The following is a 55,683-nucleotide window of genomic DNA, read 5'->3' as shown; positions in this document are numbered from 1 at the left end:
GCGCGCCTTCATGCACCACCGCTTTCCCGCGACCGACATCCCCAAGCAGGCCCGCGCCCTCTACCTGCGCAATCTCGTCCGCGTCATTCCCGACGTCGGCTACGCGCCTGCGCCGCTGCGCTTCGCCGACGGCCGCGCTCCGGAGGTCGACATTTCGGACGCGGCGCTGCGCAGCGTCTCGCCCATCCATGTGCAGTATCTGAAGAACATGGGCGTCGGCGCGTCCGCCTCGGTCTCGATCGTCAAGGACGGCGTGCTGTGGGGGCTCGCGGCCTGCCACAACTCGACGCCGAAGCCGATCGGCTTCGACCAGCGCGCGGCGGCCCGCGCCGTCGCCGGAGCGTTCGGCCGCCAGATCCGCGTCAAGGACGACACCGACGCCTTCCGCGAGCGCGTGAGGCTGCGCAGCTATCAGGACGACCTCGTCGCGCTGCTGTCGCGCGAGGGCACGCTCGAAGAGGCGATCTCGAACCATGTGGACGAGATCCGCCGGGCGCTCGGCGGCGACGGCGTCGCGATCTTGCGCGGGCGCGATCTGCTGACGAGCGGCCGCTGCCCGGCCGAACGCGAGATCCGGGCGCTCGCCCAATGGTCGCTCAGCCGCGGCGCCGAGCAGGTGTTCTCGACCGACCGACTGGTCGAGATCTATCCCACCGCCGCGACCTTCGAGGGCGTCGGCGCCGGGCTGCTCGCCGTGACGCTGTCGGTCAGCGACCCTTGGGTGGTGCTGTGGTTCCGCGCCGAGGAGATCGAAGTCGTCGAATGGGCGGGCAATCCGCACAAGGAGGACCCGTCCGATCCGCAGGCGATCCTCACCCCCCGCTCCTCCTTCGAGGTGTGGCGGGAGACCGTGCGCGGGCGGTCGCGGCGCTGGACGCCGGCCGAAGTCGAGGCCGCGGGCCGGCTTCGTTCGGCCGTCATCGAGGTCTGGCAGAGCCGCGGGCTGATGGAGATCAACCGCCGCCTCGCCGCCACCATCGAGGAGAAGGACCTTCTCATCCAGCAGAAGGAGTTCCTGATCGGCGAGGTGAACCACCGCGTCCAGAACAGCCTTCAGCTGGTCTCGAGCTTCCTCGCCTTGCAGGGGCGCTCGTCCAACCAGCCCGGGCTCGCGCCCGCGCTCGAGGAGGCCCGCCGCCGCCTGACCGCCGTCGCGCTGGTGCATCGCCGGCTCTACCGCTCCGACCAGGTCGAGACCGTCGACGTCTCGCGCTACGTCGACGAGCTCGTGGCCGACGTCGTGTCGTCGCTCGGCGAAAACTGGCGCGACAAGCTCACCCTCGATCTCGCGCCCATCCTGCTGGCGACCGACCGCGCCATCAGCCTCGGCCTCGTGCTCACCGAACTCATGATCAACGCCACCAAATACGCCTATGGCGGCGAAGCCGGTCCGCTTCTGGTGACGGTGATGGAGGATCGCGCCAGCTTCCGCCTCGTCGTCGCCGACAAGGGCGTCGGCGCGCCGGACCTCACCCGTCGCGGATTCGGCTCGCGGATGATGGACGCGCTCGTCAAGCAGATCGGCGGCGAGATGATCCGCGAGGACAACCGCCCCGGCCTCAAGGTCACGCTGACCGCCCCGCTCGTCGCGCCGAAGGGCGGCTGATCCGGCAGGCGAGCACGCCGGAGCCACACTACTACCTATGGCTAGGACATAGTGCTGCATTGCAGCTCCTCTTTCTGCCCCCTAGGCTCTCGTTCAATTGTTCTGAAGACCACCGCCGCCCTTCGCCGGGCCGAGACGGGGGCGACAGCGGGAGGACGTCATGGCGATCATGAAGAAGAACAAGGTGGTCACCGCCGAAGAGGCGCTGGCGCTCGTCAATGACGGCGACGTCGTCACCACCACTGGCTTCGTCCAGAGCTGCATCCCCGAGGCGCTGCACGCCGCGCTCGAGAAGCGCTACGTCGAGACCGGCTCCCCGAAGAACCTGACGCTCGTGATGACCGCCGGCGCCGGCGACTCCAAGGGCCTCGGCACGGGGCGGCTGCACCATGAGGGGCTGCTGAGCCGCGTCATCGCCGCCAATTTCGGGCGCATGCCGAAGGTCGCCGAGGCCGCCAAGCAGAACAGGATCCGCGGCTACAACCTGCCCCAGGGCGTCATCAGCCAGCTCTACCGCGCCTGCGCGGCCGGGCAGCCGGGCCTGTTCTCCAAGGTCGGCCTCCACACCTATGTGGATCCGCGCCACGGCGGCGGCCGCGTCAACCAGCTCACCTCCGAGGACATCGTGAAGGTGGTCGAAGTCGATGGCGAGGAGTGGCTGTTCTACAAGGCGACCAAGATCGACGTCGCGTTCATCCGCGGCACCTCGGCCGACCCCTCGGGCAACATCTCGATGGAGAACGAGGCGCTCACCCTCGACAGCCTCGCCCAGGCGATGGCCGCGCGAAACAATGGCGGCGTCGTGATCGCGCAGGTCGAGCGCATCGTCGACGACGGCTTCCTGCTGCCCAAGGACGTGCGCGTCCCCGGCATCCTGGTCGACTGCGTGGTGGTGGCCGACAGCGAGCACCACCGCATGAACTACGGCGTGCAGTATTCCGCCGCGCTCGCCGGCCAGATCCGCGTGCCGGTGACCGGCATCGCCCGCATGAAGCTCGACGCGCGGAAGATCATCGCGCGCCGCGCCGCCTTCGAGCTGCCGCCGAACGGCGTCGTGAACCTCGGCGTCGGCGCGCCGGAGGGCATTTCCTCGGTCGCCAACGAAGAGAAGGTCACGCCCTACATCACGCTGACCACCGAGGCCGGCGCAGTCGGCGGCGTGCTGGCGTCGGGCTCGAGCTTCGGCGCGGCCACTAACGCCGATTGCATCATCGACCAGAACCAGATGTTCGACTTCTACGACGGCGGCGGCCTCGACATGACCTGCCTCGGCATGGCCGAGTGCGACGAGGCCGGCAACGTCAACACCTCCGCGTTCGGCGGCAAGCTGAACGGCTGCGGCGGCTTCATCAACATCAGCCAGAACGCCCGCTCGGTCGTCTTCGCCGGCACCTTCACGGTCGGCGGCCTCGACGTGAAGGTCGAGAAGGGCGAGCTGAAGATCGTCCAGGAAGGCAGGTCGAAGAAGTTCATCCGGCAGGTCGAACAGAACACCTTCTCGGGGCCCTTCGCGCAGGAGCGCGCGCAGCCGGTGATCTACGTCACCGAGCGCTGCGTGTTCCAGCTCACCAAGGAAGGCCTCGAGCTCATCGAGGTCGCGCCGGGCGTCGACATCGAGCGGGACATCCTGCCCCACATGGAGTTCCGGCCGATCATCAAGCAGCCGGTCCTCATGGACACCCGCATCTTCCGCGACGAGCCGATGGAGCTGGTCAAGGACCTCCTGAACCTCAATCTCTGCGAGCGCGTGAGCTACGACGCGCCGCGCAACATCCTGTTCCTCAACCTCGAAGGCTTCGTGGTCCGCACGAAGGCTGACATCGACGACCTGCGCGAAGCGATCATCGAGGGCTGCAAGGAGGCGGGCAAGCGCGTGAACTCGGTGGTGAACCACGACGGGTTCAAGATCTCGGAAGCGCTCTATGACGACTACGCCGAGATGATCGAGTACTTGATGGAGCACTATTACGCGACAACCACGCGCTACGCGACCAACGGGTTCCTGCGCCTGAAGATGCAGGAGGCGCTGAAGAAGCGAGGCCTCGCGCCGCACGTGTTCGAGCGCCGAGAGGACGCGCACGCCTTCGCGACCAAGGCCGCGCAGATCAACGCCGCCTTCGGCGAGGACCCGGAGGATTCGGTCGCGAGCGCCGCCTGACGGCGCTCCGACCGGCGGCCGATCATTCGGCCGCCTGGATGGCCGGCGCGGCGCCCTCCAGCCGGGCCGCGATCGTCGAGACCACGTGCTCGGCGTCGTCGCCGACGGCGCCGAAGCGGCCAGAGCCCCAAGTGTTGAGCCAGGGCAGGCCGATGAAGGAGACGCCGCGGCACTCCGTGATCCCGCGCCGATGCGCCGGGCGGCCCGCGCCGTTGAACACCGGCGCGTCGAGCCAGCGGAAGTTCGGCGTGAAGCCGATGCACCAGACGATCGCCGAAATTCCGGAGCCGTCGAGCGGCAGCGCGGTCCGTTCGGCGTCCGGCCGCCAGACCGGCTCGTAGACGCTCGGCGGCGGCGCCTCGACGCCGGCCTGCGCGATGTGCTTATCGATCGCGGCGTTGATGCCGTTGTAGGTGCGGTCGGCGAAGTCGAGGCTCTCGGCGAGGTTGGGGCGGAAGCGCAGCTCGCCGTCGCGGAAGTCGTCGAGCACGCCGTAGAGCTCCATGCCCTCGCGCGCGAAGCGGCGGAGGTCGATGTCGCGCCCGCCGTCGCGGCCGGTGACGTAGTGGTTGGTGTTGTCGCGCACGCCCTCGCGAAGCGGGTGGCTGTCGACGGTCATCTCGTAATAGCCCATGTCGGCGAGCCAGGTGACGACGTCGCGGCCGCGATAGAACCTCGCGCAGCGCGGCGCGGGGCCGACGGCGAGATGCACCTTGCGTCCGGCGAGATGCAGGTCTTCGGCGATCTGCGCGCCCGACTGCCCGGAGCCGACGACCAGCACCGCCCCCTCGGGCAGCGCCTCGGGCCGCCGATACTGTTCGGAGTGCATCTGCACGATCATCTCCGGCAGGCGTTCGGCCATGCGCGGGATGATCGGGTCGCTGTAGCCGCCGGTCGCGACCACGATCTCGTCGCAGGTGACGTCGCCCTCGGAGGTCTTGACCTCGAAGACGCCGTCGCCGCGGCGGAACGCGCGCTCGACCGAGACGCCCTCGCGGATCGGCGGCGCGACCTTGGCGACGAAGCCCTTCACATAGGCGACGATCTCGTCCTTCTTCATGAAGCCGTCGGGATCGGGCCCGTCATAGGGGTGGCCGGGAAGCCGGCACTGCCAGTTGGGAGTGACGAGGCAGAACGTGTCCCAGCGGGTCGTCTCCCAGACATGGGCCGCGGTGCGCCGCTCGAACACCAGATGCTCGATCCCGCGGCTCTTCAGCCAGTAGCTGGTCGAAAGCCCGGCCTGCCCGCCGCCGACGACGACGACCGGGACATGCGGAACGCTCGTCATGGATCCGTTCATGGGCGCGCTCATGGGTCCGTCCTTTCGCGTCAATCTTCGAAGCCGAGCACGGCGACCCGCGCTCCGGCGTCGGCGTAGAACCGCTCGGCGGTCGTCTCGATGCGGTCGCGCTGGGCCAGCGCGAGGCCGCAGGGCCGCCCGTAGATCGCCCGCACCCGCTCGCTCGCGATGTTGAGCGCCGTGCGGCTCCGCGCGGCGAAGTCGGCGACCGGATAGCTTTCGCCGACCACGAGATGCTCCTTCACGACGAGCGAGGGCGAATAGCAGCGCTCCTCGGCCCCGTCCGGCCAGCGGATGTGGAAGCGCATCTCAGGCATAGGCGTGCTCCGCAAGACGCGCGTAGACCGGCAGATGAGCCTTGGCCACGCGCTCCCAGCCATGGCGGGCGGCGGCTTCCAGTCCCTTGCGGGACAGCTGTTCGGACAGGCCGCCAAGCGCGGCCATCAACGCGTTGGCGATCGACCCCTCGCTCAGCGGGTCGCACCAGGCGACGTCGCTCGCGCTCAGATATTCGGTGAAGGGTTCGATCGACGAAACGACCACGGGCGTCCCGCTCGCCATCGCCTCGAGCGCGACGAGGCCGAAGCCTTCGCTGACCGACGGGAAGGCGAGCACGTCGGCGAGACGATAGAGCGCCGGCATGTCGGCGTCCGGCAGCGGCCCGGCGACCACGACCGCGTCCGACGGCAGGCGGCTCTCGGCGAGGGTCTCGCGGAACCTCGCCCGATAGGCCCCGTGGTCGAGCAACGACGCGCCGCCCGCGACGACGAGCTGGGCGCCCGGGACCAGCCGGCGCAGCTGCACGAAGGCGGCGAGCAGCCGCACCGTGTTCTTGCGCTCCTCCACGCCGCCGACCGCAAGGATCACGGGCCCGCCGCCCAGACCGAGCCGGGTGGCGAGCGCCCGCTCGCCGCCGCTCGGCTCGGGCGAGTAGCGCGCGAGATCGACGCCGTTGCCCACCACAGTGGCCTCGACGCCCTCGCGCGCCAGCAGCTCGCGTCGCCACAGCCGGCTCACCGCGAAATGCGCGTCCGCCCGCATGATGGCGCGGCGCTGCCAGGCGATGAGGCGCGGATCGCGAAAGGCGTCGACGTGATGGACGGTGCGCGCGAAGCGGCGGATCGCGCCGGCTTCTTTGAGGCTCGCCAGCGCGTTGCCCGAAAGGCCGTCCTGCGCATGGAAGATGTCGAAGCGCGCGATGCGGGCGGCGTCGAAATGGGCCGCATAGTCGCCGATGCGCGCCTCGACCAACGCGCTCGTTCCGCCCTCCGGCGCGGGGACCGCGGCGAAGGCCTGCGTCTCGACGGAGGCGCTGCGGAAGAAGCCGATCGCGGCCGGGTCCGGCGCGTGGACCACGAGCTCATGCCCAAGGCCCGCCAGCGCCTCCGCGAGCGCGAGAGCATGCGCCACCCCGCCGCGCGGATTGACCGAGTGGCAGCAGATCGCGATGCGCAGGCTCCCCGTCCGCGTCATCGCGAGGGCCCCGACGCCCGGGACGTCATACCGCCACCCTCTCGCGGCAGCCGATCAGCGGGCGCGCCGCGAAATCCCAGATCGTCTCGCGCGAGGCTCCCGAGCGCACCGAGACGAGCGAGCCCGCCTCGATCGCGCCGATGTCGGCGGCCGCGATCCCGCGCCGCGCGAAGCGGGCCGTGACGGCGCCGACGTCCTGTGGCGCGACCGCGAGGAGATAGCCGAAGCTCGGAAAGCTCTGGAGCCAGCGGTCGAGCGCGACGCCGTCGGGCCGCGGGATCTCGTCGAGGTCGATCTCGATCGAAACGCCAGACGCCTCGGCCAGCATCGCGGCGGTGCCCACGACCCCGCCCTGGCTGATGTCCTTGGCGGCGCGCGAGAGCCCCGCCTCGGCGATCTGGGGCAGGATCTCGAGATCGCCGCGCAGCCTCTCCGCCGGCGCGTCGATCGCCGCCTCCCAGTTGAGGAAGGGCGCGCGGTAGCGGCCGCGCAGGTCGATCGCCGCGACGAGCCGATCGCCGGGCGCCGCGTCGAAGCTGGAGAGCAGGCGGTTGGCGCGGCCAAGGATCGCGACCGAGAGCTGGCCGCGGTCGCAGTCCAGATTGGTGTGGCCGCCGACCACCGGCACGCCGAAGCGGTCCGACGCCTCCCGCAGCCCGTCGAGCACGGGCGCGGCGCCCGCCTCCCCTTGCGCCCAGACCGCGTCCACGACCGCGATCGGCCGCCCGCCCATGGCGGCGACGTCGGAGCAGTTCACCATCACGCCGCACCAGCCGGCGAACCACGGGTCCTCGGCCACGAAGCGGTTCATGAAGCCCTCGACCGCAAACAGCAGCCAGCCGTCGCCGCTCGGGATCGCGGCGCAATCGTCGCCGACCTGAACGGCGTCGGCGCCCGAGACGCCGAGGCGGCGGGCCGCGAGCGCGATGTCGGCCTTGGACTTCAGCCCCTGCGAGGCCCGAAGCCCCTCGGCGATCCCGGCGAAGGCGGATGCGGAGAGCATCAGGCGGCCTCCGCCCGACGGAACGCCCGGAAGCCCGTCTCGGGCGTCGCGAAGGCGGGGTAATGCGCGAGATCGGCGCGCATCAGGAAGTGCGGGCGCCCGTGAAGGTCGATGGGTTCGACCACGTCCCAGTGCAGGCGCTGGAACAGCATGGCGTTCGCGGCCTGGACATGGGCCAGAAACGTCGTGCAGCCGCGCGCATGCGCCGACGACACCGCGAGCCGGATGAGGCCAGGCCCGAGCGCCCCGATGCGCCGGTAGGGTTTGGCCACCGCAAGCCGCGAGCCCCACCAGAGGCCCGGCGTCTCCTCGTGGATGCGCACCGTGCCGACCACAGCCTCGAAGGCGAGCGTGTGAGAGGACAGGCCGACGATCGTGGTGGCGGCCTCGTCGATCGCGTCGCGGTCGTCGGTCTCGAAGATCTTCTGCTCGCGGCAGAACACCTCCCGGCGCAGCGCCGCCGCCTCGCGCCGCTCCCAGGCTTCGGTCACGTATTTGAGCTGGAACTCGCTCGAGACGAACGGCGCGAAGGGCTCGAAGATCATGCGCAGGCCCTCCGCTCGAAGGCCGAAAGCGCCGAGCAGGCGCCGCATTTGGCGCAGCCGGCCTTCACGTCCGCCGACTTCAGTCCGGCCTCGACCAGCATCCGCGACAGCGGCGCGAGGATCGAGGCCATGAAGGCGGCCGGGGGCGTCGGGTGGCTCTCGAGCGGCGTGCCGGAGATCGGCGTGAAGGGCACGACGAAGGGGTAGACGCCGAGCCCCACGAGCCGTTCGCAGACGCCGAGCACGTCCTCGCGGCTGTCGCCGAGGCCGGCGAGAATATAGGTCGAGACCTGGCCCCGCCCGAACACCGGGACGGCGGCGGCGAAGGCCTGGAAATAGCGCTCGACCGAGACGCTCGCCTTGCCCGGCATCACGCGGTGGCGGACCTCCTCGGTCACCGCCTCGAGATGCATGCCGAGGGCGTCCGCGCCGGCCTCACGCATGCGGCCGTACCAGGCGTCGTCCTCCGGCGGCTCGCACTGGACCTGGATCGGCAGGTTCACGCGCGCCTTCACGCCTGCCGCGCTCTCCGTCAGCACCGCCGCGCCGCGGTCGAGGCCCTTCGGCGTGCCGGTCGTCATCACCATGTGGCGGACGCCGTCGAGCCGCACCGCGGCTTCCGCCACCTCGGCGAGTTGCGCCGGCGTCTTGTGCGCGATGGTGCGGCCGGCCGCGAGCGACTGGCCGATGGCGCAGAACTGGCAGGTCTTCGTGCGCGACTGGTAGCGGATGCAGGTCTGCAGCACCGTGGTCGCCAGCACGTCGCGGCCGTGAAGCGTGGCGATGTGGCTGTAGGGCACGCCGTCCGCGGTCGTGAGGTCGTAAAACTTCGGCCGCGCCGGGAACGAGACGTCGCCCACGAATTCGCCCTCGCGCGTCACCCGCGAGCGGCCGAAGGCGTCCGGACGCTCGATGACGTAAGGGCTGTCGAAGGCCGGCGCGGTGTGCACCGGCGCCATGAAGGTCACGCCGTCGACGGTCACGGCCTTGTGGTCGGAGGGGCCTGCGCCGCCGCGGCGGCTGTCGGCGCCCTCCCTAGGCGCCTCGAGCCTGACCCCGAAGGACTGCAACTCGGCGATCAGGCGCTCGGTCGGCATCGAGGCCGTTGGCTTCGCCATCGGTTTCATCGGGCGCGCTCCCGTAGCTCTCAGCGGGGGAAAAGGCCGAGCGCAGAACGGACTGCGGCCGGTCGTCATGAACGAGGTTGAGGAGCTCGGGCCGGGCGTAGTGGCCGATCGAGTCCATCATGCGCTTGCGCTTGAGGCAGAGCGCCATGTCGAGATCGGCGAGGAGGATCCCCTCGCCTTCGGTCAGCGGCTTTGCGAGATGCGCGCCCTCGGGCGACACGATCGCGGTCATGCAGCCGCCGGTGAGCGCCTTGCGCATCGCTTCGTTGGGCTCGATCGCGGCGCGCTGCTCGTCGGTGAGCCAGCCCGTGGCGTTGACCACGAAACAGGCGCTCTCGGCCGCGTGGTGGCGGATCGCCGCCTCGATCTGGTCGGAGAAGATCTGCCCCACCATCGATCCCGGGAACTGGGCCGCGTGGATCTCCTCGTGCTGCGCCATCAGGGCGAAGCGGGCGAGCGGGTTGTAGTGCTCCCAGCAGGCGAGCGCGCCGACGCGGCCGACCTTGGTGTCGACGACCTTGAGGCCGGCGCCGTCGCCCTGCCCCCAGATCATGCGCTCATGATAGGTCGGCGTGATCTTACGGCGCTTGAGCTTCAGCGAACCGTCGGCGTCGAAGATGAGCTGCGCGTTGTAGAGCGAGCCGTGGTCGCGCTCGTTGACGCCGAGCACCACCACGACGCCGCGTCGCCGCGCGGTCGCCGAGATCGCGTCGACCACCGGGCCCGGAACGGTCACAGCATGCTCGTAAAGCCGCAGATGCTCGCCGCCGATCGCGACCGGCGGGCGGGTGAACGAGAAGTACGGGTACCAGGGCAGAAACGTCTCGGGGAAGACGACGAACTCCGCGCCCTTGTCGGCCGCCTCGCCGAGCGCGTTGAGAGCGCGGGCGAGCGTCCCCTCGCCGCTGTCGAGATCCGGCGAGATCTGGACCGCGGCCGCCTTCACGATGCGCTTTTCGGCCATGCCGGCCTCCGTTCTCTCACGTCATCCCGGCCCCGTCGAAGCGGAGAGCCGAGATCGCTCTCCGCGTCTGGCGCCATCGCCTCTTTTTCGAGGACGATCCCGGATCGTCGGCCTGCGCCGCCGTCCGGGATGACGCGCGTCCTCCGCGCCCGCTCAGCTCACAGCGTCCAGGTGTTGAGGATGAAGGCGTTGTCCTTGCGGTGGAGCAGGATCAGGTCGAGCACGTCGAGCGGGCTGATCGGGATCACGCCCTCGATCAGCGACGGCTCGCCGTGGCCGTAAAGCGCCTGCAGCGCAAAGCGGCAGGCGTAGACCTTGCCGCCGTCGGCGATGATCTTCTTGATGCGGTTGTTGAAGTTGAGATGGCCCGGAAACGCCTCGGCGCCGAGCGTCGGAAAGCCGCGCTGAACCGCGAGCGTCACGCCCGGACCATAGAGCAGGACGGAGGTCTCGAAGCCCTTCGACATCAGCCGCGAGGCCTGGAGAAGGTTCACGAGGCCGATCGAGCCCTCGAACGCCACCGTGTGGAAGGTGACGAGCGCCTTTTCGCCGGGAGCGGCTTTGACGTCCTCGAACTTCTTGTCCTCGTAGTCGACGAGGAAGTCGCCGTCCTTGTGAAACGGCATCGTCACTTCGGGCATTGCGCGCTCCTTGGCTGGTCGGCGTGTCCACCGACGGTAGCGACCCTTACGCAACCCCCATGCCAGATTGACTGCCCTTCAAAATCCAACAATATGCATTCAATTATACATTCAATGTCATTGCGCACGTCGCCGGAAGCGATGACGTTTTAGGCTGAGCACGCCTGCATATTGAGCAGCGCCGGGCTTTCGGCCGCGCCGCTCCGGCGTGACGAAGCGCACAGTCCTCCATGCAAGAAGGGTGACAGGACCGCCGCGCAACATTATGCAGTCAATTCAGCCGGCGCAGGAGCGCGCCGCATCGGGGCGGACAACGCATGCGCGAATGGACGGCGGATCTCAGCGCAAGCGACAAGCCGCGCTATCTCGCGATCGCCGACCAGATCGAGGCCGACGTCGCGCTCGGCAAGCTCGCGGCCGGCGACCGGCTGCCGCCCCAGCGCGCGCTCGCCCGGCGCCTCGAGGTCGACTTCACGACGGTCGCGCGCGGCTATGTGGAGGCCCAGCGGCGCGGCCTCGTCGAGTCGCGGGTCGGCAGCGGCACCTTCGTCTGCGCGCGGGCCCAGACCCCGGCCTCGCCTGCGCGCCGCGGCCTCGTCGACCTCTCCATGAACCTGCCGCCCGAGCCCGAGGACGAGGCCCTTCTCGCCCTCATGCGGCAGGGCTTTTCGGAGATCGCCTCCGATCTCGTCACGCTGCTGCGCTATCAGGGCTTCGGCGGCGCGCAGCCGGACAAGGACGCGGCCTCCTCATGGCTCGGACGCCGCGCCCTCGTGCCGACGCAGGACCGGGTCTTCGTCACCCCCGGCGCGCATCCGGCTTTGCTCGCGATCCTCACCGTTCTCGCGCGGCCGGGCGACGTGGTGCTCTGCGAGGCGCTCACCTATCCGGGCGTGCGGGCGATCTCGGCGCAGCTCGGGCTGAAGCTTATCGGGCTCGAGATGGACGACGACGGCGTGACGCCGGAGGCGTTTTCGCAGGCTTGCGAGCGCCTGAAGCCTAGGGCGCTCTACCTCAATCCGACGCTCCAGAACCCCACCACCCTCACCATCTCGGAGGAGCGGCGCCGCGTGCTCGCCGAGATCGCGCGCGGCTACGAGGTGCCGATCGTCGAGGACGACGCCTACGGCTTCGTGCCGACCGCGCGCATCTCGCCCTTCGCGGCGATCGCGCCGGACATCACCTGGCATGTGGCGGGGCTGGCGAAATGCATCGGCGCGGGGTTGCGCACCGCCTATGTGGTGGCGCCCTCGGCGCGCGCCGCATGGCCGTTCGCGGCGGCGCTGAGAGCCTCGAGCGTCATGGCGTCGCCGCTCACGGTCGCGCTCGCGACGCGCTGGATCGAGGACGGCACGGCCGACACGCTGCTGCGCTTCATCCGCTCCGAGACAGCGGCGCGCCAGAAGCTCGCGGCCGAAATCCTCCCGAAAGACATGTTCCGCGCCGACCCGCTGAGCTTCAACCTCTGGCTCTCGCTTCCCGCGCCCTGGACCCGCTCGGCCTTCATGGCCCACATGCGGCAGAGCGGACTCGGGGTCGTTGCGAGCGACGCCTTCGTGGCCGCCGGCGCGCCGCCGGAGGCCGCGCGGGTGTGCCTCGGCGGGCCGATCTCCCGCAGCGAGCTCGCGCGCGCGCTCGAATTCATGGCGCATGCGCTCGAGGAAGCGCCCGAGGTGGCGCTCACAGCGCTCTGAAGGGCCGCCCGGCCGCGCCGGGCAGGTCGGACGGCCGGTTCTCAGGCCTTCGGCGTATAGAGGCTGCACCAGCCTTCGGGGCTGATCTTGCCCTCGACGCCCTGGCACCCTTCCGGCGGCTGGAACATCGCGCAGCCCGAGCATTTGTCGCCGGCCGGGGCCTTGGCGACATATTGCACGTCCGCCTGAGATTGCTTGGTCTGCGCCCGCGCCGGTCCCGTGGCGGCGCACGCCGCGCCCACCGCGATCGCGGCCGCGCCGCCGAGCGCCATGCGGCGCGAAATGACGACGCGACGCCCTTCATCGACGATTTTCGTCATGGTCTCCTCCCAGTCGGGCCGGTCTTTCGCCGGGCCCGAACAGGAAGCTGAAACTCACGGTCTCGTTTTCAATCTTTTATAATTCTAAAGAGCTAGAGCAACCCATGAGGGAGCTTTGAGCGACCTGCGCCTAAGCGCTTCGGTTGTCTCTTAAAAATCACTTAGAAAAAAGTTCGGCGATTACGCCGTTGTGGGTCCCCTCGCCCTTCGCCAAAGTTCGCCGACCGTCGCGCTCACGAACGACGGAATCGGGGGCGGCATGCGGGTGTGTTGGCGGTCAGCGGCGGGCGTCGCGGCGTTGTCGGTCGCGGTTGGGCTCGCATCGCCCGCGGCGGCCGGGGAGGACGAGGCGGAGCCCTCGATCCTCGACCATGTCCCGGCGCTATCCGTCCTGAAGAACGCGCGCGACGCGCTGGCCGACAAGGGCTTCCGGCTCTCGGGCTTCTACTTCGCCGACCCGCGCGCGATCCTCGACGGCGGCATGCGCGAGGACGCGACCTATAGCGGGCTGCTGAACCTCGCTCTCGAGCTCGACGGCGAGAAGGTCTTCGGCGTCGAGGGCGGCCGGCTCCACGCCAGCATGCTCCAGATCCACGGCAAGGATCTCTCCGACGAGTATGTCGGCAACCTCATGTCGGTGAACGACATCGGCGCGCGACCGACCACGCGGCTGTTCGAACTCTGGTGGGACCAGGAGATCGACGACCGGCTGTCGCTGCGGTTTGGCCAGATGGCGGCCGACGAGGAGTTCATCAAAAGCGAATACTCCGAGGACATGTTCATCGGCGCGACGCTCGGCTGGGCCGCGCCGCCGTCGGAGAACCTGCCGCAGGGCGGTCCGGCCTATCCGTTCGCCTCGCTCGGGGTCCAGGCGACCTGGAAGGCGAGCGAGAACCTGACCCTCGTCGGCGCGATCTACAACGGGACGCCCGCGCGCCCCGACGCCGCCGATCCGGAAAAAGCCAATCGCCACGGCCTCAATTTCCGGCTGAAGGATCCGCCGCTCGTCATCCTCGAGTCGCGCCTCGCCTTCGACGGGCTGAACGGCCTGCCGGGCGTGCTGAAGCTCGGCGGCTATGGCCATTTCGGCCGCTTCGACGACCTGAAATACGGAACCGACGGGCTGGTGCTCGGCTCGCCGGGCTCGAACGACGATCCGCGTCGCCACCGCGGGAACGTCAATTTCTACGCCATCGTCGACCAGCAGGTCTGGCGCGCGCCCGGAGACGATCCGCAGGCCGGGATCGGCGTCTTCGCCCGCGTCATCGCCGGACGCCCGGACCGCAACGCGATCAGCTTCTATGTCGACGGCGGGATCGTCGCGAGCGGGCTCGTGCCCGGCAGGCCCGACGACAAGTTCGGGATCGCGGCCGCCTACGCCGACTTCTCGCCGCGCCTCGCCGACGTCGACCGCGCGGAGAACGCCGCGAGCGGGCTCGCTGGCGCCGTCCGCCGCTTCGAGGGGATCATCGAGGCGACCTACAAGGCGCAGCTGCTGCCGGGCTTCACCGTTCAGCCGACGCTGCAATATGTGGTTCGCCCGGGCAGCGGCCCGCCCGAAGACGGCGGCAAGCGCATCCCCAATGCGACCGTGTTCGGCGTCACCACCGTCGTGACGTTCTGAAGCGACGAGCGCCTCGTCACATGAAGAGCTTTTGGCCCTCGAGTCCCCTGTAGAGGCCAGCGACCTGCTCGGCGTAGCCGTTGTAGAGCAGGGTCGGGCGCCGTTCCGAGGTGCCGAGCACGCGCTCCTGCGCCTGGCTCCATCGCGGATGCGAGACCTCCGGGTTCACATTTGCCCAGAACCCGTATTCGCGCGGGCCTGCGGCCTCCCACAGCGTCTTCGGGCGCTTGTCGGTGAACTCGAAGCTCACGATCGATTTCACCGACTTGAAGCCGTATTTCCACGGCACGGCGAGGCGGATCGGCGCGCCCATCTGCTTGGCGAGCGGCTTGCCGTAGGCGCCGGTGGCCAGGAACGCGAGCTCGTTGGTCGCCTCCTCGATGGTGAGGCCTTCGGTATAGGGCCAGTCGTAGAGCGGGCTCGCCTGATAGGGCGCGACGTCGCTGTCGAGGAAGGTCTTCATCGTCACGTATTTCGCCGAGCCGAGCGGCTTGGCCCAGGCGACGAAGTCCTTCATCGGGATCCCGGTCCAGGGCAGCGCCATCGACCAGGCCTCGACGCAGCGGTGGCGATAGAGCCGCTCCTCGAGCGGCAGCGCCTTCAGCAGGTCGTCGATCCCGACCTCGCGCGGGGTCTCGACCATGCCGGCGATCTTGACCGTCCAGGGCCGCGTCTTCAGCGCGCCGGCGTTCTGCGCGGGGTCGCCCTTGTCGGTCCCGAACTCGTAGAAATTGTTGTAGCCGAGATTGAAGCGCTCGGGCGTCACGTCGCGGTCGAGCTTGTAGAGCTCGTTGCGCTTGGCCGGATAGAGGCCGGCCGAGGGGTCGGGCGCGTCGGGCTTGGGAGGCTCCTTGGCCTTGAAGATGTCGAAGATGCCGGCCTTGGCGGCGTCGGGCGCGAGCGTCAGGCCCGCGGCGCCCGCGGCCGCGCCCGCCATGAACAGGCGCCGGTTCAGCGCGACGCGCTCGGGCGTCGCATGGCTTTCGGGAATGGCCCAGGACGGAACGCGCCGGATCAGCATGCCGATCTCCTCGTTAAGGTCGTCATGGGCGTTACGCAAAGCGGCGGCCGAAGGTTACGCCCCGGCCGCCGCAAAAGTCTCACGATCCTGCGAGGAGCGTCAGATCGGATTGAGCGTGAGCGACGAATAGCCCGCCGCGACCGACAACCCGGTCTGGCCCTCGACGCTGAGCGGCTGGAGCGAGACGGTGATGTCCGAGCCGCCGATCAGCACGTTGGCGCCGCCGCCGATGAGCGCCGAAACGCTCGCCGAGGCGCCGCGATACTTGCCCGCGAGGTCGCCCGGGCCGAGATCCTTGGAATGGGCCACCACCGCCCAGGCGAGCACGCTCAGGCCGGTCTTGCCGACGTCCACGCCGATCTTGTTCATGTGGCCCATGTAGAGATCGACGGCGTTGCGGCCGACATTCGGCCGGTACTCGCAGGAGACGTCGCGGCGCGAGCCCACGATGTAGCCGATCCCGCCCGGGATCTCGCAGCGCAGCGTGCCGACCTGATAGCCCGAGACCGGCTCGTAGCTGCGGCCGACCTTCTTGATCGTAACGAAGGGATGGGCGTCGTCGGCCGCGACCGCGGGCAGGACGAAGGCCGCGACGGAGAGCGCCGCCGCCGCGAGCGCCGAACGGATCAGGAGGGTCATCTCAGTCTCCAGACTGAAGGCTCTGAAAGCGCGCTTCCGGCGGAAGCGTCGGGGGAAAAGCCCCCGCCGGGCGCGCTTTGGTTCCACGCGGCGTCGGCGCCGGCCCTGCGGCGATGCGTCGACGCCACATGATGGCTGATCATTAACGGCGGCCGTCTGTCCGAGTTGCGGCGAAATTCGGCGAAAACGATTTCATCCCGTTTCAGCGCAGCGATCCGCAGAACCGCTGGATGCGGCGGCAGGCCTCCTCGAGCGTGGCGTCGGCGGTCGCGTAGGAGATGCGGAAGTTCGGGCCGAGGCCGAAGGCCGAGCCCTGCACCACCGCGACGCCCTCGGCCTCGAGCAACTCGGTCACGAAATCCTTGTCGGTCTCAATCTTGTTCCCCGACGGCGCGGTCTTGCCGATCGTCCCCTCGCAGGACGGATAGACGTAGAAAGCGCCTTCCGGCTTCGGGCATTTGAGGCCGCTCGCCTGGTTGAGCATCGACACGACGAGGTCGCGCCGCCGCTCGAACGCCTGGCGGAAGCCCGGCAGGAAGTCCTGCGGGCCGTTGAGCGCCTCGAGCGCGGCGAACTGCGCGATCGTGCAGGCTCCGGAGGTCTGCTGACCCTGAACCATGTCCATGGCCTTGATGAGCTGCTCCGGCCCCGCCGCGTAGCCGATGCGCCAGCCCGTCATGCAATAGGCCTTGGAGACGCCGTTCATGGTGAGCGTGCGCTCGTAGAGCGAGGGCTCGACCTGCGCGGGCGTGGTGAACTCGAAGCCGCCGAAGACGAGATGCTCGTACATGTCGTCGGTCAGCACCCAGACATGCGGATGGCGGACCAGCACGTCGGTCAGCGCCTTGAGCTCGTCGCGCGAATAGGCGGCGCCCGACGGGTTCGAGGGCGAGTTGAACAGGAACCACTTGGTCTTCGGCGTGATCGCGGCCTCGAGCGCCTCGGGGCGCACCTTGAAGCCGTCCTCGATCCTGGTGTCGACGAAGACCGGCGTTCCGCCGTTCAGCGCCACCATTTCGGGGTAGCTCACCCAGTAGGGAGCCGGGATCACGACCTCGTCTCCGGGGTTAAGCGTCGCCACGAAGGCGTTGTAGAGAATCTGCTTTCCGCCGGTGCCCACGATCGTCTGGCTCGCCTTGTAGTCGAGCCCGTTCTCGCGCTTGAACTTCTGGGCGATGGCTTCGCGCAGGGGGGCGATGCCGGAGACCGGCGGATACTTGGTCTCGCCGCGCCGGATGGCGTCGATCGCCGCGTCCTTGATGTTCTGCGGCGTGTCGAAGTCCGGCTCGCCGGCTCCGAGGCCGATCACGTCGCGGCCCGCGGCTTTCAGCTCGCGCGCCTTCTGGCTCACCGCGATGGTGGCGGACGGCTTTACGCGCGACAGCGCGTCGGCGAGGAAGGCCATGACAGGGCTCCAAAACTCGTGATGCTGCGACGGCGCGGTTTCTAGGCTCGGTCGCACGTACGCGCAAGGCGCGCCGGGGCTTCCACGCGCCGTTCGCCGACGGCGATAGGCGATGGATGTCGAAAGGCGGATCCGAAACACGATGGCGCTCGGATGAGCCGCCGCGTCATGCCCGCGCCTTCGCGCGGGTATCCACGACTTCGGCGTAGCGCTTCACGTTCCTAGAAAGTCGTGGATACCCGGCTCCGCCGGGCATGACGGCGAGAGCCGGGGCGTTCACGTCACGATTCAGCAGCGGTCGCGGGCGACCAAGCCCACTGCGACGATCGGCTGACGGCGCTTCGGACGCCGTCCGTAATGGTTCGGCCGCTCAGTCGGTCGACTTGCAGGCTCCCGAGCCCGGCGTCTTGCCGCCGCAGCGCTCGTAATAGAGCGCGTAGAGGATGTTCTCCGCGGTCCGCGTCGCGAAGGCCGAGCCGGCCTCCTCCAGCGAGGAGTGCGAGTTCACGAGGATCACCACGGCGAGCGAGCGCTTCGGCATCAGCGCGATCGTGCTCGAGAAGCCCGGCAGGCCGCCGACCTTCGACACCACGCTCGGAACCCGGTTGGCGTCGTCGCGCGGCGCGACCACCCATGCGAGCGCCGACCGCGGCACGCCGGCCGGGCATGTCGAGAGCGCGGGAGCGTAGATCGTTTCCCCGCAGGCCTGCGGGCGCTGGGCGATGCGGAAGCCTTCGAGCAGCGCCTCGGGCGCGGGGTCGCGTGGGCGCCCCATGGCGGCGGCGGCGAACTTCGCCATGTCCTTGATCGACGATTTCAGGCCGCCGGCCGGCGCCCAGGCGGTCACCACGTTCATGTAGGGCTCGCCCGGCGCGATCGTCACCGTCAGCGGATCTACATAGCCCGCGCCCGGCGCGTCGAGCGAGACGTAGACCACCTGTCCGTTGGCCACATAGGCGGTCGCCTGAGCGTCCGCGCCGCCGGCGCTGCGGCCGCCGGTGATGGTGACCGTCGGAGCCCGCTGATAGCCTGCTCCCGCCGCCTTCACCCGGACGCCGATCGCCTTGCCGTTCGCCACGACGAGCTCGGCGTCGGCCATGGTCGTCGAGCCGCCGTTCGAAAAGGTCACCAGCGCGGGCGCGACATAGCCCTGCCCGCCGCCGGTGATAGTGACCGACCGGACCTCGCCCTTGGGGTTGATCGCAGCGGTCGCGGTCGCGCCGGTCCCGCCGCCGCCCGAGACGACGACCTGCGGCGGCGCCGAATAGTTGGCCCCGGCCTCCGTCATCTGGAAGTCTGTCACGGCGCCGCCCGAGACGAGGGCCCGCGCCGTCGCCTGGGCGTAGCCGGAGACCCGCCTCGACTGCTCGGCCTCGGGCACGATGAGGAAGGTGTTGCGCATCGCGAGCGGCTGGAGGATCTCGGCGTTCACCGCGTCGTACCAGCCGAACACGTTGGCGTTGGAAATCGGCTGGCCGGCCGGGCCGCCCATCAGCAGGCCGAGCAGTCCCACGCTGATGTTGGAATAGAGATACGGCGCGGGAAGGCGCTTGGCCGCCTCGTAGGGCCACTTCGAGAAATCCATCGGGACGGCGGTCTGGAGATAACTGGCCAGTTCGGCCGCCGTGTAGGCCGAATAGCTCGGCCGGTCGGACGGCATGCAGCCCTGAGCGTCGCCGTTGATGCAGACCGGAGGCTGGTTGGAGAGCCCGGCGGTGAAGGCGCCGAGATCCTTGAGCCTGATCCGGCCCGCCTTCGGCTGGAGCGGCCCGGTCTGAGCCGAGAAGTCCGCAAGCTGCTGGTTGAGCTCGAGCGCGCCAGAGGCGACCCGCTGGCCGAGCAGATTGGTGGTGAAGACCTTGGTCATGGAGGCGAGGTCGAACAGCATGTTCGGCCCGAACGGGACCGCCGGAGCGTCCCCGACGGCGATCGTGGCCTCGCCGAATGTGAAGAACTTCGGAGCCTTGTCGCCCTCGATCACCGCGACCGCGACGCCGGGCGCCTGCCCCGACGTGACGAGCCGTTCGGCGTTCATCCGCACGATGTCGCGGACCGAGCCGGCCTGGGCCGCGCCGGCGCCGCCCAGGCCGAGCGCCGCCGCAAGGCAGAGCGCGCGCATTCCGACCGAAGACATGCCCGAAACCGCCATGACGACCGCCCCCCGCATCGGCGCCCAACGCCGGCGCCCGGTCATGAGGTACCCCGCAAGTCTTAACGGCCATTTTCGACCGTCGCGGAAAGCCGGGCCGAACTGGAACAACCTTCGGTCAGGAGGCCGCCCGCCGCGGAGTCTGTCATCCGGGCAGCTGATCCTTTCCTTCGCCGACCCTTGCGCCGTTGGCCGCCTCCTCGAGCTGGAGCAGCAGCGCGGTGTGGTCGTAGCCGCCGCCTCCCATGGCGTCGCGCACGAAGGCGAAGCGGTCGCGGGCGTTCTGGGTGAGCGGCAGGGTGACGCCGGAGTCGAGCGCCTCGGCGAGCGCGGTGTCGAGATCCTTGATGTGGGTTCGCACCTTGCCGCCGGGCAGAAAATTGCGCTCCAGCATGCGGCGTCCGTGCTCGTCGAGGATGCGGCTTTCGGCAAAGCCCCCGCGGATCGCGTCGCGCACCGCCGCGGGATCGGCCCCGCCGGCGGCCGCCAGCAGCAGCGCCTCCGCCACCGCGCCGATGGTGACGCCAACGATTACCTGATTGGCGAGCTTCGAAAGCTGCCCCGCGCCCGAGGGCCCGACCCGGGTCGCGCGTCCCATCGGCGCAAACGCCGGAAGGGCCTCGGCGAAGTCGGTCTCGTCGCAGCCCGCCATGATGGCGAGCGAGCCCGCCGCCGCGCCGCTGACGCCGCCCGACACCGGGGCGTCGATGTGGCGCCTGCCGTGGGCGGCGAGCCGCTGGGCGTGGTCGCGCGCGGTCGCAGGCGAGATCGAGCTCATGTCGATCACGAGCGCGCCGGGCGCGAGCGACTCGGCGACGCGGGCCGCGCCGAACAGCGTGTCGGTGACCGCCGGGCCGTCGGTCAGCATGGTGATGACGATGGCGGCGTCCGCCACCGCCTCCGCCGCGCCGTCCGCCACCACCGCGCCCTCCCCGCCAAGCGGCTCGGCCTTGGCGCGGCTGCGGTTCCAGACCGTGACCGGATAGCCTGCGCCGATGAGCCGCCGGGCCATCTGCGACCCCATCAGGCCGGTTCCGAGAAAGGCGACGCGCGGCAAGGAACTCATGGGACGGCTCCATGGCTGGAGATGCAAGGGCGTCGGTTTTGGCGCGCGCGATGTGATCGGGCAAGCAGGCGATTTCCGCGCCGTCCGTGCTAAGCGTCCCGGCGCCTTTCAGGAGACCCGCGCCCGATGACGTTCCGCCGCCTCATCCTCCTCGCCGCCGCCGCCTTCGCCGCCGCGCCAGCCATGGCCGAGCCGGCGCGCGATCCGGAGATTGAGGCGCTGATCGGAAAGATGACCCTGGAGGAGAAGGCTGGGCAGCTGAACATGGTCTCGTTCGTGCCCATGCACGAGACCAAGTTCGACCCGATCACCAAGGGATTGAAGGACGGGACGGTCGGTTCGCTGTTCAACGTCCACGGCTTCGAGACCGCCCGCGAGCTACAGAAGCGCGCTCTAGACAGCCGCCTCAAGATCCCGCTGATCCTCGCGCTCGACGTCGTCCACGGCTACCGCGTGATCTTTCCGACCCCGCTCGCCCAGGCCGCGAGCTTCGACATTGAGGCGATCCGCCGCTCCGAGGACATCGCCTCCCGCGAGGCCGCGGCCGACGGCGTGAATCTCTTGCTGACTCCGATGCTTGACGTCTCCCGCGACGCTCGCTGGGGCCGCGTGGTGGAGGGCCCCGGCGAGAGCTCCTACCTCGCCTCAAGGATCGCCGAGGCCCGCGTGAAGGGCGTCGACGGAGACGGCGGCCACAGCTTCGCCAAGTCCTGCGTCAAGCATTTCGGGGCCAACGGCGCCGTCGAGGGCGGACGCGACTACACCGCCCAGGACATCTCCGAGCGGGGCTTGCGCGAAACCTATCTGCCGCCGTTCCGCGCGGCGGCGGACGCCGGAACCCAGTGCATGATGTCGGCCTTCAACGCCCCCGACGGCGCGCCGACGGTGATCAACCGCCGCCTGCTCACCGACGTCCTCCGGGGCGAATGGGGCTTCAAAGGCGTCGTCACCAGCGACTTCAAGGCGATCCACGAAACCGTCACGCATGGCGTGGCGGAGGACGATCGGTCGGCGGCGAAACTCGCCTTCACGGCGGGCGCCGATCTCGACATGGAGTCGCGGGCCTTCGTCGAGCATCTCCCGCTGCTCGTGCGGGAAAGCGAGATCGAGCCGGCGGCGCTCGACGAGGCGGTCCGACGCGTGCTGACGCTCAAGAAGTCGCTCGGACTGTTCAAGGATCCGATGCGTGGGCTCACCGCCGCGCCCCAGGCTGCGCTGAAGCCCGAGCACCTGGCGGCCTCGCAGGATCTCGCCGAAAAATCCTTCGTTCTGCTGAAGAACAAGGACCGCGCCTTGCCCTTCGCGCCGGACGTCAACGACGTCGCGCTGATCGGACCGCTTGGCGACGCCCCCGCCGACACGCTCGGCCCCTGGGCGGGCCGCGGAGAGCCGTCCGAAACCGTCACGCTGCGCATGGGCCTCGAAAAACGCCTCGGCGAGGGCAAGGTGACGTTCACGCCGGGCGGCACGGCCGCGGCGTCGCGCGAAGAAGAGATCGAGGCCGCGGTCGAGACGGCGCGCCGCGCCGACGTCGTCGTGCTGGCGCTCGGCGAGAAATTCGACCAGTCGGGCGAAGGGGCGAGCCGCGCCGAACTCGGACTGCCGGGCGACCAGATGGCGCTCGCCTCCGCGGTGCTCGCGCTCGGCAAGCCGACCGTCGTCGTGGTGTTCGCCGGCCGCCCTTTGGCGCTGACCGAGCTCGCCGAGAAAGCGCCGGCGGTCCTCTACGCCTGGCAGCCCGGCACCATGGGGGGCGCGGCGCTTGCGGCAGTCCTCATGGGCGACGTCTCGCCGAGCGGTCGCCTTCCGATGACCATGCCCCGCGCGCTCGGCCAGGTTCCGATCCACCACGATCAGCGCATCACCGGACGCCCCTACGATCCGACCGACCCCTACACCTCCGGCTATCGCGACCAGAGCCCCGAGCCGCTCTATCCGTTTGGCCATGGCCTCGCCTATACGGACTTCGCTTATGGCGCGCCGACGATCGCCCGCCCGACGCTTCGCCGCGGCGAAGACCAGACGGTCACGGTGCGCGTCACCAATGTCGGCAAGCGACCGGGGGTCGCGGTGCCGCAGCTCTATGTCCGTCCGCTGAGCGCTCGGGTGGCCCGGCCCGCCAGGGAACTGCGCGGCTTCGCCCGCGTCGAGCTCGCGCCTGGCGAGACGCGCGAAGTGGCGCTTAAGCTCAAGCCCGAGGATTTTGGCTACTGGACGTCCGGCGCCGGTTTCGAGATCGCTGCCGGCGGCGTGGAGGTCATGACGGGCCCGGACGCCGAGGACACCAAGTCGGCGCGGTTCGAGTATCGGCCGTAAAGCGCCCTCTTTCTTGTCCCGGACTTGATCCGGGACCCAGAACCGACGTCGTTTAGAAGCAGAGTTCCACGGCGTCGCGCTTGTGGTTGCGAGCGGTATCGGTTCTGGGTCCCGGATCAAAGTCCGGGACACGGTGGGCGGCGGTTCTCGAAAAGCGTTCAGTTCAGCCGGAACTCCGCCCTCACCGGCTTGAAGTCCGCCGGGCCGATCAGCGCTTTGTGGCCGACGCGCACCGAATGCAGCACGCCCTCGATCTCGCGCCGCCACCAGTCGAGGAAGCCGCGCAGCACCGGATATTCGGGGCAGCGGTCGTAGTCCTGCCAGACGTAAGACTGCAGCAGGCCCGGATGATCCGGCATCCGGTAAAGGATCTCGGCCGTGGTGAGGCCGAAGCCGTCGATCTGCTTCTGAAAGTCCGATCTCGCGCATCCGCTCATGGAAAACCTCCATCGCTCGATGGGCGCGGTTGCCTTCGCGCCGCATTTGGATTAGGGACGCCTCCGTCGCTCCATGACAATCCCGCAACGTTAAAAATCCTTGTAGAACAGATATTTGGCAGCGCTCCGCGATGAGTGCTGACAGGGCCGCGCGGACGTCTCGATCCTCCTCTCGCGAGAGCTAGAATCTCTTTGTCGCCCGAGGCCGCGAGACGGCCGCACAAAAACAGGCGACACGGGAGAGACCTCGATGCGCCTTGTGATCGCGCTGAGCCTCGCGGCCCTCTCGGCCGCGCCGGCCTCCGCCACCTGCTTCCGGGAATGTCTCGGGGGAAAGATCCAGAGCCAGTCCGACGACCAGCAGATCCGCGACGCCGCCAAGGAATGCCGGCAAACCTGCGAGGGCGCCGTGCGCGACAGGCTGCAGAGCGAGGGCAAGCTCGCTGCCCTCACTGACTGCAAGGCCGAGCCGCTCAGCAAGGAGGACCTGAAGAAGCTGCGCGCCGAGACGCCAAGCTATTACGTCCAGTCCAACACCTTCGTCTGGGACTTCAAGAATCCCTTCGCCGACAGGGCTTTGACGAAGGTGGAGGTGACGGCGCAGAACATGGACCTGAACCCGATCGAGTTCACGGGCGCGGGGCTTGTGCCGCCAGCGGGCGAAGGCGTTTTCGTGATCCCGGCGTTCTTCGACGGTTATCCTGCGGTGCGTTTCGCCGCCAAAGTGGAGAAGGTCTGGGCGTGTCCGATGAAATGAGCCGCCTGTTCACGATCGGCTATGAGGGCGCAACGCCCGCGGCGCTGAACGACGCGCTGGTGACGGCAGGCGTCGACGTGCTGGTGGACATCCGCGCGGTGGCGAACTCCCGGCGTCCCGGTTTCTCGAAGCGCGCGCTGTCCGCGGGCGTCGACGAGCGCGGCCTCGGCTACCTGCACCTGCGCGCGCTGGGCACCCCGGCGGAGGGCCGAGCGGCGGCGCGGGCGGGCCGGCATGCGGAGATGAAAAAGATCTTCGCCGAACAGTTGGAGACCGACGCCGCGCAGGAGGATCTGGCGGGGCTTATCCAGCTTGTGCGTGACGGCCGAAAGCTCTGCCTGCTGTGCTTCGAGCGCGAACCCGAGCATTGCCACCGCATGATGGTGGCCGAACGCGTCGAAGCGGCGCTGACCGGCGTGACGCTCGAACACCTGCACCCATTGCCGGCGAGTTTCGAGCGGCCATAGCTCCCTTGTCCCGGACTTGATCCGGGACCCAGAACCGAGACGTTTCTCAACAAGGCTCCGCCGCCTCCGTGCTGCATTCTGAGCGTCTGTCGGTTCTGGGTCCCGGATCGAGTCCGGGACGAGAGCGGTTCACCCCTCATAGGTGGCGGGCAGGCTCTCCAGAAACCTCCTCGCGTCGGCCCGGATCTCCTCCACCCGCGTTTTCTCGAACCGCGCGAGATTCCGATACGGCATCGCGAGCCGGTTGTTGCCCGAGAGCTTCTTCTCGTTGCGAATGAGAAAATCCCAGTAGAGATAGTTGAACGGACACGCTTTCTCGCCCGCCTTCGCCTTCACGTCGTAGGCGCAGTCGCCGCAATAGTCCGACATGCGGTCGATATAGGCGCCCGAGGCCGCATAGGGCTTTGAGCCCAGCAGCCCGCCGTCGGCGAACAGCACCATGCCATGGACGTTGGGAAGCTCCACCCATTCGTAAGCATCGGCGTAGACGAGCAGATACCAATCCTGCACCTCCCGCGGTGAAACGCCGGCCAACAGCGCGAAGTTACCGAGCACCATCAGCCGCTGGATGTGGTGCGCGTAGGCGTGGTCGCGCGTGTCCGCCACGCAATTGGCGAGACAGTTCATGTCGGTCTCGGCGGTCCAATAGAGATCCGGAAGCTTGCGCTTGGCGCCCAGATGATTGGTCTCGCGATACTCCGGCATCTTTAGCCAATAGATCCCGCGGACATATTCGCGCCAGCCGATGATCTGGCGGATGAAGCCTTCGACAGCGTTGAGCGGCGCCTTGCCGGCCCGATATGCGGTCTCGGCCGCCTCGCAGACCTCGAGCGGGGTCAGCAGGCCCGCGTTGATGTAGGGCGAGACCAGCCCGTGAAAGAGGAACGGGCCGCCGGCCTTCATGGCGTCCTGATAGTCGCCGAAATTTTCGAGCGCGGAGGCGATGAACTCCTTCAGCGCTTTCAACGCGTCGTCGCGCGTGACCGCCCAGCCGAAGTCTTCGAGCGTCCCGAAATTCTTCGGGAAACGCTTTTCGACCAGCGCGATGACCTCGCGCGTTTTGGCGTCCGCCGGAAAGCGCAGCCGCTTCGGGATTTTCTGGCTCTTCGGCAGCTTCTTCCGGTTCTCGACGTCGAAATTCCATTGGCCGCCTTCGGGCTTGTCGCCGTCCATCAGGAGGCCGGCAGCGCGGCGCATCTCGCGGTAGAAAAACTCCATCCTGAGCGCCTTGCGGCCATCGGCCCAACGCTCGAAGTTAGCGTGCGAGCACACGAAGCGGTCGTCCTCGCGGATGACGACGTCGCAATCGAGCTCCTCGCGCCAGTCGTCGAACATTTCGCGCACCCGCCACTCGCCGGGCTCGGTGAGCGTGACCCGGGACGGCTTGTGGCGCTTCACCGCGCGCTTCAGCTCCCCGCCGAGCGAGCCGGTGTTTTCGGCGTCGTCGAGCCTGACATAGTCGACCTCGATCCCCTCGCCCTGAAGCTCCTCAGCGAAGGCCCGCATGGCGGCGAACAGGAAAACGAGCTTCTGCTTGTGATGCGGGACATAAGTCGCCTCCTCCATGACCTCCGCCATCAGAACGACGTCGGTCTCGGGATCGAGATCCTTCAGCGAGGCGATCCCGCGCGTGAGTTGGTCGCCAAGCAGCAAGCGGAGAGTTTTGGGCATCAGCGGCCGGGTGTAGGGAGGAGCATGGCGGTGTTACGCAGGGCGGAGCGCGGCGGTTCCCGGAAGAGCTGCGCAAGCCGACTGCGTGCTTCGAGACGCCGCCTTCGCCGGCTCCTCAGCATGAGGAAGGGTTGGGATATGGCTTGCGCCAAATGTCCTCATGCTGAGGAGCCTGGCGCAAGCCAGGCGTCTCGAAGCACGCAGTCGGCCCGTCCGAGCGAACCGGATAGCAATGCCAAAACGCACCCAAAAATCCGACCTGCCGACCAAGACCTGCCCTGTCTGCGGCCGGCCCTTCGCGTGGCGCAAGAAATGGGAGCGGGTGTGGGACGAGGTCCTTTACTGCTCCGAGCGCTGCCGGCGCGCGAAGACAGCAGGCGAACCGAAGACTGCCACATCTTCGCCGAATATTACCAAACAGCCATATATTAAAGATTAGACATCCGGGAACGACGACTTCTCCGCTCCGTTGTTTGGGAGAGCCCACCGAGGCTTTCCCATTCCGGGGCGGCGCTGTTCCGCAGACTTCGGCGAGCCTTTCTCAGGAGTGACGTCCATGACGTCGTTTCGCGCCCTCGTTCCCGCCGCCCTTTGCGCCGTCGCTCTCGTCGGCGCGACGCTTCCCGCCAGCGCCGAGCCGTTCCACGGCGGCGGCTGGGGCGGCCATGGCTGGGATCACCATGGCGGCTGGGACCATCATGACGGCCATTGGGGCGTCGGCCGCACGCTCGCTTTCGGCGGTCTCGGCCTTGCGGCGGGCGCCGCGATCGCCAGCGCGGCCTATCGTCCGGCTGTCGTCTATCCGGCCTGCGGCCAGACGGTCACGAGCCACTATAACGCCCGTGGCGAGCTCGTGAAGGTCGTGCGTCCGGCCTGCTGATCCGCTTTTCCCCAGCGCAGTCCCTAGAGGCTTCCCGGCTTCCCCCGGGGAGCCTCTTTTTTATCGGATCGCCTGCAGGGCCTTGAGCATCTCGGGGGTGTCGACGTCGATCAGCGCGCCGTCGTCTTCGGCCTCGACCTCGCGCACGGCCTCGGGATGAAGCTCGAGCAGATGACGGCCGCCGACGTCGCCCTCGACGCGGGCGAGGTCGGGGAAGAACCGCCTCCCCCACAGCACCGGATTGCCGCGCCGGCCGCCGCGGGCGGGCGTCACGATATGCGCGCCGGTCTCCGGCTCGAACGCTTCCGCGATGCGCCGGACGAGCGGCGCCGTCACGCCCGGCATGTCGCCGAGCAGAACGACGACGCCGTCAACGTCGCGGCTGAGCGCCGCGAGCCCTGCGCGCAGCGAGGTCGAGAGGCCCTCGGCGTAATCGGGATTCGACGCAAAGCGCACCGGAAGCCCTGAAAGCGCGGCCTCAAGCGCCGATCCCTGATGGCCGGTCACCACCACGACTTCCGAGAGCCCCGCGCCAAGCGCGGCGGCGGCGGCGTGGCGCACCATCGGGCGGCCGAGCAGCGGCTCCAGCAGCTTGTTCGGCCCGCCCATGCGGGTCGAACGGCCGGCCGCGAGCACCAACCCTGCGATCTTCGGCTTTGGCGTCACGCGCGGGGTCTCCGCGGCTGCGCGCGGCTGCGGACGGGAGACGATCTCCATCAGGAGGCCGCCGACGCCCATCGAGGCGATCTCCTTGGCGCCCACGGGGGCGCGGGCGAGCAGCCGGTTCAGCACCCAGTCGAACCCGTTTTCCTTGGGGCTGCGGGCGCAGCCGGGCGCGCCCAGCACGGTCGCGCGGCCAATTCGGCCGAGCAGCAGCAGGTTGCCGGGATCGACCGGCATGCCGAGCCGCTCCACCACGCCGCCCGCCGCCTCGATCGCGCCCGGCACCACGTCGCGCCGGTCGGTGACCGCGGAGGCCCCGAAAATCACGATGAGCTCGGCCTTGTCGGGCTCGATCTCTTTCAACGCCGCGGTCAAGGCCGCCTCGTTGTGGCGCACCCTCCGCTCGGCGATGAGTTTTGCGGACGACGGCTGCAGCCGCCGCTCGAAGGTGGTGATGGTCTTGTCCACCACCTTGGCGTCGAGGCCCGGCAGGATGGTGGAGATCGCCGCCACGCGCCGCACCGAATAGGGCGCGACCGAGACCAGCGGCGCGCGCGAGCGGGCGAGCGCCTCGGCCCTGGCGACGATCTCCTCCGACAGCGCGAACGGAATGATCTTCACCGTCGCCACCATGGCGTCGGCGGCGACCGCGGCGTGTTCGCTGAGCGTCGCGAAGGTCACGGCTTCATCGAGCTCGTTCAGCGCGTCGACGGCCGCGCGGTCGACGATCAGCACGCCGGCTTTTTCGGCGAAGAGATTGCAGCGGCCGGTGAAGGGCGCTTCGCACCGCACCTCGGGGCCGAGCAGCGCCGCGGCGATGCGCCGGGCGGCCTCGTCCTCCGGAACATCGTCTGCGGCGAGCTCCGCCACCACGATCTCCGAGACGCCTGCCTTGGCGAGCGCCGCGACATCCTCCTCGGTCACGCGCGCGCCCTTGCGCAGAACGTGGCCGCCGGACTTCAGCGCATGGGCCGCGACCGCGCCGACCGCGCGTTCGATGGCGACGGGGCCGAACTTCATGGGGCCTCCGGCAGGCGCATGGCCTGGGTGATTTCGGCGAGGATCGACAAAGCGATCTCGGCGGGCGACGAGGCGCCGATCGGAAGTCCGATGGGCGCGCGGATGCGGTTGATCTTCTCGCGCGCGACGCCCAACGCCGCAAGCCGCTCGACGCGCTTGGCGTGCGTCTTACGCGACCCGAGCGCCCCGACATAAAAGCAATTGGCTTTCAGCGCCTCGACGAGGCCCGGATCGTCGATCTTCGGATCATGGGTGAGCGCCGCAAACGCGGTGAAGGCGTCGAGGCCGACCGCCGGCAGCGCGCGGTCGGGCCAGTCGGCCACAAGGTCGACGCCGCTGAAGCGGGCCTCGGTCGCAAAGGCCGTGCGGGGATCGACCACCGTCACATGATGGCCGAGCGCGGCGGCCAGCGGCGCGAGCGCTTGGCTCACATGGACCGCGCCCACCACGACGATTCGGGTGGGCGGCCGGTGGACGTTGAGGAACACCGGACCCTCGGGGCTGTCGACGAGCCGGCTCGTTCCAGCCCGGATTGCGATTTCGATCGCCGCTTCGAGCGGGTCTCCCGCGGAATCGAGGATCAGCCGCTGGGCGCCGCCGTCGAGCGCGGTCGCGACCACCGCGGCTCGGCGCTCCGCGCGGGCGGCGTTGAGGGCGGCGAGAAGCTCGAGCCTCATGCGACCTTCTCGACCAGCACCCGGATTCGCCCGCCGCAGGAGAGTCCAACCTCCCAGGCCGTCTCGTCCGCGACGCCGAACTCGAGAATCCTCGAAGAGCCGGAGGCGATGACCTCCACCGCCTCGGCCACCACCGCGCCCTCGACGCAGCCTCCCGAAACCGACCCTTCGAACGCTCCGTCGGCGTCGATCGCGAGATGGCTGCCGACCGGCCGAGGGGCCGAGCCCCAGGTCTCCACCACGGTCGCAAGCGCGACCGCACGGCCCTCCCTGGCCCAGGCTTCGGCGACAATGAGCGGGTCTCGGATCGGATCTGTCATGGGACTTCGAAGTTCCGGCTTCACGCCAGATAGCCACGACCGCCCGCGGCCGCAATCGAGCGCGCCTATTTCGGCTGCGGCGGCGGGATCAGCGCGAGATCCGACATCAGACGCTTCATGCGCTCGGAAGCCTCTTCCGTGGAGCGCTGCTGTCCAGTCATCGCGGCGGCGAAGATCACGCTTCTCTGCGCGCGGTCGACCCAGCCGACCGACCAGGCGACGCCGTCGCACGCCCCGCTCTTCCAGGAGATGGTCGCATCGCCGATTCGTTCCGTCGCCAGCACCTCGGCGGCGCGCGCCTGGCTTTCGGCTGAGGTCGGCAGCTCGCCGCGCTTGAGGCGGGCCAGAAAGTCGACCTGTTCGATCGGGCTGAGCGACAGACCCTGCCCGTCGGCGTCGCGGTCGATGCGCTCGAGCGGGCGGCCGTTCGCCTCGACGTCGCCATAGCGCATCGCAGCGAGCGCCCGCGTAAAGGCTTCGGGCCCGATGCGGCGCGCCACCTCTTCGAACACCCAGCCCACCTGTTTGCGCGACGCGTCGCGCAGATTGACGCCCTCGGGCGGATCGCCTTCCTGCGGGGGATTGCGCTTGACCGGGGCGTTGGCGTCCGGCGTCACGCCGCGGTCGAGCGCGATCACGGTCGCTGGAACCTCGAGCGTGGCGCAGGGCGGCAACCGTCGGGCGCAGGTCTGCGGATCGGAGACCGCGGCGCCCGCGCCCGGCGCGACGTCGCGCAGGACCACGCAGGCTTCCGATCCTGAAAAAGCGCGTTCGAACGCGGAGGCGAGATCCACAGGTCCTTCCGCGCGCACGCCGAAGGGCGCCGCGAGCGTCGCGCTCAGCGCCAATGCGCCCAGTCGAACGCCCTTCGACATCAGATCAGAAACCCTCCGAACCATGCGCGGCGCGACCGCTGGCGCGCCAAAACCGATAAATTTTCGAACGCGCGCTCATTTCAAGCCCCCGATGGCGCTTGCATTCCGCCCCTAGTACCCCCTTCGACGCCGATCGGGAAAGGTTGCGCCGCGCGACCCTTCGTCATTCCCTCACGAATGCCGCCCTGCGCACTCGACGCGTTGTCGGACGCCAACGGCCTTGCTAAGACTGCCTAACGAACGCGCGCGCCCATCGTTCGGGCGCCCTCCCCCGACACAGGAGACGCCGCCGGCCGATGGAGTATTTCGCCCAGCAACTCGTCAACGGCGTCACCCTCGGCTCGATCTACGGGCTCATCGCCATCGGCTACACGATGGTCTACGGCATCGTCGGCATGATCAATTTCGCCCATGGCGACGTGTTCATGATCGGGGCGTTCCTCTCCCTCATCGTCTTCCTGGCGCTGACCTCCATCGGCATCACCTTCGTGCCGCTGGCGCTGCTGCTGGTGCTGTTCGTGGCGATGGCGCTGACCGCGCTCTACGGCTGGACGGTGGAACGGGTCGCCTACCGACCTTTGCGCGGCTCGTTCCGGCTCGCGCCGCTGATCTCGGCGATCGGCATGTCGATCTTCCTGCAAAACTACGCGCAGGTGACCCAGGGAGCCCGCTTCAAGCCGCTGCCGCCCGTCGTCACCGGCGGCCACAAGTTCGGCGCGGTCGACGGCTTCGGGGTCAACATCTCGAACGTCCAGATCATCATCGTGCTGCTCACCGTCGCGCTGATGGTCGCGTTCACGCTGATCGTCTCGCGCACCAATCTCGGCCGCGCCCAGCGCGCCTGCGAGCAGGACCGCAAGATGGCCGCGCTGCTGGGCGTAGACGTCGACCGGACGATCTCGCTGACCTTCGTGATGGGCGCCGCGCTCGCGAGCGTCGCAGGGCTGATGTACCTGCTCTATTACGGCGTGGTGGACTTCTACATCGGCTTCGTGGCGGGCGTGAAAGCCTTCACGGCGGCGGTGCTCGGCGGCATCGGCTCGCTGCCTGGCGCCATGATCGGCGGCCTGCTGATCGGCCTCATCGAGACCTTCTGGTCGGCCTATTTCTCGGTCGAGTACAAGGACGTCGCGGCCTTCTCCATCCTGATCATCGTGCTGATCTTCTTGCCCTCCGGCCTGCTTGGGCGCCCGGAAGTCGAGAAGGTCTGAGGCGCGGATGACGACCGCCGCAGCCCCCTCGCCGTTTCCCGAAGCTCTCAAGAACGCCTTCGTCACGGCGCTGATCGCGCTCGGGCTCGCCGCGCCGATGATGGGCCTCGTCACCGTGCAGGTCGGCGGCGACCTCGGGCTCGAGCCGCACTGCCCGCGCGTCGCGATCGCGGTGGCGCTGGTCTTCGTCGGCCGCTTGATCCTCAACCTCACGATCTGGCGACCCGGCCGGGTGAAAAAGGTCACGGCGATCTCGCCGAAGACCGAGCGGCTGCTCTCGAAGACAGCCCGCTACCTCGCCCCCGCGGCGGTCGCCTTCGCGATCATCCTGCCGTTCCTGCCGGGCGTCGGCCGCGGCCAGATCGACCTCGGCATCCTGGTGCTCACCTATGTGATGCTCGGCTGGGGCCTCAACATCGTGGTGGGGCTCGCAGGCCTGCTCGACCTCGGTTACGTGGCCTTCTATGCCGTCGGCGCCTATTCCTACGCGCTGCTCGCGCAGAATTTCGGCTTCTCGTTCTGGCTCTGTCTGCCGCTCGCCGGCATTCTGGCGGCGCTCTGGGGCGTGATGCTGGGCTTCCCGGTCCTGCGGCTCCGCGGCGATTATCTTGCGATCGTGACGCTCGCCTTCGGCGAGATCATCCGCCTCGTCCTGCTGAACTGGCAGTGGTTCACCGGCGGGCCGAACGGCATCGGCGGGATCCCGAAGCCGAGCTTCTTCGGCATCGACTTCAAGACCGGCCCCGACGGTTTCGCAGCGACGTTCGGCCTGACGTTCTCGCCGCTTCATCGCATCATCTTCATGTACTACCTCATCCTCGCGCTCGCGCTGATCACCAACTACTTCGTCATCCGCCTTCGGCGTCTTCCCATCGGCCGCGCCTGGGAGGCGCTGCGCGAGGACGAGATCGCCTGCCGCTCGCTCGGCGTGAACACGGTCAACACCAAGCTGACGGCGTTTGCGCTCGGCGCGATGTTCGCGGGCTTCGCCGGCTCGTTCTTCGCCACCCGGCAGGGCTTCATCAGCCCCGAAAGCTTCGTCTTCATGGAGAGCGCGCTGATCCTCGCGATCGTGGTGCTCGGCGGAATGGGCTCGCAGTTCGGCGTCGCGGTCGCGGCCCTCCTGATGATCGGCGGCTTCGAGTGGTTCCGCGAGTTCCAGGACTATCGCCTGATCATATTCGGCCTCGTGATGGTGCTGATCATGGTGTGGCGCCCGCGAGGACTGGTGTCGTCCCGCAGCCCGTCGGTTTTCCTGAAGGAGAAGAAGGCGATCTCCGGCTCCCTCGTGCAGGAGGGCCACGGATGACGACGCCCCCCGCGGACGCGCCGAAGCTCCCCGACGACACGCTGCTGCGCGTCGAGCACCTCACCATGCGGTTCGGCGGCCTGACCGCCGTCGACGACGTCTCGTTCGACGTGAAGCGCGGCGACATCACCGCGCTGATCGGCCCGAACGGGGCCGGCAAGACCACGGTGTTCAACTGTGTGACGGGCTTCTACAAGCCGACGGTCGGACGCCTGACGCTGAACGGCGCGGGCGGGCGTGGCTGGCTGCTGGAGCGCCTGCGCGACCACCAGATCTCGCGGCTCGCCGGCGTCGCGCGCACGTTTCAGAACATCCGGCTGTTCGGGGGCATGACGGCGCTCGAGAACCTGCTCGTCGCACAGCACGCGCCGCTGATGAAGGCGTCGGGCATGACGGTGCTGGGCGTGCTCGGGCTCGGCGGCTTCAACAAGGCTGAAGCCGCCGCCATCGAGAAAGCCAAGGCCTGGCTGGAGCGTATCGGCCTCATCGACCGCGCCGACGACCCGGCCGCGGACCTGCCCTACGGCGATCAAAGACGCCTCGAGATCGCCCGCGCCATGTGCACAGACCCGGTGCTGCTCTGCCTCGACGAGCCGGCCGCCGGCCTCAACCCGCGCGAGAGCGGGGACCTCAACGCCCTGCTGCGCTCGATCCGCAAGGAAGACGGCGTCGCGGTGCTGCTGATCGAGCACGACATGAGCGTCGTCATGGAGATCTCCGACCACGTCGTCGTGCTCGACTACGGCAAGAAGATCTCGGACGGAACGCCTCAGGCCGTGCGCGAGGATCCGAAGGTGATCGCCGCCTATCTGGGCGTCGAGGACGAGGAGGTCGAGGCGGTGGAGCGTGAGATCGAGGGGGCGCAGGCGTGACCGCGCTCCTCTCCCTCGAAGGCGTCACCGCCTATTACGGGTCGATCGCGGCGCTCAAGGGCGTCGACGTCGAGGTGAGCGAAGGCGAGATCGTCACGCTGATCGGCGCGAACGGCGCCGGGAAGTCGACTCTGATGATGACGATCTTCGGCAGCCCCCAGGCCCGCGACGGCCGCATCGTCTATGACGGCCGCGACATCACCCGCACGCCGATGCACGAGATCGCGCGGCTGAAGATCGCCCAGTCGCCGGAAGGCCGACGCATCTTCCCGCGCATGAGCGTGCTCGAAAACCTCAAGATGGGCGCGGCGGTCACGCAGTTCGCCCATTATGACGAGGATCTCGAGCGCATGTTCGCGATCTTCCCGCGCCTGAAGGAGCGCGCGGCCCAGCGCGGCGGCACGCTCTCGGGCGGCGAGCAGCAGATGCTCGCCATCGCCCGCGCGCTGATGAGCCGCCCTCGCCTGCTGATGCTCGACGAGCCCTCGCTCGGCCTCGCGCCGCTCGTCGCCAAGCAGATCTTTTCGGTGGTCAAGGAATTGAACGAGAAGGACGGGCTCACCGTCTTTCTCGTCGAGCAAAACGCCTATCACGCGCTCAAGCTCGCCCATCGCGGCTATGTGATGGTCAACGGCAAGATCACCATGTCGGGCGGCGGCCGGGAGCTGTTGGAGAAGCCCGAGGTCCGCGCGGCCTATCTGGAGGGCGGACGGTGAGAGCGGAGACCGACTGCATGCTTCGAGACGCGCCTTCGGCGCTCCTCGGCATGAGGATCGTCGGAGCAGCGAAGACCTCCCTCATGCTGAGGAGCCGGCCCCTGGCCGGCGTCTCGAAGCACGCAGTTCGCGTCATCCCCTCGGAGCCTCGCGCATGGGCCTGATCTGGGAGATCTCCCTCGCCGAGTTCGTGTTCGTCACGCTCATCCTCGGGGGCGGCGCGGCGTGGATGGCGGGGCGCGCGATCGCGGGGGCCTGGGAGCCGATGTGGAAGACGGCGCTCTGGATGATCCCGCTCGCCGCCGCCGTGCGCTTCATCCACTTCGCGCTGTTCTCAGGCTCGCTGCTGACCCTCCACTTCTATCTCGTCGACCTCGTCATTCTGATCGCGCTCGGGCTCGCCGGGCATCGCTCGACGCTCGCGACCCGGATGGTCCGGCAATATGGCTGGATGCTGGAGCGCGCGGGCCCGTTCGGCTGGCGCGAGAAGCGCGACGGGGCGTGACAGATCCGCTTCGACGCGCCAACAATGGGCATGGCGCGAAAGACGTCACTCTCTTTTCCCCACGTCGGCCCTAAAGGACCAATCGGCATGAAGAGACATCTCGCAACGATCGCAGGGGCCAGCCTCGCCCTCGTCCTCTCGACTCCGGCCTTCGCCGACATCACGGTCGGCGTCGCAGGGCCGATGACGGGCGAGAACGCGGTCTTCGGCCAGCAGATCCGCAACGGCGTCGAGCAGGCGGTCGAGGACATCAACGCCGCGGGCGGCGTCAACGGCGAGAAGCTGGTCGTGAAGGTCGGCGACGACGCCTGCGACCCGAAGCAGGCGGTCAACGTCGCGAACCAGATCGCCGGCGACGGCGCCAAGGTGGTGATCGGCCACTATTGCTCGGGCTCGTCGATCCCGGCGTCCGCGGTCTACGCCGAGGAAGGCGTGATCCAGATCTCTCCGGCCTCAACCAACCCGGCCTACACCGACAAGCGCCCCGGCCCGACCACCTATCGCGTCTGCGGCCGCGACGACCAGCAGGGCGGCATCGCGGGCAAGGCGATCCTCGAGAAGTACAAGGGCAAAAAGGTCGCGGTCGTGGATGACCGCTCGTCCTACGGCAAGGGTCTCGCGGACGAGACCCGCAAGGTCTACGAGGCCGGCGGCGGCAAGCCCGTGCTCGTCGAGTCGATCGCCGCGGGCGAAAAGGATTATTCGGCGCTCGTCTCGAAGCTGAAGCAGGCCGGCGCGGAAGTCGTGTATTTCGGCGGCTACTATCAGCAGGCCGGCCTCATCGTTCGCCAGATGCGCGACCAGGGCGTGAACGCGATCCTGATGGGCGGCGACGCTTTGCAGTCGAGCGAGTTCCTGGGCATCACGGGCAAGGGCGGCGAAGGCACGATGTTCACCTTCCCGCCGGACCAGCGCAAGCTCTCCGAAGCCGCCGAAGTGGTGAAGAAGCTGAAGGCCAAGAAGTTCGAACCGGAAGGCTTTACGCTCTATTCCTACGCCGCTCTCCAGATCTGGGCCGCGGCCGCGAACGCCGCGAAGTCGACGGAAGCGGAAGCCGTGACCGCCGAGATGAACAAGCAGGAGTTCAAAACCGTCGCCGGCCCGATCAAGTTCGACGACAAGGGCGACCCGACGGTGGCGGGCTTCGTGTTCTACGAGTTCAAGAACGGCACCTACGAGCAGATGTGACGAGTCGATCGTCCTGAGCTGAACGAGCCCGCCGGGCGACCGGCGGGCTTTTTGCTGCGCAGCCGATGAGCCTGCCGACCATGAACCGAACGACGACGTTCACGCTCGCCGAGCGCGACCTTCGCCGCGCGCTGCGCCTCCATATGCTGGCGATGCTGCGCCAGCCGCGGAAGCTCTTCGCTCTCGTTGCGATCTGGCTGGTCGCCACGGCGGCGATCGCGGGCGCCTATCACCTTGGCGGAACGCCCTGGCCCGAACTGCGCGACAGCCTGCCGAAGCTTGCGGCTCTCGCGGCGGTCGGGCTGCTTGTCCTCGACGTCGCAGTTCCGCTCTTGCTTGGCGCGCGGGTGATCAGCAAGCGCTTCCAGCAGGACAAGCTGCTCGTCCAGCCGATCACGGCGAGCTGGGACGAGGAGGCCTACGAGGCCGTCCAGCCGAGCATGCGCAACCGCATCGCCTGGCGCGACTACGCGATGCTGCGCGAGGACCGCCACGCCTTCGTGTTCTTCCTGTCAGATTACCAATACCAGGTGCTGCCCAAGCGTGCGCTGAGCGATGAGCAGGTCGCGGACATCCGCGGGATCGTGTCGGCCGTCTAGCGACGCAAACGCCGCCTATTTGTCCCGGACTTGATCCGGGACAAAGAACCACAGCATCTTGAGAGCTCACGGACCCGGGGCGTTTCTGGGCCCCGGATCAAGTCCGGGGCAAGCGCGGCGCTACCCCAGCGTCGCGAGCCCCGGAAACGTCTCCAGCAACCAGAACGAGGCCGTCGCGGTCCAGCCGGTGAGGAACGCGATCCCGGTCAGCACGAGCAGGCCGCCCATCACCTTCTCGACCGTGCCGAGATGGGTCTTGAAGCGCTTCAGGAACGCCACGAACGGTCTCATGGCGAGGGCCGCAATCAGGAACGGCAGGCCGAGGCCCGCGGCGTAGACCGCCAGCAGACCGGCGCCGCTCGCCACCGTCTCCTCGGACGCCGCGACCGCAAGCACTGCGGCGAGCACCGGGCCGATGCAGGGCGTCCAGCCGAACGCGAAGGCGAGGCCCATCACATATGCGCCCCACAGCCCGACGGGCTTTTCGACGTCGACCCGGGCCTCCCTCATCAGCAGCGGAATTCGGAAGGCGCCGAGGAAGTGCAGGCCCATCACGATGATGGCGAGTCCCGCGATCGTCGCGAGCAGCGGGGCGTTCTTCAGCAGCAGCCCGCCGACCGCCGAGGCCGTCGCGCCGAGCGCCACGAACACGGTGGCGAAACCCGCGACGAACAGCGCGGCGGCGGCGAGCGTGCGCCCGGTGACGGCGCGCGGCGCGGTTTCGGCGGTCAGCTTGTCCAGCGTCGTGCCGGCGAGGAAGCAGAGATAAGGCGGCACCAACGGCAGCACGCAGGGGCTCAGGAAGCTGAGCGCGCCCGCGCCGAAGACCGCCGGAAGGGTGACGTTCGAGATCATGACGAGGCTCTACAGCGCGCGCGGCTTCCGCGAAAGCTCGGGCGAGCGAACGTGATGACGCGCCGTCGATCAGTCGCGGAGGAGCATCTGCGGTCGCAGCCCCGGAAGATACGCCCTCCCCTTGTGGCGCGATCGGGCTCCGCGCTAGAAGGCCCGCGACCCATTCCGTTCCGCGCTGATCCGCGCAAAGCCCCGCGAGCCCCGCCCCCATGGCCAACCGCGAATTCATCTATCACATGAGCGGCGTCTCCAAGGCCTTCGGCCCCAAGAAGACGCTCGATAACATTCACCTCTCCTTCTACCCGGACGCCAAGATCGGCATCTTGGGCGTCAACGGCTCGGGCAAGTCGACCCTGCTCAAGATCATGGCGGGCATCGACAAGGAGTTCACCGGCGAAGCGTGGGCCGCCAAGGGCGCCAGGATCGGCTACCTCGAGCAGGAGCCGCAGCTCAATCCGGAAAAGGACGTCCGCGGGAACGTCATGGAGGGCGTGGCGGAGAAGACCGCGATCCTCGAGCGGTACAACGAACTCGCGATGAACTACTCCGACGAGACCGCCGATGAGATGACGGAGCTTCAGGACCGCATCGAGTCGCTCGGGTTGTGGGACCTGGACAGCAAGGTCGAGCAGGCCATGAACGCGCTCGGCTGCCCGCCCGACGACTGGACGGTCGACAAGCTCTCGGGCGGCGAGAAGCGCCGCGTCGCGCTCTGCCAGCTGCTGCTCTCCGAGCCAGATCTGCTGCTGCTCGACGAGCCCACCAACCATCTCGACGCCGAGACGGTGAACTGGCTCGAAAACCACCTGCGCAACTTCCCCGGCGCGATCCTGATCGTGACCCATGACCGCTACTTCCTCGACAACGTCACGGGTTGGATCCTCGAGATCGACCGCGGCCGCGGCATCCCCTACGAGGGCAACTACTCCTCCTGGCTGGTGCAGAAGCAGAAGCGCATGATCCAGGAAGGCCGCGTGGAGGAATCCCTGCAGCGGACGCTCAAGCGCGAGCAGGAGTGGATGGGCAACAGCCCGAAGGCCCGCCAGGCCAAGAACAAGGCCCGCATCCAGCGCTACGACGAGCTCGTCAAGCGCGCCTCCGAGCAGGGCCCGACGACCGCGCAGATCGTCATCCCGATCGCCGAGCGCCTCGGCTCCAACGTCGTGGACTTCGAGAACCTCAACAAGGGGTTCGGCGACAAGCTGCTGATCGAGGACCTCACCTTCAAGCTGCCGCCCGGCGGGATCGTCGGCGTCATCGGCCCGAACGGCGCCGGCAAGACCACGCTGTTCCGCATGATCACCGGCCAGGACAAGCCGGACGGCGGCAGCCTCAAGGTCGGCGAGACGGTGCAACTCGGTTACGTCGACCAGAGCCGCGACGCGCTCGACGCCAACAAGAACGTCTGGGAGGAGATCTCCGGCGGCACCGAGGTGATCCATCTCGGCAAGCGCGAGGTGAACAGCCGAGCCTATGTCGGCGCGTTCAACTTCAAGGGCGCGGCGCAGCAGAAGAAGGTCGGTGACCTCTCGGGCGGCGAGCGCAACCGCGTGCATCTCGCCAAGATGCTGAAGTCGGGCGCGAACGTCCTGCTGCTCGACGAGCCGACCAACGACCTCGACGTCGAGACGCTGCGTGCGCTCGAAGAGGCGCTCGAGGATTACGCGGGCTGCGCCGTGATCATCAGCCATGACCGCATGTTCCTCGACCGCGTCGCCACCCACATGCTGGCCTTCGAGGGCGACAGCCACGTCGAATGGTTCGAAGGCAACTTCCAGGACTACGAGGAGGACAAGAAGCGCCGCCTCGGCCCCGACGCCGTCGAGCCGAAGCGGATCAAGTACCGCCAGTTCACGCGATGAGGCGAAGCGCCTAGTCTGGCGCTTCAGACAACGAGGGGCGGCGACCGCATGAGCCTCAAGGAAGATTGGTCCGCCGCCACCTATCTGCGCTTCGAGGACGAGCGCACCCGGCCGTCCGCCGACCTTCTCGCGCGAGTGCCCGTCGAGGCGCCTGCCCGCGTCGTCGATCTCGGCTGCGGGCCGGGAAACTCGACCGAGCTTCTGGTCCGCCGCTTCCCGAACGCCGAGGTCATGGGCCTCGACTCCTCTCCCGACATGCTGGCCGCCGCGCGCAAGCGGTTGCCGGACGTCGCGTTCGTCGAGGCGGATCTCGCCACGTGGTCGCCCGAACGCGCCCCCGACGTCGTCTTCGCCAACGCCGTGCTGCAATGGCTGCCGGACCACGAGGCGCTGTTCCCGCGTTTGATGCGCAGCGTCGCGCCGGGCGGGGCGCTCGCGGTCCAGATGCCCGACAATCTCGCCGAGCCGAGCCACGCCGTCATGCGCGAGGTGGCGCGCGACGGGCGCTGGGCGGAGCGGCTGGCGGGCGCGGCGGCCTCGCGAACGCAGATCCTTGCAGGAGAGGCCTATTTCGACTTGCTCGCGCCGTTCTGCAGCTCGGTCGACATCTGGCGCACGACCTATCTGCATCCGCTCGACGGGACCAAGGCCATCGGCGAGTGGCTGAAGGCCACGGGCCTGCGTCCCTTCCTCGATCCGCTCGACGCGGACGAGCGAAAGGATTTTCTCGCGCTTTACACCGAGCGTCTCGGCGCCTTCTATCCGGAGCGCGCCACCGGCAAGGCGCTGCTGCGCTTCCCGCGGCTGTTCGTGGCGGCGACGCGGCGCTAGGTTTCAGCCATGACGCGCGACCTGCTCGATCATGTGGTGATCCACCCGGCGAAGCGCCTGACGGCGAAGCTCATCGGGACGCTCTCGACGCTTAGGACGGACGACTTCGAAACCGAGCCGGTCGAGCAGCTGAACCTCGCTCTTGAGGGCATTTCGGGCGATCGCCACGCCGGCTTTACACGCGAGGCGGGCGCCCGCGAGCCTTGGTATCGCCGCGGCGCAAAGATGCGCTCAGGCCGACAGATCTCGATCGTCTCGCCCGAAGAGCTCTGGGAGATCGGCTATGCGCTCGGCCTGCCGCCGCTCGAAGCCGGCTGGATCGGCGCGAATCTCGTGGTCGAAGGCGTCGCGCGCCTGTCTTTCCTGCCGGCCGGCACGCGCATGTTCTTCCCTTCCGGCGCCTCCGTCGTCGTCGAGGGCCAGAACGCGCCTTGCCGGCACGCGGGCCGGGCAGTCGCCCGCCACACTGAGCGGCCGAGCGACGAGATCAGTTTTCCCAAGGCCGCCAAGCGCCTGCGTGGGCTGGTGGCCTCGGTCGAGCACGCGGGTCCCGTCTTGCCCGGCGACGCGGTTACGATCCATCTGCCGGAGCAGTGGATTTACTGATCGCGCGAGTTCGCCGTTGCCCGGCGCGGCGGGATCATATAAAGACATGTTTATGTCTTTCTCGAACGCGCCCATCGCTCCGGTCGGCCTCGAGGCGGCGCTCTCGGTCCTTAGGGCCGCAGGCGAGCCGACGCGGCTGCGCGTGCTCGCTCTGCTGGCCGCCGGCGAACTGACGGTCTCCGACCTCACTGAGATCCTCGGCCAGAGCCAGCCGCGCATCTCGCGCCACCTCAAGCTGCTGGTCGAGGCGGGGCTCGTCGAGCGCCACCGCGAGGGCGCCTGGGCGTTCTTCGGCCTCGCAGGCCAGTCGGAAGCGGGCCTCGCCATCCGCGTAGCGCTCGGACGGCTCGACCCCAACGATCCGGCGATCTCGCGCGACCGCGAGCGTCTTGCGGAGGTGCGCGCCTCCCACCAGAGCGTCGCCGACGGCTATTTCAGCGCCAACGCCACCCGCTGGGACAGCCTGCGCGGCCTTCACGTCTCTGAAGCCGCAGTCGAGGCCGCGATACTGGAGGCCGTGGGCGACGCCCGCATCGAAACGGCGCTTGACCTCGGCACCGGCACCGGCCGCATGCTGGAGCTCATCAGCCCGCGTGTCGGCCGCGCCATCGGCGTCGACAGCAACCGCGACATGCTCGCCCTTGCCCGCGCGACGCTCTCGCGCGCCGGCGTCTCCAACGCGCAGGTCCGGCAGGGCGACATCTTCGCGCCGCCGACCCCCATCGGCGCCTTCGACCTCGTGATCGTCCACCAAGTTCTGCACTTCCTCGACGACGCCGGCCGCGCGGTGCGCGAGGCCGCGCGCGCGCTGCGCCCCGGCGGGCGGCTGATCGTCGTCGATTTCGCGCCCCACGCCATCGAGGCGCTCCGCGAGGACCACGCGCACCGCCGCCTTGGCTTTGCGTCCGAGACCATGGAGGCGTGGTTCCGCGCCGCGGGCCTCGAGCCGCTCGCCCGGCGCGACCTGCCGCCGCCCGACGGCGCGGCCGACAAGCTCACCGTCTCGCTCTGGACCGCGCGCGACCCGCGCATCGTGTCCGATCCCCTGCCCTCCTCGAACCTCGAGGTCGCCTGATGCCGAACGATCGTCTTTCCCGCGCCACCCGCCGGCCGATCCGCGTCTCTTTCGAGTTCTTCCCGCCCAAGACGCCCGAGATGGAGAAGTCGCTGTGGAGCGCCGTCGAGCGCCTCGCGCCGCTCGGCCCCACCTTCATGTCCGTGACCTACGGCGCGGGCGGTTCCACCCGCGAGCGCACCCATTCGACCGTCGCGCGCATGGTGCAGGAGACCGACGTCCCGCCGGCCGCGCATCTCACCTGCGTCTCAGCCTCCAAGGCCGAGGTCGACGCGGTCGTGGACAGCTATCGCGAGGCGGGCGTGCGCCACATCGTGGCGCTGCGCGGCGACCCCGCGGGCGGCGTCGGCACGACGTTCGAGGCGCACCCGGACGGCTACCAGTCGACCGCCGATCTCGTGGCCGGCATCCGCAGGCGCGCGCCGGAGATCGAGCTCTCGGTCTCGGCCTATCCCGAGATGCATCCCGAAAGCCCGAGCCGCGAGGCGGACTTCGACACGCTGAAGGCCAAGGTGGACGCCGGCGCGAACCGGGCCATCACCCAGTTCTTCTTCGACAACGGCCATTACCTCCGCTACGTCGACGAGGCGCGCAAGCGCGGCATCCACGTTCCGATCGTGCCGGGCATCGTGGCCGTCTCGAACTTCAAGCAGACGTCCAGCTTCGCGCAGAAGGCGGGCGCGAGCGTGCCCGGCTGGTTCGCCGAACGCTTCGAGGGGCTTGAGAACGACGTCCAGACCCGCCAACTGATCGCTGCGGCGGTCGCGGCCGAGCAGGTGCTCGACCTCGTCGACCACGGCGTGAAAGACTTTCACTTCTACACGATGAACAAGGCCGACCTCGTCTACGCCGTCTGCCATCTGCTGGGCCTCAGGCCCACCGCGAAAGCGGAAAGCAGCGCGGCGGCGTGACCGGCCCAGCCATCGGAGCCAAAACCATGACCGACGTCGAAACCACGATCCGCAAGCTCGCCTCGGAGCGCATCCTCGTGCTCGACGGGGCCATGGGCACGATGATCCAGCGCGAAAAGTTCTCCGAGGAGGATTTTCGCGCGGAGCGCTTCAAGGACTGGAAGCGGGATCTGAAAGGCAACAACGACCTTCTGATCCTCACCCAGCCCGACAAGATCCGCGACATCCACCTGCAGTATTTCCGCGCCGGCGCCGACATCGTCGAGACCAACACGTTCTCCTCGACCACGATCGCCCAGGCCGACTACGGCATGGAGGAGCTCGCCTACGAGCTCAACGTCGAGGGCGCGCGACTCGCGCGCGAGGCCGGAGACATCGCGGCGAAGGAAGACGGCCGTCCGCGCTTCGTCGCCGGCACGCTCGGGCCGACCAACCGAACCGCCTCGATCTCGCCGGACGTCAACAATCCGGGCTTCCGCGCCGTCACCTTCGACGAGCTCGCGACCGCCTATGGCGAGGCCGCTCGCGGGTTGCTGGACGGCGGCTCCGACATGCTGCTGGTCGAGACCATCTTCGACACGCTGAACGCCAAGGCAGCGATCTTCGCGATCGAGGAGCTGTTCGCCGAACGCGGGATCCGCGTGCCGATCATGATTTCGGGCACCATCACCGATCTGTCGGGCCGCACGCTCTCCGGCCAGACGCCGACGGCGTTCTGGAACGCGCTGAACCATGCGCGCCCGGTCTCCTTCGGGCTCAACTGCGCGCTCGGCGCCAAGGAAATGCGCGCCCACATCGCGGAGCTTTCGCGCGTGGCCGACACCCTGATCTGCGCCTATCCGAACGCAGGGCTCCCGAACGAATTCGGCCTCTATGACGAGAGCCCGGAGGCGATGGGCGAGCTGGTGGGCGAGTTCGCCTCATCGGGTCTCGTCAACATCGTCGGCGGCTGCTGCGGCACGACGCCGGACCACATCGCGGCGATCGCCGAGGCGGTGAAGGGCAAGGCTCCGCGAAAGCTCCCCGAGATCGCGCCGAAGATGCGGCTGTCGGGCCTCGAGCCCTTCGAGCTGACCGCCGCCTGAAGCCATTCGTTAACTGTAAATTCCCCGCCTAAGCGCAGGATTTTTCATGACTTCCGCCGCCTCTCGCTTCGTCAATGTCGGCGAGCGCACAAACGTCACGGGCTCCGCAAAGTTCAGGAAGCTCATCACCGCGGGCGACTACGCCGCGGCGCTCGACGTGGCGCGCGAGCAGGTGGAGAACGGGGCGCAGATCCTCGACGTCAACATGGACGAGGGCCTTCTCGACTCCGAGAAGGCCATGGTCGAGTTCCTGAACCTCATCGCCTCCGAGCCCGACATCGCGCGGGTGCCGGTGATGATCGACTCGTCCAAATGGTCGGTGATCGAGGCGGGCCTCAAATGCGTCCAGGGCAAGCCGATCGTGAACTCGATCTCGCTCAAGGAAGGCGAGGAGCAGTTCGTCCATTACGCCCGCAAGGTCCGGGCCTATGGCGCGGCTGTGGTCGTCATGGCCTTCGACGAAACCGGGCAGGCCGACACCTTCGCGCGCAAGACCGAGATTTGCGCGCGCGCTTACAAGATCCTCATCGAGCAGGTCGGCTTCCCGCCGGAAGACATCGTGTTCGACCCGAACGTGTTCGCGGTCGCGACCGGCATCGAGGAGCACTCGAATTACGGCGTCGACTTCATCGAGGCGACGAAGTGGATCCGCGAGAACCTGCCGCACGCCCACATCTCCGGCGGCGTCTCGAACCTGTCGTTCGCGTTCCGAGGCAACGAGCCGGTGCGCGCCGCGATGCACTCCGTGTTCCTCTATCACGCCATCGCCGTCGGCATGGACATGGGCATCGTCAACGCCGGCGCACTGCCGGTCTATGACGACATCGATCCGGAGCTGCGCGACCTCGCCGAGGACGTTGTGCTCAACCGCCGTCCGGACGCGACCGACCGACTGCTGGCGGCCGCCGACAAGTTCAAGGGCGGCAAGCAGGAAGCCCGTGTCGTCGACACCAAATGGCGCGACCAGCCGGTCGCCAAGCGCCTCGAGCATGCGCTGGTGCACGGCATCACCGAGTTCATCGAGTCTGACACCGAGGAAGCGCGGGCCGCCGCCGAGCGCCCGCTGCACGTCATCGAAGGCCCGCTGATGGACGGCATGAACGTCGTCGGCGATCTGTTCGGCTCGGGAAAGATGTTCCTGCCGCAAGTGGTGAAGTCGGCCCGCGTCATGAAGCAGGCGGTCGCCTACCTCATGCCGTTCATGGAGGAGGAGAAGCGCCTCAACGGCGGCGCCCAGCGCTCAAACGCCGGCAAGATCCTGATGGCGACCGTCAAGGGCGACGTACACGACATCGGCAAGAACATCGTCGGCGTCGTTCTCCAGTGCAACAACTACGAGGTCATCGACCTCGGCGTCATGGTGCCGGTGCAGAAGATCATCGCCGCGGCCCGTGAACACGACGTCGACGTCATCGGCCTGTCGGGCCTGATCACGCCCTCGCTCGACGAGATGGTGACGGTGGCGTCCGAGCTCGAGCGCGAGGGCTTCGCCGTTCCGCTTCTGATCGGCGGCGCGACGACGTCCAAGATCCATACCGCGGTGAAGATCCACCCGGCCTACGAGCGTGGGCAGGCGGTCTACGTTCTCGACGCCAGCCGTGCGGTCGGCGTGGTGTCGCAGCTGCTCTCGAAGGAAGGCGGCGCGCCTGCTTACGTGGCCGACATCCAGGCCGACTACGCCCGCCTCGCCGAGCAGCACGCCCGGGCGCAGGAGGACAAGGCCCGCGCGCCGATCGCGGCCGCGCGCGCCAACCGGCTGCAGATCGACGTCTCGAAAGTCGCGCCGCGGCCGAGCTTCCTCGGGACCAAGGTGCTGACCGAGATCCCGCTCGGCGAGCTAGCCAAGTTCATCGACTGGACGCCGTTCTTCCAGACCTGGGAGCTGAAGGGCCGCTACCCGGAGATCCTGAAGGACGAGAAATACGGCGAGGCCGCGCGCAACCTGTTCGAGGACGCGCAGGCGATGCTCCGCCAGATGACGGACGAGAAATGGGTCGAGGCCCGCGCCGTCATCGGCTTCTGGCCGGCGGCGGCGCGCGGCGACGACATCGTGCTGTTCAAGGACGAGGGGCGGAGCGAGGAACTCGCGGTCCTGCACACCCTCCGCCAGCAGATGGCGCGCGGCAAGGACCGCCCGAACCTCGCGCTCTCCGACTTCGTCGCGCCGGAAGACGCCGGCGCGCCCGACTATGTGGGGGGCTTTGCGGTCACCGCCGGCATCGGCGAGGAGGCGATGAGCCAGCGCTTCGCCCGCGCCAACGACGACTACGGCGGGATCCTCGCCAAGGCGCTCGCCGACCGTCTCGCGGAGGCGGGAGCGGAGTGGCTGCACGCGCAGGTGCGGCGCGAACACTGGGGCTACTCAGCCGACGAAACGCTCACCAACGAACAGCTGATCTCGGAGGACTATCAGGGCATCCGCCCCGCCCCTGGCTACCCCGCGCAGCCCGACCACACCGAGAAGGGCGTCCTGTTCGATCTCCTCGGCGCGCCGGAGAAGATCGGCCTGACGCTGACCGAGAGCTACGCGATGTGGCCGGGCTCGGCGGTCTCGGGGCTCTACTTCAGCCACCCCGAGAGTCGCTATTTCGGCCTCGGAAAAATCGATCGCGACCAGGTGACGGACTACGCCGCCCGCAAGGGCTACGCGCTCGCCGACATGGAGAAATGGCTCGCGCCGGTTCTGAACTACGATCCGAACCGCGCCCAGAAGATCGCAGCGGAATAAAGCGCGGCGTCATCTCGCCGCCGTCGGCGCGGCCGGCGCAGATCAGATGCGTGGCGGCTTCTCAGTTCGTCCGGTGCATCGCCTGGGTGCGCCGGTAGAGCGCGTGCGGCCGCCCCGCATGCTCGAACGGCTTGTCATAATCGAAGCCGAGACGGTCGAGCACCGCGATCGAGTGGTCGTTCTGGGGCGTCGTGAAACCGACGATCTCGCCGAGGCCGAGATTGTCGAAGCCAAGTTGCAGCGCGACTTCGCCGACGCGCGTCGCGTGGCCCTTGCAGCGCAGCCGCGGCGTCAATGCGTAAGCGAGCTCGACCGTGCGTTCGCCGTCGGCCTCGCAGCGCCGCAGGCCGGCCCAGCCGGCGAAACCGCCGTCGCGCAGATCGCGCAAGAACCACAGCCCGTAGCCCGCGTCGCGCCAATGCGCCCGCGTGCGCGAGATGAAACTGCGCGCCGCCTCGGGGGGCCGCACGCCGCCGAGCGTATTCATCACCTCGGGATCGGCGAAAGCTTCGCTGAGCGCCGCTTCGTAGCCGTCATGGGCGACATCGGCGAGAAGTCCGCCAATTTCGATGATCGTCGGGTAGCGCGGGCTGAGCATGGAGGCCGCCTTTTTCTCGTTCGCGCAATCCGATCACACGCGAGACAAGACGATCGGTCTGATCTGGTCATCAGACTCGCACAATGTGACGATGTAAAGACAGCAATATTGACGGATTCAACTTAGCGGAAAGACTTCGTTTCCAACGCAACCTATGCCGCGCAGTCGAAGGGCCGTAGAGAGTCCGGAAGGCCGAGCGTCGCCTGAGGTGAACAGCGCCCGCGCCGGCTCTCCCTGCTTCGGCGACAAAGATCCCACGAGCGCAAGCACCCGCCGTGCGATCGCGGGCGCCGGATCGATCCACGCCACCGGCCAGGGCGCGACGGCCGCGAATCGTTTCGTCAGCAGGGGGAAATGCGTGCAGGCGAGCGCCACGGCGTCGGTGCGACGGCCCTCGCGCTCGACGAAGCAGGGCGCGATTTCGGCTGCGATGTCCGCGTCCGACGCCGGCTCGCCGCGAAGTTCCCCTTCGGCGTAACCGGCGAGCTTGGGCGAGCCCACCAGCGTCACCTCCGCGCCTTTGGCGAAGGCGTCGACCATGGCGCGGGTGTGCTCGCGCCTGACCGTTCCGGGCGTCGCCAGCACCGAGACGAGGCCGGACGTCGAGGCTGCGACCGCCGGCTTCACGGCCGGCACGGTGCCGACGAAAGTCAGCTGGAATCTCGCCCGAAGGCTCGGCAATGCGAGCGTCGAGGCGGTGTTGCAGGCGACGACCACGAGGTCCGGGGCCTCTCGCGCGACAAGGCGCTCCATCACCGCCACGACACGATCGACGAGCCGCTGGTCATCGAGCGCGCCATAGGGAAAGGCCGCGTCGTCGGCGGCGTAGACGAAACTCGCGGAGGGAAGCGCCTTGGCGAGTTCCGAAAAGACGGTCAGCCCGCCGAGCCCGGAGTCGAACACGAGAATGCGGGGCGCTCGATCGAGCGGCGGAAGCGCCGCCGCGCCGAGCCCCGCGAAAAGATCGACGCCCATCTCCAGCCTGCTCACCCGCGCAAGAATCCTCCGAGCGATTGAACCGCCGGATGGTTACCGAATCGTGGCGAAACGGTCGCGCCACGAGGGCTGGGCGCCCGGAATTTCGAGCGCCGTGGCTTCGAAGACGCCGCGCGCGACCGCGCGCGCCAGCGTCATCGAGGCGACATGGCCGAGCGTCGAGAGCGCGGTGACCCGGTCGCCCGCGAGCGGATGGAGCCCGGTGGCGACGGCGAACACCGTGTCTCCGTCGAGCGGCGTGTGGCAGGGCACCAAGGCGCGCGCGAGCCCATCCTGCGCCATCACCGCAAGCATGCGGGCCTCCGCCTTGGTGAGCGCGGCGTCGGTCGCGACGATCGCGATCGTCGTGTTGGCTCCCGCGAGGGGCTTTCCGTCGGCGAACCAGGCGGACGACGGCGTCTCCGACGGAGAGCCGAGGCCGCCGAACTCGCCCTCCATTTCGAACGGAGCGGCCCAGAAATGCGGCCCGTCTCCCACTGTCGCGGAGCCGAGGGCGTTGACGGCCGCGAGCGCCCCGACCGTCAGCCCGGTCGAGCCGAGCGCGGTGGACGCCATGCCGAGGCCGCCCTTCAGCGAGCCTGTGCGCGCGCCGAGGCCTGCCCCGACCGAGCCGAGCGCGGCGTCGCGCCCTGCGGAGATCGCGGCGGTGTAGCCGAGGTCGCGATAGGGCGAGAAACGGCCCCACGCCTTGTCGCCCCCATTCGTTAGATCGAACAGGATCGCGCCTGACACGATGGGCACTCTGGCGGGGCCGACCGCAAAACCCCTGCCCTGCTCGGCGAGCGCCGCCACCACGCCGGCCGCCGCGTCGAGGCCGAAGGCGGAGCCGCCCGAAAGACACACCGCGTCGATGCGTTCGACGGTGCGTTCCGGCGACAGGAGGTCGGTCTCGCGCGTGCCGGGTCCGCCGCCGCGCACGTCGACCGAGGCGACCGCAGGCTCGGCGAAGATGATCGCGGTCGATCCGGAGGCGAGCGCGGCGTCGCCGGCATGGCCGACCAGAACGCCGTGGACGTCGGTCAGAGCGTTGCGGGGTCCGGGCCGGAGGTCGTCGCGCATGTCTCGATCATAGGGCGCGCCCGCGCGGCGGCATACGCCGTTTGCCGACCAGAAGCCGACGTCCAGAACCGAGCCCTTAGGCCCGGAACACGGGCTGAGGTTCGATCATGCGCCGATCGGCGCGCGCCAGCGGACGCGGTAGAAGATGTGGCTGCCGATCCGGTCTTCCTTGATCATGTCGCGGATCCAGTTCGGGCGCACATAGGTCGCGTGATAGTGGGTCGAATCGCCGACCTCGGGCAGCCAGGCGCCGTTGCGCGTCACGTCGCGCGCGATTGCGGTCGCGATGTTCCAGGCGAATTTGTTGGTCACCCGATCGGGGATGCGATCGCACGCGAAGGAGAACTGGCAGGCGTTCCGGCGGTGCGCGTTCTGGTAGACGACGCCGCAGACGTCGGCCGGGTAGTAGCCGGAGCGCGTTCGGTTCATCACCACCTGGGCGACTGCGTACTGGCCTTCCTTCGATTCGCCGCGCGCCTCGAAATAGATCGCCTCGGCGAGACATTGCTCGGCTTTGGCGAGTTGCGCCTCGGGCATGAGGACGCGATGCGACAGCCGGGTTTCGATCGTGCCGTCGCCGTCCATGTCGCCGCGGATCGCCACCGTCTCGCCTTCCGGCGCGGCGGACTTCGCCGATGGCGTCAGCGCGACGCGCGAAGCGCGCGCGGCCGGCTCGGCGAGCATGCGCGTGACGGGAAGCGCCGCGACCGCGAGCGGCGCGTCGCTTGCGGGCGTCGTGGTGGTTGGCGTGCGCCCGCCGTTCATCGCCGCGACGGAAGGCGTGGTGCCGTCGTGTCGCGCGCCCGCCTCTCTCGGCGTCATCGGGACGGCCGTGAGGCCGGCGTCGGCGGAGAGCGGTTCGTCCGGGGTCTCGTCGCGCAACTTGCCGGCGCTCGGCGTCGAGCCGACGGGAGCCGCCTTGGGCGAGGTCGCGACGACGAGCGGCGCGCGACGGGCGAGCAGCGCGGTGTCCACGTGTGGAAGCATCGTCAGGCCGGTGAGATCGAGCGCGAAAGCCTGCGACAGGCTCGGCAGCGCGTCGAACGGACCGGGCCCGTCGACCTCCGCGCGGCGCACCGCCGGCTCGGCCGGCCGTATGGGAGCGATCAGGGCGCGGTCGGTCTTGAGCGTGCGGTCGACGAACGGCGCCGGCCCCTCGCCCTTGGGACGGCTCTCAGGCTCAGCCTCCGGCAGATCCAGAACCATGAGCGCGTCGCCGCCGTCGAAGAGCGCGGTCGGCGCCATCGGGCCGCGGCCGGCTCCGAAAAGATCGGCGGTCTCGAGCGAGACCAGATCGACGGGCCGCCGCGGCACGGCCGCAAGGTAGCGGCCGCCGGCGGCGTCCGCGAGATCCGCTGCGCCCGGCAGAAGGCTGGTGGCGTCCTGGCGAGCGATCGAAGTGGTCGAGAACGGGGTGATGGCGGCCGCGAGCATCAGGCCGAACAGGCGGACCTTCGAGGTTCCGCGGCGCGCTTTGCGTCGCCTCGCCGCCGTCCCATGTCCCCGCATGACGCCACGCACCCCAACGCGGTCGCCGAGCGCCCGCGCCGCAAGAGCGGCGCCAGTCGGCGGGACCGAACCGACACAGACTTATGGTTGTCGGTCCTTAACCTTTCGGGGGAGTTAACGGGCGATCAACGGACCGCGATCGGACGGCTAGCGCGCCGTCAGCCTGTCGCCGAGAACACGAGCGATTTCAGCCTCTCGCGCGAAGGGGCCGCCCGTGAGATCCGAAAGCAGCGCCTTCGCGGCTCTTACGCCCTCCGTGCCGAAGCGCCCTTTGAGAGCCGCCGTCAGGCGAGCCTCCGCCTGCTCCTTGCGGCGACGCGCCAGCCGTCCCTCCGCGCGCAGAAACTCGGAGTGCCGCTTCAAATGCGACACCAGCTCGTCCAGCCCTTCGCCCGTCTGCGACGAGACAAGGGCGACCGGCGCCTCCCAACCGGGATCCTGCGCGCCGCCGCCGAGCGAAAGCGCGCCCTCGAGGTCGTCGCGCGCGCGCCGGGCCGGCGCGCCGATGTCGGACTTCGTGACCGCCACCACGTCCGGAAGCTCCATCACGCCCGCCTTGATGAACTGCAGCGCGTCGCCCGAGGCCGGCTGGACGGCGAGCAGGATGGTGTCGCCGACAATCGCGACGTCGGCCTCCGACTGGCCGACCCCGACCGTTTCGACGATCACCCGGTCGTAGAGCGCCCGCATCAGCACCGTCGCCCCGAAGGCGAGGTCCGAGAGGCCGCCGAGGCGATCCCGCGCGGCGAATGAACGGATGAAGACGCCACGGTCTTCAGGGTCGGTCGGGATGCGCGCGCGGTCGCCGAGAATGGCGCCGCCCGAGCGCATCGAGGACGGATCGACCGCCACAACGCCGACCGTCTCTCCCCGGTCCCGGAACGCCTTCACCAGCGCGCCGGTGAGCGTCGACTTGCCGACGCCGGGCGGGCCGGTGAGGCCGAGCACCTCGCCCCTCGGATTGGCGTCCGCCTCGTCGAGCAGCCGCGCCGCCTCCTCCTCACGCGCGACGCGCTCGAGCCGGGCGAGAGCGCGCGCGAGGCCCGCCTTGCCGGCGCCGCGCAACGTCTCGAGGTCGGTCAGGGTTTTGAGGCTCACGTCGGCGTCCGGCAGGCGGAGGAGGGTCGCGCCCTCCTCTGCCACGTCCGTCGCCGCGGCGCGAACTCGCCTTTCGTCAGGGCAGCTTCTGGCCGCCGGGCTGGCCCGCCGGGGCCTCCTTCGGCTGCGGCTTCAGCTTGTCGCACTGATCGCCCAGCATCACGTCGGCCTTCTGGAGCGCGATGTTGAACTTCATGTTCTTCTGAGGCGAGAACATGCCGCGGGCGGTCTTGGCCTTGTCCACGTCGCCCATCATGAAGTCGTAGAACACCTGACGCTCGGCGGCGTCGGAGAGATGGGTGGCGGCGACCGCGATCACGCAGGAGCACAGCTCCTTGGGCGCGTTCGGCTCGCAACGGCCGCGATAGGCGTCGTCGATCTGCTTGAGCTGGGCGGGATCGGACGGCGCGGACGGCTCGTCGCCGCCGGGTCCCTGCGCGAAGGCGGGGCCTGCGGCGAGAAGCATGGCCGCGGCCAGAAGGCTGGAGATACGCATAGAATAATCCTCCGGACGTCGCGCCGTCTGCCGGGCGCTTGTCGTCTTACGAACGCCTTACGTTTGGCACGGGCGGTCCGGATGAGTCACCCCGCCGCGCCGATCCGCCGCGGCGTCAGGCGAGACCGAGCACCGCAAACTGGCCATCCGGGTCGGTCCAGGTCTGCGCGAGACGCCAGCCCGCGGAGGCCGCCAACGCCTCAAACTCCGCGAGTTCGTATTTGCGGCTGTCCTCGGTGTGGATGGTCTCGCCCTCGGCGAAGCGGATCTTCTGACCATCCACCTCGACGTCCTGTTCGCTGAGGCTGACGAGATGCATCTCAATCGCGGACTTTCTCGCGTTCCAGCGCGCCTCATGGGCGAAGCGGGTTAGGTCGAAATCGCCGCCGAGCTCGCGGTTGATACGCTCCAGAAGGTTGAGATTGAACGCCGCGGTGACGCCCGCCGCATCGTCGTAAGCGCGGATCAATGTGCCGATGTCCTTGCGCAGGTCGACGCCGATCACCATCCGACCGCCTGGACCCACATGGGCGCGGGCGCGCGCCAAAAACTCGACCGCGTCCGGCTTTGCGAGGTTTCCGATGGTCGAGCCCGGGAAGAAGGCGACGCGCGGCGGCAGCTTCGGCAGATCTGCCGGAAGGTCGAAATCCGCGGTGAAATCAGCCACCACGGGGCGGATCTCGATGTAGGGGAACCGCTGTTCGATGCGGTTGGCGGCGTCGACGAGAAAGTCGCCCGCGATGTCGACCGGCACATAGAGCGCCGGATTATCCAGCGCGCCGAGCAGGATCTCGGTCTTCACGCCCGCGCCGGCGCCGTATTCGATCAGCACCGCTCGCGAGCCGCAGAAGTCGGCGATGTCCGCCGCGTTGTCCCGGAGAATGCCGGTCTCGGTGCGGGTCGGATAATATTCCGGGAGCCGCGTGATCTCTTCAAAGAGTTCGGAGCCGCGGTCGTCGTAAAGCCAGCGGCTCGGCAGCGTCTTTCGCGGAGCCGAAAGCCCCGCGGCGACGTCGGAGCGGAAGGCCTCGCGCTGGGCGGCGCGGAAATCGACACGCTCGAGCATTAGGCGTCCTCCGCCAGGCGCAGGCCAGAGAATTGCCAGCGTTTGTCGGGCTGGAAGAAGTTTCGGTAGGTGGGCCTCACATGCCCCGTCGGCGTCGCGCAGGAGCCGCCGCGCAGCACGAACTGGCCGCACATGAACTTGCCATTGTACTCGCCCACCGCGCCTTCCGCCGCGCGGAAGCCCGGATAGGGCGTGAACGGGCTTTGGGTCCACTCCCAGACGTCGCCGAACATTTGGCGGAGGCCGGTTCCGGCCTTCGCAGGCGCCGGCCGCAGTCGGCCGGCGCCGCCGTCGGCGAAAACGCCGTCCATATCTATGGTTAATGAAGCGTGTTCCCACTCCGCTTCAGTCGGCAGGCGCTTGCCCGCCCAACTGGCGAACGCGTCAGCCTCAAAGTAGCTGACGTGAGCGACCGGCGCGTTCGGGTCGATCGGCTGGAAACCGCGGAGCGTCATCGAGCCCCACTCCCCATCGCGCTCCTCCCAATAGAGCGGCGCGGCCCAACGGTGCTCGAGGATCTGCGCCCAGCCGTCGGAGAGCCAGAGCAGCGGGTCGCGATAGCCGCCGTCGGCCATGAACTCGAGCCACTCCGCATTGGTGACGCAGCGATCGGCGAGCCGGAACGGGCGGATCAGCGTCTGATGGCGCGGCCCCTCGCAGTCATAAGCGAAGCCTTCGCCGCCATGGCCGATCTCGATGATCCCACCGTCGAACGGAACATAGGCTGTCTCGCGCGGCGTCTCCACGACGGGAAGCGGCGCCGGATCGCGATAGGCCGGCTTCAGCGGGTTCTGGGCGAACAGGTGTAGGATGTCGGTGAGGAGCAGCTCCTGATGCTGCTGCTCGTGATGAAGGCCGAGCTCGATGAGGTCCGCGAGCGGACGCTGTAGCCCGGAATCGATCAGCTGCTCCATAGCGGCGTCGACATGAGCGCGATAGGCCAGGATTTCGTCGAGCGAGGGCCGCGTGATCATGCCCCGTCGCGGGCGCGGCTGCCGATCGCCGACGCTCTCGTAGTAGGAGTTGAACAGGAAGTTGTAGGTCTCGTCGAAGACCCGGTATTCCGGGACGTTGGGCTTCAACGCCATGGTCTCGAAGAACCACGTCGTATGTGCGAGATGCCATTTGGCGGGGCTCGCGTCCGGCATGGACTGCACGGTGGCGTCTGCGTCGGAGAGCGGCGCGGCGAGCGCCTCGCTCTCGGCGCGAACGCGGGCGTAGAGCCCAAGCGCGTCGACGTGCGGTGCGACGGCTTTGCGAAGCGGATGTGCGGCCATGAGGGGAGAGCGCTCCTTCTCGCCTGTTCGGCTGAGATACGTCCCGGGCGGCGGCCACGTTACGCGCTCAACTCGATGAGCTTGGGAGGCGGCCGAAAAGGCCGCCGTCTGGCGCACAACCGGGGGCGCGACGGTTCGTTCCGTCGCCGATGGCGCAGGGGCGCAACGCGGCGATGCCGTTGGTGCAAGAAATACAGGTGATCCAGACGGAAGAGATCGAAAAATCGGCTGTCCCGGCCTCACGCGCTCCTCATCCTGAGGAGGCCCGAAAGGCCATCTCGAAGGACGCAGTTCCGCTCGTGGACGGCATGCCCTGCACAGGCCAACTGCGTGCTTCGAGACGCCTGCTTACGCAGGCTCCTCAGCATAAGGACCGCTAAGGAGGGGAAGAGGAAGAGGGGGGGGCTCGTCAC

General features: G+C 68.6%; 50 protein-coding genes and 1 pseudogene (1 of these 51 only partly in view). 22 read left to right on the top strand and 29 right to left on the bottom strand.

Going from position 1 to position 55,683, the window contains the following annotated elements; genetic code table 11:
• Both ACFOWB_RS11985 and ACFOWB_RS11980 read left to right on the top strand, forming a co-directional pair.
• On the top strand, positions 1-1,606 hold the 3' portion of the coding sequence (locus tag ACFOWB_RS11985; protein WP_378147493.1) for a histidine kinase dimerization/phosphoacceptor domain -containing protein. Its footprint begins 536 nt before the window's first position; only the last 1,606 of its 2,142 coding nucleotides appear in the window; its start codon lies beyond the left edge, outside the window; it ends in the stop codon at positions 1,604-1,606.
• Positions 1,607-1,775: 169 nt separating this feature from the next.
• Complete coding sequence (locus ACFOWB_RS11980; protein WP_378148806.1) at positions 1,776-3,764, top strand: acyl CoA:acetate/3-ketoacid CoA transferase; 1,989 nt, start codon at positions 1,776-1,778, stop codon at positions 3,762-3,764.
• Positions 3,765-3,786: 22 nt separating this feature from the next.
• Here ACFOWB_RS11980 and ACFOWB_RS11975 read toward each other — a convergent pair whose 3' ends face one another.
• The 8 genes from ACFOWB_RS11975 to ACFOWB_RS11940 form a co-directional block, all read right to left on the bottom strand.
• Complete coding sequence (locus ACFOWB_RS11975; RefSeq protein WP_261405821.1) at positions 3,787-5,052, bottom strand: MSMEG_0569 family flavin-dependent oxidoreductase; 1,266 nt, start codon at positions 5,050-5,052, stop codon at positions 3,787-3,789.
• Positions 5,053-5,093: 41 nt separating this feature from the next.
• Complete coding sequence (locus tag ACFOWB_RS11970; RefSeq protein ID WP_261402459.1) at positions 5,094-5,381, bottom strand: MSMEG_0570 family nitrogen starvation response protein; 288 nt, start codon at positions 5,379-5,381, stop codon at positions 5,094-5,096.
• Complete coding sequence (locus tag ACFOWB_RS11965; protein ID WP_261402458.1) at positions 5,374-6,537, bottom strand: MSMEG_0565 family glycosyltransferase; 1,164 nt, start codon at positions 6,535-6,537, stop codon at positions 5,374-5,376. The genes ACFOWB_RS11970 and ACFOWB_RS11965 overlap by 8 nt, the downstream gene beginning before the upstream one ends.
• Positions 6,538-6,562: 25 nt before the next feature.
• Entirely contained in the window at positions 6,563-7,540 is a 978-nt protein-coding gene (locus ACFOWB_RS11960; RefSeq protein WP_261402457.1) for a sll0787 family AIR synthase-like protein, read from the bottom strand.
• A complete protein-coding gene (locus tag ACFOWB_RS11955; protein WP_261402456.1) occupies positions 7,540-8,085 on the bottom strand; it encodes an MSMEG_0567/Sll0786 family nitrogen starvation N-acetyltransferase in 546 nt (181 codons plus the stop codon). The genes ACFOWB_RS11960 and ACFOWB_RS11955 overlap by 1 nt, the downstream gene beginning before the upstream one ends.
• The gene (locus tag ACFOWB_RS11950; protein WP_378147490.1) at positions 8,082-9,203 is read right to left on the bottom strand and encodes an MSMEG_0568 family radical SAM protein; all 1,122 of its coding nucleotides are present in this window, start codon (positions 9,201-9,203) and stop codon (positions 8,082-8,084) included. Before ACFOWB_RS11950 ends, ACFOWB_RS11955 begins: the two co-directional genes overlap by 4 nt.
• Positions 9,121-10,176 carry a Nit6803 family nitrilase gene (locus ACFOWB_RS11945; protein ID WP_378147487.1) on the bottom strand — a complete coding sequence of 352 codons (1,056 nt, stop codon included), beginning with the start codon at positions 10,174-10,176 and terminating at the stop codon, positions 9,121-9,123. The genes ACFOWB_RS11950 and ACFOWB_RS11945 overlap by 83 nt, the downstream gene beginning before the upstream one ends.
• Positions 10,177-10,334: 158 nt before the next feature.
• Positions 10,335-10,817 carry an MSMEG_0572/Sll0783 family nitrogen starvation response protein gene (locus ACFOWB_RS11940; protein ID WP_261402455.1) on the bottom strand — a complete coding sequence of 161 codons (483 nt, stop codon included), beginning with the start codon at positions 10,815-10,817 and terminating at the stop codon, positions 10,335-10,337.
• 317 nt (positions 10,818-11,134) lie between these two features.
• On the opposite strand from ACFOWB_RS11940, the gene ACFOWB_RS11935 reads away from it, so the two are divergent.
• The gene (locus tag ACFOWB_RS11935) at positions 11,135-12,511 is read left to right on the top strand and encodes an aminotransferase-like domain-containing protein (protein ID WP_261402454.1); all 1,377 of its coding nucleotides are present in this window, start codon (positions 11,135-11,137) and stop codon (positions 12,509-12,511) included.
• Between the two features lie 41 nt (positions 12,512-12,552).
• Here the strand turns inward: ACFOWB_RS11935 and ACFOWB_RS11930 are convergent, their stop codons facing one another.
• Entirely contained in the window at positions 12,553-12,831 is a 279-nt protein-coding gene (locus tag ACFOWB_RS11930; RefSeq protein WP_261402453.1) for a high-potential iron-sulfur protein, read from the bottom strand.
• Positions 12,832-13,129: 298 nt separating this feature from the next.
• Here ACFOWB_RS11930 and ACFOWB_RS11925 point away from each other — a divergent pair, with 298 nt between their 5' ends.
• Positions 13,130-14,455, top strand: a complete 1,326-nt coding sequence (locus ACFOWB_RS11925) for a carbohydrate porin (RefSeq protein WP_378147484.1) — start codon at positions 13,130-13,132, stop codon at positions 14,453-14,455.
• A gap of 16 nt (positions 14,456-14,471) precedes the next feature.
• On the opposite strand, the gene msrP is transcribed toward ACFOWB_RS11925, so the two are convergent.
• The 5 genes from msrP to ACFOWB_RS11900 all read right to left on the bottom strand — a co-directional run bounded on the left by msrP (position 14,472) and on the right by ACFOWB_RS11900 (position 20,735).
• A complete protein-coding gene (msrP, locus tag ACFOWB_RS11920) occupies positions 14,472-15,476 on the bottom strand; it encodes a protein-methionine-sulfoxide reductase catalytic subunit MsrP (RefSeq protein ID WP_378147481.1) in 1,005 nt (334 codons plus the stop codon).
• Between the two features lie 99 nt (positions 15,477-15,575).
• On the bottom strand, positions 15,576-16,115 hold the full coding sequence (locus ACFOWB_RS11915; RefSeq protein ID WP_378147479.1) for a DUF992 domain-containing protein: 540 nt from the start codon (positions 16,113-16,115) through the stop codon (positions 15,576-15,578).
• 202 nt (positions 16,116-16,317) lie between these two features.
• A complete protein-coding gene (locus tag ACFOWB_RS11910) occupies positions 16,318-17,520 on the bottom strand; it encodes a pyridoxal phosphate-dependent aminotransferase (RefSeq protein WP_261402450.1) in 1,203 nt (400 codons plus the stop codon).
• Positions 17,521-17,890: 370 nt separating this feature from the next.
• A complete protein-coding gene (locus ACFOWB_RS11905; RefSeq protein WP_261402449.1) occupies positions 17,891-19,654 on the bottom strand; it encodes a serine hydrolase domain-containing protein in 1,764 nt (587 codons plus the stop codon).
• A 160-nt stretch (positions 19,655-19,814) separates the two neighbouring features.
• On the bottom strand, positions 19,815-20,735 hold the full coding sequence (locus ACFOWB_RS11900) for an NAD(P)-dependent oxidoreductase (RefSeq protein WP_261402448.1): 921 nt from the start codon (positions 20,733-20,735) through the stop codon (positions 19,815-19,817).
• 126 nt (positions 20,736-20,861) lie between these two features.
• Between ACFOWB_RS11900 and ACFOWB_RS11895 the strand changes: the two genes are divergently transcribed.
• The gene (locus ACFOWB_RS11895) at positions 20,862-23,051 is read left to right on the top strand and encodes a glycoside hydrolase family 3 N-terminal domain-containing protein (protein WP_378147476.1); all 2,190 of its coding nucleotides are present in this window, start codon (positions 20,862-20,864) and stop codon (positions 23,049-23,051) included.
• Positions 23,052-23,209: 158 nt separating this feature from the next.
• On the opposite strand, the gene ACFOWB_RS11890 is transcribed toward ACFOWB_RS11895, so the two are convergent.
• On the bottom strand, positions 23,210-23,488 hold the full coding sequence (locus ACFOWB_RS11890) for an usg protein (RefSeq protein WP_261402446.1): 279 nt from the start codon (positions 23,486-23,488) through the stop codon (positions 23,210-23,212).
• 250 nt (positions 23,489-23,738) lie between these two features.
• On the opposite strand from ACFOWB_RS11890, the gene ACFOWB_RS11885 reads away from it, so the two are divergent.
• Both ACFOWB_RS11885 and ACFOWB_RS11880 read left to right on the top strand, forming a co-directional pair.
• Positions 23,739-24,245 carry a hypothetical protein gene (locus tag ACFOWB_RS11885; protein ID WP_261402445.1) on the top strand — a complete coding sequence of 169 codons (507 nt, stop codon included), beginning with the start codon at positions 23,739-23,741 and terminating at the stop codon, positions 24,243-24,245.
• Positions 24,242-24,712, top strand: coding sequence for a DUF488 domain-containing protein (locus ACFOWB_RS11880; RefSeq protein WP_378147473.1), 471 nt, complete (start codon positions 24,242-24,244; stop codon positions 24,710-24,712). Before ACFOWB_RS11885 ends, ACFOWB_RS11880 begins: the two co-directional genes overlap by 4 nt.
• 129 nt (positions 24,713-24,841) lie before the next feature.
• Here the strand turns inward: ACFOWB_RS11880 and ACFOWB_RS11875 are convergent, their stop codons facing one another.
• Complete coding sequence (locus ACFOWB_RS11875) at positions 24,842-26,383, bottom strand: cryptochrome/photolyase family protein (RefSeq protein ID WP_261402444.1); 1,542 nt, start codon at positions 26,381-26,383, stop codon at positions 24,842-24,844.
• Between the two features lie 232 nt (positions 26,384-26,615).
• On the opposite strand from ACFOWB_RS11875, the gene ACFOWB_RS11870 reads away from it, so the two are divergent.
• Both ACFOWB_RS11870 and ACFOWB_RS11865 read left to right on the top strand, forming a co-directional pair.
• Complete coding sequence (locus tag ACFOWB_RS11870; protein WP_378147471.1) at positions 26,616-26,822, top strand: DUF2256 domain-containing protein; 207 nt, start codon at positions 26,616-26,618, stop codon at positions 26,820-26,822.
• A gap of 117 nt (positions 26,823-26,939) precedes the next feature.
• On the top strand, positions 26,940-27,263 hold the full coding sequence (locus ACFOWB_RS11865) for a hypothetical protein (RefSeq protein ID WP_378147469.1): 324 nt from the start codon (positions 26,940-26,942) through the stop codon (positions 27,261-27,263).
• A 60-nt stretch (positions 27,264-27,323) separates the two neighbouring features.
• On the opposite strand, the gene ACFOWB_RS11860 is transcribed toward ACFOWB_RS11865, so the two are convergent.
• From ACFOWB_RS11860 to ACFOWB_RS11845, 4 genes are all read right to left on the bottom strand, one after another.
• Positions 27,324-28,946 (bottom strand): NTP transferase domain-containing protein, encoded by a 1,623-nt coding sequence (locus ACFOWB_RS11860; protein WP_378147467.1) that lies wholly within the window; start codon positions 28,944-28,946, stop codon positions 27,324-27,326.
• Positions 28,943-29,623 (bottom strand): XdhC family protein, encoded by a 681-nt coding sequence (locus ACFOWB_RS11855; protein ID WP_378147465.1) that lies wholly within the window; start codon positions 29,621-29,623, stop codon positions 28,943-28,945. Before ACFOWB_RS11855 ends, ACFOWB_RS11860 begins: the two co-directional genes overlap by 4 nt.
• A complete protein-coding gene (locus tag ACFOWB_RS11850) occupies positions 29,620-29,943 on the bottom strand; it encodes an XdhC family protein (RefSeq protein WP_378147463.1) in 324 nt (107 codons plus the stop codon). The genes ACFOWB_RS11855 and ACFOWB_RS11850 overlap by 4 nt, the downstream gene beginning before the upstream one ends.
• A 65-nt stretch (positions 29,944-30,008) precedes the next feature.
• Entirely contained in the window at positions 30,009-30,818 is an 810-nt protein-coding gene (locus ACFOWB_RS11845; protein WP_261402442.1) for a penicillin-binding transpeptidase domain-containing protein, read from the bottom strand.
• 296 nt (positions 30,819-31,114) lie between these two features.
• Between ACFOWB_RS11845 and ACFOWB_RS11840 the strand changes: the two genes are divergently transcribed.
• The 7 genes from ACFOWB_RS11840 (at position 31,115) to ACFOWB_RS11810 (ending at position 37,218) form a co-directional block, all read left to right on the top strand.
• Positions 31,115-32,029, top strand: coding sequence for an ABC transporter permease subunit (locus ACFOWB_RS11840; protein WP_378147461.1), 915 nt, complete (start codon positions 31,115-31,117; stop codon positions 32,027-32,029).
• Positions 32,030-32,036: 7 nt separating this feature from the next.
• Complete coding sequence (livM, locus tag ACFOWB_RS11835) at positions 32,037-33,338, top strand: high-affinity branched-chain amino acid ABC transporter permease LivM (RefSeq protein ID WP_261402441.1); 1,302 nt, start codon at positions 32,037-32,039, stop codon at positions 33,336-33,338.
• Positions 33,335-34,210: an ABC transporter ATP-binding protein gene (locus ACFOWB_RS11830; protein ID WP_261402440.1), complete on the top strand. Its 876-nt coding sequence runs from the start codon at positions 33,335-33,337 to the stop codon at positions 34,208-34,210. Before livM ends, ACFOWB_RS11830 begins: the two co-directional genes overlap by 4 nt.
• Positions 34,207-34,926, top strand: a complete 720-nt coding sequence (locus tag ACFOWB_RS11825; RefSeq protein WP_261402439.1) for an ABC transporter ATP-binding protein — start codon at positions 34,207-34,209, stop codon at positions 34,924-34,926. The genes ACFOWB_RS11830 and ACFOWB_RS11825 overlap by 4 nt, the downstream gene beginning before the upstream one ends.
• A gap of 154 nt (positions 34,927-35,080) precedes the next feature.
• Positions 35,081-35,431, top strand: coding sequence for a DUF6867 family protein (locus tag ACFOWB_RS11820; protein ID WP_261402438.1), 351 nt, complete (start codon positions 35,081-35,083; stop codon positions 35,429-35,431).
• Between the two features lie 87 nt (positions 35,432-35,518).
• Positions 35,519-36,619, top strand: coding sequence for a branched-chain amino acid ABC transporter substrate-binding protein (locus ACFOWB_RS11815; RefSeq protein WP_378147457.1), 1,101 nt, complete (start codon positions 35,519-35,521; stop codon positions 36,617-36,619).
• Positions 36,620-36,699: 80 nt separating this feature from the next.
• On the top strand, positions 36,700-37,218 hold the full coding sequence (locus ACFOWB_RS11810) for a YcxB family protein (protein WP_378147455.1): 519 nt from the start codon (positions 36,700-36,702) through the stop codon (positions 37,216-37,218).
• Positions 37,219-37,338: 120 nt separating this feature from the next.
• Here ACFOWB_RS11810 and ACFOWB_RS11805 read toward each other — a convergent pair whose 3' ends face one another.
• Positions 37,339-38,073: a cytochrome c biogenesis CcdA family protein gene (locus tag ACFOWB_RS11805; RefSeq protein WP_378147453.1), complete on the bottom strand. Its 735-nt coding sequence runs from the start codon at positions 38,071-38,073 to the stop codon at positions 37,339-37,341.
• Between the two features lie 209 nt (positions 38,074-38,282).
• Between ACFOWB_RS11805 and ettA the strand changes: the two genes are divergently transcribed.
• From ettA to metH, 6 genes and pseudogenes are all read left to right on the top strand, one after another.
• The gene (gene ettA, locus ACFOWB_RS11800) at positions 38,283-39,935 is read left to right on the top strand and encodes an energy-dependent translational throttle protein EttA (protein ID WP_378147451.1); all 1,653 of its coding nucleotides are present in this window, start codon (positions 38,283-38,285) and stop codon (positions 39,933-39,935) included.
• Between the two features lie 48 nt (positions 39,936-39,983).
• Positions 39,984-40,766 (top strand): trans-aconitate 2-methyltransferase, encoded by a 783-nt coding sequence (gene tam, locus ACFOWB_RS11795; protein WP_261402436.1) that lies wholly within the window; start codon positions 39,984-39,986, stop codon positions 40,764-40,766.
• Between the two features lie 9 nt (positions 40,767-40,775).
• Positions 40,776-41,372, top strand: a complete 597-nt coding sequence (locus ACFOWB_RS11790; RefSeq protein WP_378147448.1) for an MOSC domain-containing protein — start codon at positions 40,776-40,778, stop codon at positions 41,370-41,372.
• 52 nt (positions 41,373-41,424) lie between these two features.
• The gene (locus tag ACFOWB_RS11785) at positions 41,425-42,447 is read left to right on the top strand and encodes an ArsR/SmtB family transcription factor (RefSeq protein WP_378147446.1); all 1,023 of its coding nucleotides are present in this window, start codon (positions 41,425-41,427) and stop codon (positions 42,445-42,447) included.
• Positions 42,447-43,358 (top strand): methylenetetrahydrofolate reductase [NAD(P)H], encoded by a 912-nt coding sequence (metF, locus tag ACFOWB_RS11780; protein ID WP_261405819.1) that lies wholly within the window; start codon positions 42,447-42,449, stop codon positions 43,356-43,358. Before ACFOWB_RS11785 ends, metF begins: the two co-directional genes overlap by 1 nt.
• Before the next feature lie 26 nt (positions 43,359-43,384).
• Positions 43,385-47,171: pseudogene (metH, locus tag ACFOWB_RS11775) on the top strand (methionine synthase).
• Positions 47,172-47,232: 61 nt separating this feature from the next.
• Here metH and ACFOWB_RS11770 read toward each other — a convergent pair.
• The 8 genes from ACFOWB_RS11770 to egtB form a co-directional block, all read right to left on the bottom strand.
• Positions 47,233-47,769 carry a GNAT family N-acetyltransferase gene (locus ACFOWB_RS11770; protein ID WP_261402434.1) on the bottom strand — a complete coding sequence of 179 codons (537 nt, stop codon included), beginning with the start codon at positions 47,767-47,769 and terminating at the stop codon, positions 47,233-47,235.
• Between the two features lie 117 nt (positions 47,770-47,886).
• Positions 47,887-48,744: a glutamate racemase gene (gene murI / locus ACFOWB_RS11765; RefSeq protein ID WP_378148805.1), complete on the bottom strand. Its 858-nt coding sequence runs from the start codon at positions 48,742-48,744 to the stop codon at positions 47,887-47,889.
• 54 nt (positions 48,745-48,798) lie between these two features.
• On the bottom strand, positions 48,799-49,824 hold the full coding sequence (locus ACFOWB_RS11760) for a P1 family peptidase (protein WP_378147442.1): 1,026 nt from the start codon (positions 49,822-49,824) through the stop codon (positions 48,799-48,801).
• 105 nt (positions 49,825-49,929) lie between these two features.
• Positions 49,930-51,333, bottom strand: a complete 1,404-nt coding sequence (locus ACFOWB_RS11755; protein WP_378147440.1) for a cell wall hydrolase — start codon at positions 51,331-51,333, stop codon at positions 49,930-49,932.
• 147 nt (positions 51,334-51,480) lie between these two features.
• On the bottom strand, positions 51,481-52,431 hold the full coding sequence (locus ACFOWB_RS11750; protein WP_378147438.1) for an ArgK/MeaB family GTPase: 951 nt from the start codon (positions 52,429-52,431) through the stop codon (positions 51,481-51,483).
• A gap of 76 nt (positions 52,432-52,507) precedes the next feature.
• Positions 52,508-52,927: a hypothetical protein gene (locus tag ACFOWB_RS11745; protein WP_378147436.1), complete on the bottom strand. Its 420-nt coding sequence runs from the start codon at positions 52,925-52,927 to the stop codon at positions 52,508-52,510.
• Positions 52,928-53,042: 115 nt separating this feature from the next.
• A complete protein-coding gene (gene egtD / locus ACFOWB_RS11740; protein ID WP_261402433.1) occupies positions 53,043-53,993 on the bottom strand; it encodes an L-histidine N(alpha)-methyltransferase in 951 nt (316 codons plus the stop codon).
• Positions 53,993-55,270 (bottom strand): ergothioneine biosynthesis protein EgtB, encoded by a 1,278-nt coding sequence (gene egtB / locus ACFOWB_RS11735; protein ID WP_261402432.1) that lies wholly within the window; start codon positions 55,268-55,270, stop codon positions 53,993-53,995. Before egtB ends, egtD begins: the two co-directional genes overlap by 1 nt.
• Between the last annotated feature and the right edge of the window lie 413 nt (positions 55,271-55,683).

Source organism: Chenggangzhangella methanolivorans, assembly GCF_042648545.1.
Classification (GTDB): Bacteria; Pseudomonadota; Alphaproteobacteria; order Rhizobiales; family Methylopilaceae; genus Methylopila; species Methylopila methanolivorans.
The sequence above is the reverse complement of the archived record's forward strand: the minus strand, read 5'-3'. Positions and strand labels throughout refer to the sequence as shown.

Bases quoted from the DNA above. Each gene is read 5' to 3' on its own strand.
- ACFOWB_RS11980 (WP_378148806.1), top strand. From the start codon at position 1,776: ATGAAGAAGAACAAGGTGGTCACCGCCGAAGAGGCGCTGGCGCTCGTC.
- ACFOWB_RS11975 (WP_261405821.1), bottom strand. From the start codon at position 5,052: ATGACGAGCGTTCCGCATGTCCCGGTCGTCGTCGTCGGCGGCGGGCAG.
- ACFOWB_RS11970 (WP_261402459.1), bottom strand. From the start codon at position 5,381: ATGCCTGAGATGCGCTTCCACATCCGCTGGCCGGACGGGGCCGAGGAG.
- ACFOWB_RS11965 (WP_261402458.1), bottom strand. From the start codon at position 6,537: ATGACGCGGACGGGGAGCCTGCGCATCGCGATCTGCTGCCACTCGGTC.
- ACFOWB_RS11960 (WP_261402457.1), bottom strand. From the start codon at position 7,540: ATGCTCTCCGCATCCGCCTTCGCCGGGATCGCCGAGGGGCTTCGGGCC.
- ACFOWB_RS11955 (WP_261402456.1), bottom strand. From the start codon at position 8,085: ATGATCTTCGAGCCCTTCGCGCCGTTCGTCTCGAGCGAGTTCCAGCTC.
- ACFOWB_RS11950 (WP_378147490.1), bottom strand. From the start codon at position 9,203: ATGGCGAAGCCAACGGCCTCGATGCCGACCGAGCGCCTGATCGCCGAG.
- ACFOWB_RS11945 (WP_378147487.1), bottom strand. From the start codon at position 10,176: ATGGCCGAAAAGCGCATCGTGAAGGCGGCCGCGGTCCAGATCTCGCCG.
- ACFOWB_RS11940 (WP_261402455.1), bottom strand. From the start codon at position 10,817: ATGCCCGAAGTGACGATGCCGTTTCACAAGGACGGCGACTTCCTCGTC.
- ACFOWB_RS11935 (WP_261402454.1), top strand. From the start codon at position 11,135: ATGCGCGAATGGACGGCGGATCTCAGCGCAAGCGACAAGCCGCGCTAT.
- ACFOWB_RS11930 (WP_261402453.1), bottom strand. From the start codon at position 12,831: ATGACGAAAATCGTCGATGAAGGGCGTCGCGTCGTCATTTCGCGCCGC.
- msrP (WP_378147481.1), bottom strand. From the start codon at position 15,476: ATGCTGATCCGGCGCGTTCCGTCCTGGGCCATTCCCGAAAGCCATGCG.
- ACFOWB_RS11915 (WP_378147479.1), bottom strand. From the start codon at position 16,115: ATGACCCTCCTGATCCGTTCGGCGCTCGCGGCGGCGGCGCTCTCCGTC.
- ACFOWB_RS11910 (WP_261402450.1), bottom strand. From the start codon at position 17,520: ATGGCCTTCCTCGCCGACGCGCTGTCGCGCGTAAAGCCGTCCGCCACC.
- ACFOWB_RS11905 (WP_261402449.1), bottom strand. From the start codon at position 19,654: ATGTCTTCGGTCGGAATGCGCGCGCTCTGCCTTGCGGCGGCGCTCGGC.
- ACFOWB_RS11900 (WP_261402448.1), bottom strand. From the start codon at position 20,735: ATGAGTTCCTTGCCGCGCGTCGCCTTTCTCGGAACCGGCCTGATGGGG.
- ACFOWB_RS11895 (WP_378147476.1), top strand. From the start codon at position 20,862: ATGACGTTCCGCCGCCTCATCCTCCTCGCCGCCGCCGCCTTCGCCGCC.
- ACFOWB_RS11890 (WP_261402446.1), bottom strand. From the start codon at position 23,488: ATGAGCGGATGCGCGAGATCGGACTTTCAGAAGCAGATCGACGGCTTC.
- ACFOWB_RS11885 (WP_261402445.1), top strand. From the start codon at position 23,739: ATGCGCCTTGTGATCGCGCTGAGCCTCGCGGCCCTCTCGGCCGCGCCG.
- ACFOWB_RS11880 (WP_378147473.1), top strand. From the start codon at position 24,242: ATGAGCCGCCTGTTCACGATCGGCTATGAGGGCGCAACGCCCGCGGCG.
- ACFOWB_RS11875 (WP_261402444.1), bottom strand. From the start codon at position 26,383: ATGCCCAAAACTCTCCGCTTGCTGCTTGGCGACCAACTCACGCGCGGG.
- ACFOWB_RS11870 (WP_378147471.1), top strand. From the start codon at position 26,616: ATGCCAAAACGCACCCAAAAATCCGACCTGCCGACCAAGACCTGCCCT.
- ACFOWB_RS11865 (WP_378147469.1), top strand. From the start codon at position 26,940: ATGACGTCGTTTCGCGCCCTCGTTCCCGCCGCCCTTTGCGCCGTCGCT.
- ACFOWB_RS11860 (WP_378147467.1), bottom strand. From the start codon at position 28,946: ATGAAGTTCGGCCCCGTCGCCATCGAACGCGCGGTCGGCGCGGTCGCG.
- ACFOWB_RS11855 (WP_378147465.1), bottom strand. From the start codon at position 29,623: ATGAGGCTCGAGCTTCTCGCCGCCCTCAACGCCGCCCGCGCGGAGCGC.
- ACFOWB_RS11850 (WP_378147463.1), bottom strand. From the start codon at position 29,943: ATGACAGATCCGATCCGAGACCCGCTCATTGTCGCCGAAGCCTGGGCC.
- ACFOWB_RS11845 (WP_261402442.1), bottom strand. From the start codon at position 30,818: ATGTCGAAGGGCGTTCGACTGGGCGCATTGGCGCTGAGCGCGACGCTC.
- ACFOWB_RS11840 (WP_378147461.1), top strand. From the start codon at position 31,115: ATGGAGTATTTCGCCCAGCAACTCGTCAACGGCGTCACCCTCGGCTCG.
- livM (WP_261402441.1), top strand. From the start codon at position 32,037: ATGACGACCGCCGCAGCCCCCTCGCCGTTTCCCGAAGCTCTCAAGAAC.
- ACFOWB_RS11830 (WP_261402440.1), top strand. From the start codon at position 33,335: ATGACGACGCCCCCCGCGGACGCGCCGAAGCTCCCCGACGACACGCTG.
- ACFOWB_RS11820 (WP_261402438.1), top strand. From the start codon at position 35,081: ATGGGCCTGATCTGGGAGATCTCCCTCGCCGAGTTCGTGTTCGTCACG.
- ACFOWB_RS11815 (WP_378147457.1), top strand. From the start codon at position 35,519: ATGAAGAGACATCTCGCAACGATCGCAGGGGCCAGCCTCGCCCTCGTC.
- ACFOWB_RS11810 (WP_378147455.1), top strand. From the start codon at position 36,700: ATGAACCGAACGACGACGTTCACGCTCGCCGAGCGCGACCTTCGCCGC.
- ACFOWB_RS11805 (WP_378147453.1), bottom strand. From the start codon at position 38,073: ATGATCTCGAACGTCACCCTTCCGGCGGTCTTCGGCGCGGGCGCGCTC.
- ettA (WP_378147451.1), top strand. From the start codon at position 38,283: ATGGCCAACCGCGAATTCATCTATCACATGAGCGGCGTCTCCAAGGCC.
- tam (WP_261402436.1), top strand. From the start codon at position 39,984: ATGAGCCTCAAGGAAGATTGGTCCGCCGCCACCTATCTGCGCTTCGAG.
- ACFOWB_RS11790 (WP_378147448.1), top strand. From the start codon at position 40,776: ATGACGCGCGACCTGCTCGATCATGTGGTGATCCACCCGGCGAAGCGC.
- ACFOWB_RS11785 (WP_378147446.1), top strand. From the start codon at position 41,425: ATGTCTTTCTCGAACGCGCCCATCGCTCCGGTCGGCCTCGAGGCGGCG.
- metF (WP_261405819.1), top strand. From the start codon at position 42,447: ATGCCGAACGATCGTCTTTCCCGCGCCACCCGCCGGCCGATCCGCGTC.
- ACFOWB_RS11770 (WP_261402434.1), bottom strand. From the start codon at position 47,769: ATGCTCAGCCCGCGCTACCCGACGATCATCGAAATTGGCGGACTTCTC.
- murI (WP_378148805.1), bottom strand. From the start codon at position 48,744: ATGGGCGTCGATCTTTTCGCGGGGCTCGGCGCGGCGGCGCTTCCGCCG.
- ACFOWB_RS11760 (WP_378147442.1), bottom strand. From the start codon at position 49,824: ATGCGCGACGACCTCCGGCCCGGACCCCGCAACGCTCTGACCGACGTC.
- ACFOWB_RS11755 (WP_378147440.1), bottom strand. From the start codon at position 51,333: ATGCGGGGACATGGGACGGCGGCGAGGCGACGCAAAGCGCGCCGCGGA.
- ACFOWB_RS11745 (WP_378147436.1), bottom strand. From the start codon at position 52,927: ATGCGTATCTCCAGCCTTCTGGCCGCGGCCATGCTTCTCGCCGCAGGC.
- egtD (WP_261402433.1), bottom strand. From the start codon at position 53,993: ATGCTCGAGCGTGTCGATTTCCGCGCCGCCCAGCGCGAGGCCTTCCGC.
- egtB (WP_261402432.1), bottom strand. From the start codon at position 55,270: ATGGCCGCACATCCGCTTCGCAAAGCCGTCGCACCGCACGTCGACGCG.